The organism is Streptomyces sp. SJL17-4 (genome assembly GCF_036826855.1).
Lineage (GTDB): Bacteria > Actinomycetota > Actinomycetes > Streptomycetales > Streptomycetaceae > Streptomyces.
This window is the reverse complement of record NZ_CP104578.1, coordinates 917,484-974,957: the sequence shown is the minus strand read 5'-3', so window position 1 is coordinate 974,957 and position 57,474 is coordinate 917,484. Positions and strand designations below refer to the sequence as shown.

At 71.5% G+C, this 57,474-nt stretch carries 50 protein-coding genes and 4 pseudogenes (2 of these 54 running past the window's edge); 33 read left to right on the top strand and 21 right to left on the bottom strand.

The window, feature by feature from the left end:
• Window positions 1-455 carry the 3' portion of an ABC transporter ATP-binding protein gene (locus N5875_RS04195; protein WP_338491912.1) on the top strand. Its footprint begins 253 nt before the window's first position, so the window shows 455 of its 708 coding nt (coding positions 254-708); its start codon lies off the left edge, out of view; its stop codon occupies window positions 453-455.
• 34 nt (window positions 456-489) lie between these two features.
• Here the strand turns inward: N5875_RS04195 and N5875_RS04190 are convergent, their stop codons facing one another.
• Entirely contained in the window at window positions 490-1,548 is a 1,059-nt protein-coding gene (locus N5875_RS04190) for a M23 family metallopeptidase (RefSeq protein ID WP_338491911.1), read from the bottom strand.
• Window positions 1,545-2,417 (bottom strand): annotated as a pseudogene (locus N5875_RS04185) (SPFH domain-containing protein); the annotation flags it as partial. The gene N5875_RS04190 and the pseudogene N5875_RS04185, both read right to left, overlap by 4 nt.
• A gap of 446 nt (window positions 2,418-2,863) precedes the next feature.
• Here N5875_RS04185 and N5875_RS04180 point away from each other — a divergent pair.
• Both N5875_RS04180 and N5875_RS04175 read left to right on the top strand, forming a co-directional pair.
• Window positions 2,864-4,297, top strand: a complete 1,434-nt coding sequence (locus tag N5875_RS04180) for a WGR domain-containing protein (RefSeq protein ID WP_318209280.1) — start codon at window positions 2,864-2,866, stop codon at window positions 4,295-4,297.
• Entirely contained in the window at window positions 4,294-4,776 is a 483-nt protein-coding gene (locus tag N5875_RS04175) for a hypothetical protein (protein ID WP_338491910.1), read from the top strand. Before N5875_RS04180 ends, N5875_RS04175 begins: the two co-directional genes overlap by 4 nt.
• Window positions 4,777-4,807: 31 nt before the next feature.
• Here N5875_RS04175 and N5875_RS04170 read toward each other — a convergent pair whose 3' ends face one another.
• Both N5875_RS04170 and N5875_RS04165 read right to left on the bottom strand, forming a co-directional pair.
• Window positions 4,808-5,230, bottom strand: coding sequence for a DUF350 domain-containing protein (locus N5875_RS04170; RefSeq protein ID WP_318209278.1), 423 nt, complete (start codon window positions 5,228-5,230; stop codon window positions 4,808-4,810).
• A gap of 145 nt (window positions 5,231-5,375) precedes the next feature.
• A complete protein-coding gene (locus N5875_RS04165; RefSeq protein ID WP_318209277.1) occupies window positions 5,376-5,978 on the bottom strand; it encodes a DUF308 domain-containing protein in 603 nt (200 codons plus the stop codon).
• A gap of 248 nt (window positions 5,979-6,226) precedes the next feature.
• On the opposite strand from N5875_RS04165, the gene N5875_RS04160 reads away from it, so the two are divergent.
• Together N5875_RS04160 and opcA are read left to right on the top strand one after the other, a co-directional pair.
• Entirely contained in the window at window positions 6,227-6,775 is a 549-nt protein-coding gene (locus N5875_RS04160) for a DoxX family membrane protein (RefSeq protein ID WP_318209276.1), read from the top strand.
• Window positions 6,776-6,857: 82 nt separating this feature from the next.
• Window positions 6,858-7,808 (top strand): glucose-6-phosphate dehydrogenase assembly protein OpcA, encoded by a 951-nt coding sequence (gene opcA, locus N5875_RS04155; protein ID WP_318209275.1) that lies wholly within the window; start codon window positions 6,858-6,860, stop codon window positions 7,806-7,808.
• Between the two features lie 113 nt (window positions 7,809-7,921).
• Here the strand turns inward: opcA and N5875_RS04150 are convergent, their stop codons facing one another.
• Both N5875_RS04150 and N5875_RS04145 read right to left on the bottom strand, forming a co-directional pair.
• Window positions 7,922-8,686, bottom strand: a complete 765-nt coding sequence (locus N5875_RS04150; RefSeq protein WP_338491906.1) for a methyltransferase domain-containing protein — start codon at window positions 8,684-8,686, stop codon at window positions 7,922-7,924.
• Between the two features lie 41 nt (window positions 8,687-8,727).
• The gene (locus N5875_RS04145; protein ID WP_338491904.1) at window positions 8,728-9,954 is read right to left on the bottom strand and encodes a cytochrome P450; all 1,227 of its coding nucleotides are present in this window, start codon (window positions 9,952-9,954) and stop codon (window positions 8,728-8,730) included.
• 256 nt (window positions 9,955-10,210) lie between these two features.
• On the opposite strand from N5875_RS04145, the gene N5875_RS04140 reads away from it, so the two are divergent.
• Window positions 10,211-11,383 (top strand): cytochrome P450, encoded by a 1,173-nt coding sequence (locus N5875_RS04140; protein WP_338491901.1) that lies wholly within the window; start codon window positions 10,211-10,213, stop codon window positions 11,381-11,383.
• Window positions 11,384-11,643: 260 nt separating this feature from the next.
• On the opposite strand, the gene N5875_RS04135 is transcribed toward N5875_RS04140, so the two are convergent.
• Both N5875_RS04135 and N5875_RS04130 read right to left on the bottom strand, forming a co-directional pair.
• Window positions 11,644-12,183 carry a hypothetical protein gene (locus tag N5875_RS04135; protein WP_338491899.1) on the bottom strand — a complete coding sequence of 180 codons (540 nt, stop codon included), beginning with the start codon at window positions 12,181-12,183 and terminating at the stop codon, window positions 11,644-11,646.
• A 75-nt stretch (window positions 12,184-12,258) separates the two neighbouring features.
• The gene (locus tag N5875_RS04130; RefSeq protein WP_338491898.1) at window positions 12,259-13,230 is read right to left on the bottom strand and encodes an acetylxylan esterase; all 972 of its coding nucleotides are present in this window, start codon (window positions 13,228-13,230) and stop codon (window positions 12,259-12,261) included.
• A 249-nt stretch (window positions 13,231-13,479) separates the two neighbouring features.
• Between N5875_RS04130 and N5875_RS04125 the strand changes: the two genes are divergently transcribed.
• On the top strand, window positions 13,480-13,761 hold the full coding sequence (locus N5875_RS04125) for a hypothetical protein (protein ID WP_318209270.1): 282 nt from the start codon (window positions 13,480-13,482) through the stop codon (window positions 13,759-13,761).
• Between the two features lie 170 nt (window positions 13,762-13,931).
• The gene (locus tag N5875_RS04120) at window positions 13,932-16,124 is read left to right on the top strand and encodes an ATP-binding protein (RefSeq protein ID WP_338491895.1); all 2,193 of its coding nucleotides are present in this window, start codon (window positions 13,932-13,934) and stop codon (window positions 16,122-16,124) included.
• Window position 16,125: 1 nt separating this feature from the next.
• Here N5875_RS04120 and N5875_RS04115 read toward each other — a convergent pair whose 3' ends face one another.
• On the bottom strand, window positions 16,126-17,349 hold the full coding sequence (locus N5875_RS04115) for a hypothetical protein (protein ID WP_338491894.1): 1,224 nt from the start codon (window positions 17,347-17,349) through the stop codon (window positions 16,126-16,128).
• Between the two features lie 450 nt (window positions 17,350-17,799).
• On the opposite strand from N5875_RS04115, the gene N5875_RS04110 reads away from it, so the two are divergent.
• The 8 genes from N5875_RS04110 (at window position 17,800) to N5875_RS04075 (ending at window position 28,510) form a co-directional block, all read left to right on the top strand.
• Window positions 17,800-18,312, top strand: a complete 513-nt coding sequence (locus tag N5875_RS04110; protein ID WP_338499083.1) for a DUF6193 family natural product biosynthesis protein — start codon at window positions 17,800-17,802, stop codon at window positions 18,310-18,312.
• Between the two features lie 390 nt (window positions 18,313-18,702).
• Complete coding sequence (locus tag N5875_RS04105) at window positions 18,703-19,233, top strand: hypothetical protein (protein ID WP_338491892.1); 531 nt, start codon at window positions 18,703-18,705, stop codon at window positions 19,231-19,233.
• 172 nt (window positions 19,234-19,405) lie between these two features.
• Complete coding sequence (locus N5875_RS04100) at window positions 19,406-20,695, top strand: hypothetical protein (protein WP_318209265.1); 1,290 nt, start codon at window positions 19,406-19,408, stop codon at window positions 20,693-20,695.
• Window positions 20,692-22,149, top strand: coding sequence for a radical SAM protein (locus tag N5875_RS04095; RefSeq protein ID WP_338491890.1), 1,458 nt, complete (start codon window positions 20,692-20,694; stop codon window positions 22,147-22,149). Before N5875_RS04100 ends, N5875_RS04095 begins: the two co-directional genes overlap by 4 nt.
• Window positions 22,150-22,165: 16 nt before the next feature.
• Window positions 22,166-24,064: a ferritin-like domain-containing protein gene (locus tag N5875_RS04090; RefSeq protein ID WP_338491888.1), complete on the top strand. Its 1,899-nt coding sequence runs from the start codon at window positions 22,166-22,168 to the stop codon at window positions 24,062-24,064.
• 26 nt (window positions 24,065-24,090) lie between these two features.
• The gene (locus N5875_RS04085; protein WP_338491885.1) at window positions 24,091-25,098 is read left to right on the top strand and encodes a hypothetical protein; all 1,008 of its coding nucleotides are present in this window, start codon (window positions 24,091-24,093) and stop codon (window positions 25,096-25,098) included.
• Window positions 25,099-25,257: 159 nt separating this feature from the next.
• The gene (locus N5875_RS04080; protein ID WP_338491883.1) at window positions 25,258-27,309 is read left to right on the top strand and encodes a LodA/GoxA family CTQ-dependent oxidase; all 2,052 of its coding nucleotides are present in this window, start codon (window positions 25,258-25,260) and stop codon (window positions 27,307-27,309) included.
• A gap of 34 nt (window positions 27,310-27,343) precedes the next feature.
• Complete coding sequence (locus N5875_RS04075) at window positions 27,344-28,510, top strand: tryptophan 7-halogenase (protein ID WP_318209260.1); 1,167 nt, start codon at window positions 27,344-27,346, stop codon at window positions 28,508-28,510.
• Here the strand turns inward: N5875_RS04075 and N5875_RS04070 are convergent.
• The gene (locus N5875_RS04070; RefSeq protein WP_338491881.1) at window positions 28,461-29,660 is read right to left on the bottom strand and encodes a chromosome condensation regulator RCC1; all 1,200 of its coding nucleotides are present in this window, start codon (window positions 29,658-29,660) and stop codon (window positions 28,461-28,463) included. The genes N5875_RS04075 and N5875_RS04070 overlap by 50 nt on opposite strands.
• Before the next feature lie 156 nt (window positions 29,661-29,816).
• Window positions 29,817-31,070 carry a sialidase gene (locus N5875_RS04065; RefSeq protein WP_318209258.1) on the bottom strand — a complete coding sequence of 418 codons (1,254 nt, stop codon included), beginning with the start codon at window positions 31,068-31,070 and terminating at the stop codon, window positions 29,817-29,819.
• 660 nt (window positions 31,071-31,730) lie between these two features.
• Here N5875_RS04065 and N5875_RS04060 point away from each other — a divergent pair.
• From N5875_RS04060 to N5875_RS04025, 8 genes are all read left to right on the top strand, one after another.
• Complete coding sequence (locus N5875_RS04060) at window positions 31,731-32,531, top strand: hypothetical protein (protein WP_318209257.1); 801 nt, start codon at window positions 31,731-31,733, stop codon at window positions 32,529-32,531.
• Between the two features lie 12 nt (window positions 32,532-32,543).
• A complete protein-coding gene (locus N5875_RS04055) occupies window positions 32,544-34,220 on the top strand; it encodes a hypothetical protein (RefSeq protein ID WP_338491879.1) in 1,677 nt (558 codons plus the stop codon).
• Window positions 34,217-35,404, top strand: coding sequence for a hypothetical protein (locus N5875_RS04050; protein WP_338491878.1), 1,188 nt, complete (start codon window positions 34,217-34,219; stop codon window positions 35,402-35,404). The genes N5875_RS04055 and N5875_RS04050 overlap by 4 nt, the downstream gene beginning before the upstream one ends.
• A 172-nt stretch (window positions 35,405-35,576) precedes the next feature.
• Window positions 35,577-36,104, top strand: a complete 528-nt coding sequence (locus tag N5875_RS04045; protein WP_338491877.1) for an EF-hand domain-containing protein — start codon at window positions 35,577-35,579, stop codon at window positions 36,102-36,104.
• Window positions 36,105-36,244: 140 nt separating this feature from the next.
• A complete protein-coding gene (locus tag N5875_RS04040) occupies window positions 36,245-37,318 on the top strand; it encodes a histidinol-phosphate transaminase (protein WP_338491875.1) in 1,074 nt (357 codons plus the stop codon).
• A 32-nt stretch (window positions 37,319-37,350) separates the two neighbouring features.
• Window positions 37,351-38,463 (top strand): cupin domain-containing protein, encoded by a 1,113-nt coding sequence (locus N5875_RS04035; RefSeq protein WP_338491874.1) that lies wholly within the window; start codon window positions 37,351-37,353, stop codon window positions 38,461-38,463.
• On the top strand, window positions 38,460-39,959 hold the full coding sequence (locus N5875_RS04030; RefSeq protein ID WP_318209251.1) for a pyridoxal-dependent decarboxylase: 1,500 nt from the start codon (window positions 38,460-38,462) through the stop codon (window positions 39,957-39,959). The genes N5875_RS04035 and N5875_RS04030 overlap by 4 nt, the downstream gene beginning before the upstream one ends.
• Before the next feature lie 177 nt (window positions 39,960-40,136).
• Entirely contained in the window at window positions 40,137-40,418 is a 282-nt protein-coding gene (locus tag N5875_RS04025) for a hypothetical protein (protein ID WP_338491872.1), read from the top strand.
• A gap of 215 nt (window positions 40,419-40,633) precedes the next feature.
• On the opposite strand, the gene N5875_RS04020 is transcribed toward N5875_RS04025, so the two are convergent.
• Window positions 40,634-40,888 (bottom strand): hypothetical protein, encoded by a 255-nt coding sequence (locus N5875_RS04020; protein ID WP_318209250.1) that lies wholly within the window; start codon window positions 40,886-40,888, stop codon window positions 40,634-40,636.
• An 11-nt stretch (window positions 40,889-40,899) separates the two neighbouring features.
• Window positions 40,900-41,529 (bottom strand): annotated as a pseudogene (locus tag N5875_RS04015) (Na+/H+ antiporter NhaA); the annotation flags it as partial.
• Between the two features lie 546 nt (window positions 41,530-42,075).
• Between N5875_RS04015 and N5875_RS04010 the strand changes: the two are divergent.
• Complete coding sequence (locus tag N5875_RS04010) at window positions 42,076-43,317, top strand: NAD(P)/FAD-dependent oxidoreductase (RefSeq protein WP_318209248.1); 1,242 nt, start codon at window positions 42,076-42,078, stop codon at window positions 43,315-43,317.
• Between the two features lie 208 nt (window positions 43,318-43,525).
• Here the strand turns inward: N5875_RS04010 and N5875_RS04005 are convergent.
• Both N5875_RS04005 and N5875_RS04000 read right to left on the bottom strand, forming a co-directional pair.
• Window positions 43,526-45,178, bottom strand: a pseudogene (locus N5875_RS04005) (DNA repair ATPase); the annotation flags it as partial.
• 100 nt (window positions 45,179-45,278) lie between these two features.
• Window positions 45,279-45,803: pseudogene (locus N5875_RS04000) on the bottom strand (flotillin family protein); the annotation flags it as partial.
• Between the two features lie 637 nt (window positions 45,804-46,440).
• On the opposite strand from N5875_RS04000, the gene N5875_RS03995 reads away from it, so the two are divergent.
• On the top strand, window positions 46,441-47,502 hold the full coding sequence (locus N5875_RS03995) for a helix-turn-helix domain-containing protein (RefSeq protein ID WP_338491868.1): 1,062 nt from the start codon (window positions 46,441-46,443) through the stop codon (window positions 47,500-47,502).
• Window positions 47,503-47,510: 8 nt separating this feature from the next.
• Here N5875_RS03995 and N5875_RS03990 read toward each other — a convergent pair whose 3' ends face one another.
• Window positions 47,511-48,278, bottom strand: a complete 768-nt coding sequence (locus tag N5875_RS03990) for an ABC transporter permease subunit (RefSeq protein WP_338491867.1) — start codon at window positions 48,276-48,278, stop codon at window positions 47,511-47,513.
• Window positions 48,279-48,307: 29 nt separating this feature from the next.
• The gene (locus N5875_RS03985; RefSeq protein ID WP_338491866.1) at window positions 48,308-49,237 is read right to left on the bottom strand and encodes an ABC transporter ATP-binding protein; all 930 of its coding nucleotides are present in this window, start codon (window positions 49,235-49,237) and stop codon (window positions 48,308-48,310) included.
• A 93-nt stretch (window positions 49,238-49,330) separates the two neighbouring features.
• Between N5875_RS03985 and N5875_RS03980 the strand changes: the two genes are divergently transcribed.
• Window positions 49,331-49,810, top strand: a complete 480-nt coding sequence (locus N5875_RS03980; RefSeq protein ID WP_338491865.1) for a MarR family transcriptional regulator — start codon at window positions 49,331-49,333, stop codon at window positions 49,808-49,810.
• Between the two features lie 328 nt (window positions 49,811-50,138).
• Here the strand turns inward: N5875_RS03980 and N5875_RS03975 are convergent, their stop codons facing one another.
• From N5875_RS03975 to N5875_RS03960, 4 genes are all read right to left on the bottom strand, one after another.
• Entirely contained in the window at window positions 50,139-50,291 is a 153-nt protein-coding gene (locus tag N5875_RS03975) for a hypothetical protein (RefSeq protein WP_338491863.1), read from the bottom strand.
• Between the two features lie 128 nt (window positions 50,292-50,419).
• Window positions 50,420-50,743: a hypothetical protein gene (locus tag N5875_RS03970; protein ID WP_338491861.1), complete on the bottom strand. Its 324-nt coding sequence runs from the start codon at window positions 50,741-50,743 to the stop codon at window positions 50,420-50,422.
• 73 nt (window positions 50,744-50,816) lie between these two features.
• Window positions 50,817-51,536: a TrkA family potassium uptake protein gene (locus N5875_RS03965; protein WP_338491860.1), complete on the bottom strand. Its 720-nt coding sequence runs from the start codon at window positions 51,534-51,536 to the stop codon at window positions 50,817-50,819.
• The gene (locus tag N5875_RS03960) at window positions 51,529-52,935 is read right to left on the bottom strand and encodes a potassium transporter TrkG (protein ID WP_338491858.1); all 1,407 of its coding nucleotides are present in this window, start codon (window positions 52,933-52,935) and stop codon (window positions 51,529-51,531) included. The genes N5875_RS03965 and N5875_RS03960 overlap by 8 nt, the downstream gene beginning before the upstream one ends.
• A 99-nt stretch (window positions 52,936-53,034) precedes the next feature.
• Between N5875_RS03960 and N5875_RS03955 the strand changes: the two genes are divergently transcribed.
• From N5875_RS03955 to N5875_RS03930, 6 genes are all read left to right on the top strand, one after another.
• The gene (locus N5875_RS03955) at window positions 53,035-53,913 is read left to right on the top strand and encodes an alpha/beta hydrolase (RefSeq protein ID WP_338491857.1); all 879 of its coding nucleotides are present in this window, start codon (window positions 53,035-53,037) and stop codon (window positions 53,911-53,913) included.
• Between the two features lie 102 nt (window positions 53,914-54,015).
• The gene (locus N5875_RS03950; RefSeq protein WP_318212945.1) at window positions 54,016-54,522 is read left to right on the top strand and encodes a hypothetical protein; all 507 of its coding nucleotides are present in this window, start codon (window positions 54,016-54,018) and stop codon (window positions 54,520-54,522) included.
• 55 nt (window positions 54,523-54,577) lie between these two features.
• Window positions 54,578-56,008: an SPFH domain-containing protein gene (locus tag N5875_RS03945; protein WP_338491855.1), complete on the top strand. Its 1,431-nt coding sequence runs from the start codon at window positions 54,578-54,580 to the stop codon at window positions 56,006-56,008.
• 52 nt (window positions 56,009-56,060) lie between these two features.
• Complete coding sequence (locus tag N5875_RS03940) at window positions 56,061-56,435, top strand: hypothetical protein (protein ID WP_318212943.1); 375 nt, start codon at window positions 56,061-56,063, stop codon at window positions 56,433-56,435.
• A gap of 18 nt (window positions 56,436-56,453) precedes the next feature.
• On the top strand, window positions 56,454-56,609 hold the full coding sequence (locus N5875_RS03935; protein WP_318212942.1) for a hypothetical protein: 156 nt from the start codon (window positions 56,454-56,456) through the stop codon (window positions 56,607-56,609).
• A gap of 246 nt (window positions 56,610-56,855) precedes the next feature.
• On the top strand, window positions 56,856-57,474 hold the 5' end (the start) of the coding sequence (locus N5875_RS03930) for an NAD-binding protein (protein ID WP_338491852.1). 1,274 nt of this gene lie beyond the right edge of the window; only the first 619 of its 1,893 coding nucleotides appear in the window; the start codon lies at window positions 56,856-56,858; its stop codon lies off the right edge, out of view.

Genomic DNA, 57,474 nt, shown 5'->3' with positions numbered 1-57,474 from the left:
TCGGCTTCGTCTTCCAGAGCTTCAACCTCATTCCCACGCTCACCGCCCAGGAGAACGTGGAGACCGCGCTTGTCCCGCTCGACGTCAAGCCCGCCGAGCGGCGGAGCCGGGCCGCCGAGGCCCTGGAGTCGGTCGGGCTCGGCGAACGCAGCGGCCATCTGCCGTCCGAGCTCTCCGGCGGTCAGCAGCAGCGGGTGGCGATCGCCCGAGCGCTCGTGAAGCGTCCGAAGGTGCTGCTCGCCGACGAACCCACCGGCAACCTCGACGAGTCCATGCGCGACGAGATCGTCGAGCTGCTCGAAGGGCTCTGGAAGGAACACGGGCTGACCTTCGTCATGGTCACCCACGACAGCGCGATCGCCCGCCGGGCGCCCCGCCTCGCCACGATCCGCAAGGGCCGGATCACGATCAAGGAGAACCCCCGGGCGGGGACGCCGGACCCGGTCGAGGCCTGAGCAACCGCGGTGGCCGGCACGACGTGTGGGGCCGCTACACGGGTACACCGTGGCCGCGCAGATAGGCCAGCGGGTTGATGTCCGATCCGAAGTACGGCGTGGTCCGCACCTCGAAGTGCAGATGCGGACCCGTCACCCGCCCGGTCGCACCCGACCGCGCGATGCGCTGCCCGGCCGACACGCTCTGACCGGGCGACACGTCGATACGGGAGAGATGGGCGTACTGGGAGTAGCGGCCGTCCGGGTGACGGATCACCACCTCGTAACCGTACGAGCGGCCGTACCCGGCCGTCACGACCCGGCCGGGACCGACCGAGCGGACCGTCGTCCCCGTCGGCACGGCGAAGTCCTGCCCCGTGTGATAGCCCTTCGACCAGGCACCGCGCTGCCCGTAGAAGCCGGTGTAGACGTACGAGGAGACCGGCGCCGTCCAGCCACGGGAGGAGCCGGACGGCGCGGCGGGCTTCGACGGTTGTGACGGTTCCGATGGCTTGGACGGCTGGGAGGTGCCGCCGGAGAGGCCCGTCCGCTGCCGGTACTTCCCGGCGTGGCTGGTCCAGTACCAGTGACCGCGGGACGTGAACCAGTAGACCCTGTCCTGGGCGTCCCAGCCCTGCCGCCCCCGGAAGACGGGCTCACCGGTCCGGCTCCCACCCCCGGCGGACGTGGCGGCCGACGCTCCGGTGTGCTGCCGGTAGGTCGCGGCGTGGCTGGTCCAGCGCCATTCGCCGGCCGCGTTCCGGAACCAGTACTTCGAGCCGTCCCAACCGGCGTGCGCCGGGGCGGGTTCGGCGGCGGCCGGTGCCGCCGCCGAACCCGCCAGGGCGACCGCGCCCACGGTCGCGACGACCACGCGGCGCATCCCGTACAGGGTCGCCATGGGGTGTGAACCGTCCGTGGCCGCACGCCGACCGGAGTCGGCGCAGTCCGCGCAGGCGCAGTCCGGCGGTATCTCGTCGGTGAACGCGGGGGCGGTGAACGCGGGGTCGGTGTTGGTGAGGGCGGTGTCGGCCTCGTCGGTGAATGCGGGCTCGGAGTTCGCTTCGGCGGTGTATGCGTCGGCGGTGGCCATGGGGGTGTCCACGTTCCTCATCGCTCCTGACGGGGGTCGGCCGGGCTGCCGCTCCGGGTGTAGAAGGCCACGGTCAAGTCCTTGACCAGGGCCTGGCGTTCGAAGTCGTCGAGCTCGACGAGCCCTCGTGCGGTCAGCCGGGTCACGGTGTCGTCGACGGCGTCGATCACGCCGGTGAGGACGGAGTCCCGGTGCTTGGCGTCAAGCACGGCGATCTGTCGCCGTCGCATGGCGGCGGCGACCTCGGGGGCGTACTCGATCCGGGTCGGCTGGGCGGAGAAGACGGCGATGCCGACCGGCCGGCACTCGGCGGCGAGCATGCGCGTCAGCGCGTCGCCGACGGCCTCGGCGTCCCGCAGCGTCGGCGTGTCGCCCCGGAAGGCGTCGGCGGGCAGCCGCGAGAGCACCCGCGCGACGGCCGCCTCCACCTGCTCGCGCAGATACCCGAGATGGTCGTCGACGGAGAGCAGCGCGCGAGCCGTGTCCCGTACCGACCACACGACCAGGACCACCACGCGCAGCGCCGAACCCTCGGCGTCGACGACGGCGATGGGTTCACCGCGCCAGTGCCGCAGACGTACGTCGATCCGGCGGCGCAACACGAAGGGGCTGATCCAGACGAGACCGGTGCGGCGGACGCTGCCCCGGTAGCGGCCGAAGAGCGAGAGCACCCAGGCGGCGCCGGTCCGCCCGCGGGTCAGGCCGCCGAAGGAGACGACGGCGACGACGACACAGCTCGCGAGCGCGGCCCATTCCCAGGGCAGCAACTCGATCTCGCGGAGCGGTCGGGCCCGGAGCGTGGTGGCGATGCCGGTGAGTGCGGTGAGCCCGGTCAGGACGGCCACCCAGCCGGGGACGGCGGGCCCGGGGCGTTCCTTGAGGTCGGGGTCGACGGGCGGGGGACGACGGGGGAGCGGTGTGGAGGTCGCCTCTGACGCTCCGGAGGGCGGTGAGGGCTCCGAGGGCGCCGAGGGCTCCGAGGAGCCTGCGAGTTGGGGGTCGGGGTCGGGCTCGGCCCGACCCTTCGTCAGGACCGTGGTCCCGGGCAGGGCGGTGGTCGGTCGAGGGGTGGCGTCCGACCGGAAGAGGTCGTCCATCGGTATGCCGTCCGCGTGTCGGCGCGCACGGACGGGCAGGGGCCGTTTCTGGTACTCGGTCATGAGGCCCTTCCGGCCGTTCCTGAGGTGACGGCACGTCGGATGATCTTCAGAAACCATCGTCACAGGGGTGTATGTCCGGAATGCCGCGACGAACGTCCCGAATGTCCGGGACTTAGGTCCCTTGGCCAAGGCTTCACCGGGGGCCGTTGTCAGTGGGTGCCCCTACCGTTCTCACCATGACGACGACCTATCTGGAGCTGTCGCAGGACGACGGCGGCGCCCACAAGTTCTACGAAGTGACCGTGGCGGACCTCGCGGTGTCGGTCCGTTACGGCCGGATCGGGACGGCGGGCCAGACGCAGAGCTCCACGTTCCCGACGGCGGCGAAGGCACAGGCGGCCGCGGCGAAGAAGATAGGGGAGAAGGTCCGCAAGGGATACGCCCCGGCTGTCCGGGGACAGCGGGCGGCCCGCGCCGTGACGCGCCGCGCGGTGACCTCCGCGCCCTCCACCGCGCGCGCCGTCGCTCCCGTGCTGTGGCGCTTCCGGACCGGTTCGGCCGCCTTCGGCATCCACGTCGACGAGGAGCGCTGCTGGGTCGGCAACCAGGCGGGGGACGTCTTCACGCTGGACCGCTCCGGCGAGGTGCAGGCCCGGTTCAGCCTGCCGGACGGCGTCAAGTGCCTGGTCGCGGACGACTTCTGGATCTACGCCGGCTGTGACGACGGCAAGGTGTACGACCTGTCGTCGAAGCTGCCCTTCGCCGCGTACGACATCGCCACCGACGTCGACATCTTCTGGCTCGACATCCACGAGGGCGTCCTGCACGTCGCCGACCGCTCGGGCCGGCTCACCGTCATCGACCACGAGGACGAGCACCAGTGGGCGCGCGGCGGCCAGGGCGAGCACGCCTGGATGGTCCGTGCCGACGGGGACGCCGTCTACTACGGGGACACGCGGGGCGTCGCCGCCCACGCGCCGGACGGCGGCGGCGAGCTGTGGCACACGGCCACCGAGGGCGGGGTGCTCTTCGGCTGGCAGGAGGACACCGCCGTCTACGCGGGCACGGCCCGCAAGAAGGTCCAGCGGCTCGCCAAGAAGGACGGGCGCGTCGAGGCGGTCTACGCCTGCGACAGCCCCGTGTACTCCTGCGCCACCTCGCCCGGCGGCCGGTTCGTCTTCGCGGCCGACTCGGCCTCCTCCGTCTACTGCTTCGCGGAGGACGGCACGCGGCTGTGGAAGCTCGGTACGGGAGGGGGCTCGGCGCTCTCCATGCAGTACCGCGACGAGCGGCTCTACCTGGTGACCACGGACGGTTCGCTGGTGTGCGTGGACGCGAGCGAGGCGGCGATCCAGGCCGCCCAGGGCGGTACGGTGCCGGTCGCGCGGGACGTCAAGCTCGCCGCGGCCATGCCGGTGTACGAGCCCGCGACGACCGTCACCGCCGTCACCACCGTCAGCGTCGCCCCGGCCGGTTCGGTGGTCGTGGAGTGCGTGAACGAGTCGGGCAGGACCCGGGTCCGGGTCCTCTCCGAGGGCTACGACTCCGCGTGGAACGTGCAGTTCCCGCGCGCGATCCGGGAGCCCGGCGCGCGGTACGTGGTCGATGCCCTGCACGCGGCCGCGGGCGGCTTCTACCGGGTCCGGGGTGACATCAGGCGGCTGCGGTGACGGCGGGCCACGGGGGCGGCGGCGCGTTCGAGGCGGCCACCGGGGACGGCCCGCCGGTGCCCCCGGCGGACGTCGAACAGCGGTCGAGGGAGGTCCGGGCCGCGCTCGACGGGCTGCTCCAGATCAGACGGCTGACCCACCGCCAGGACGGCGGTGACCCGCAGGCCGTCCCTGCGGACTGGGAGCGCCGGCAGCCGGTCCGGGCGGTGGCGCTCGCCCTGGAGTCGGGCGGCCTCACGCCTTCGGCCGTGGACGCCTCCGGAGCCCGGATCACCACCGGTTACCGCGTCCGGCCGGGGGACCGGCCGGAGACGGCCGTGGTCGAGTGGCTGGGCCCGGCGGGCTCGGGAGCCGCCCAGGAGGAGGCGACGGCCCTCGGCGGGTGCGTACCGGCCCTGGCGCGGCTCGGCTGGGAAGCCCTGCTGTACAAGGGGCCGCGCGGGCGTCGCTTCCTCGAAGTGGAGCCGATGGCGGGCTGAACCTCCAGGGGCACCGCCGTCCCCGGCTGGCTCAGGCGATCGAGGCGGAGACGATCGCCGAGACCGCGATGTTGCAGGAGGCGGTCACCCAGACCGCGGGGTGCGGCTCGGGGTCGACCAGGGTGGCGCCGAGCTTGCCCGGCGTGACCAGGTCCACGACCAGGAACGCCACGGCCATCATCACCAGGCCGAGCAGGCCGAACGCGGCCGTCGACACGAGGCCCTTGCCGAAGTTCTCGTACGTCGTCCAGATCGAGGTGAAGACGATGCCGCCGATGCCCAGGAGCGCCGAGCTCAGCAGGATCGCGGCGTTGCGGTTGCGGTCCTCCCAGATCTGCCGGCGGAGCTGTCCGGGGGTCAGCAGATCCACGAGGACTATGCCGAGGATCAGCAGGACCACGCCGAGGGCGCCGTAGGCGCCGGCCCGGCCGAGGCCGTTGACGATGTCGCTCATGGTGTGCCGGTCTCCGGGGGAATCACGATCGCGGGGGATCGGTGGTCAAGGACCGGCAAAATGTAGCGCACGCGTCAACAGTGCTCGCCGCCCGCCCGGGAATTCGGGCGGACGGCGAGGGGTCGGGCGAGGGGCGCGGACGCCGTCAGGCCCCCGGCGGCAGGTTCTTGGCGCGCGAGCGCACCTGGAACGCCGTGACGATCTCGACCGCCCCGACGGCGAGGAGCCAGATGCCTCCCAGGACCATCAGCACCGCGGCCGACTCCAGCGGGGAGACGATGAGGACCACACCGGCGAGCGCGTTGACGATGCCGAGGAAGACGTGCCAGCCGCGCGCCGGCATCGTGGCGTCGGAGGCCGCCGCGAGGGTCTCGGTGATGCCGCGGAAGAGCCAGCCGATCCCGATCCAGAGCGCGAGCAGCAGAATCGACTGCGTCGCGCCCCGGAGGCAGAGCAGGCCGAGCAGGATCGAGAGGGCGCCGCTGATGAAGGCCATGACCCGTAGTGCGGTCGTGGTGTGCGTGCCGAAGGCGGCGACCAGTTGCATCACACCGCTGACCAGCAGGAAGAGGCCGAAGAGCAGGCCGGCCACGAACAGCGAGGCGTCCGGCCAGACCAGCACGATGACGCCCAGGGCCAGGGACGCGATCCCGGCGAAGAGGAGCGCCTGCCAGGCGGCGCCCGCGAGCGCGCCCAGCGGGCCGGGCGGTATGTCCTGGTGCCTCGGGCCGCTGTGAGTCTGTGCCATGGACGGTTCCCGTCCTTCCGTGGAGGGGGTGGGCAGAGCCGGTGGCCGGGGCGGGTCGGAGCAGGGTGCGCCGTCGCGAGGGCCCCGGACGGCTGTCGCCCTCTCACCCAAGCACTCGTGAACAAGTGCCGCAAAAGGTGACTCGTACGGAGTATTCGTCCGGGTCCCCGGGCGGCGGCGGCCGGACAGGGCGACCACAGTGGACCGCGTACGAGACCACCCCTTCCTCCTCCCACCTGGAGAACCCCATGGGCCACCCCAACCGACGCGACCTCGGGCTCCTCGTGCTGCGGGTCGGCACCGGAGCCGTACTCGCCGCGCACGGCACCCAGAAGCTCTTCGGCTGGTTCGGCGGCGGCGGCATCGAGGGCACCACCAAGGGGATGGAGGCCATGGGCTTCCACCCGGGCCGGGAGAGCGCCATCGCCGCCGGTCTCGGCGAGGCGGGCGGCGGCGCCCTGCTCGCCCTCGGCCTCGCCACCCCGGCCGCCGGAGCCGCGGCCGCCGGAGCCATGACCGGCGCCGTCGCCGTCCACGCCCCGGCCGGTTTCTTCGCCCAGGGCGGCGGCTACGAGTACCCGGCGTTCCTGGGCTTCGTCGCCGCCGCGATCGGGGTCACCGGCGCCGGCCGGTACTCCCTCGACCACGCCACGGGCCACGTCCTCGACCGTCCCTGGGTGGTGGCCACCGCGTTCCTCGGCACCGCGATCGCCGCTGCGGCCGTGGTCAACCGGCGGGCCGGCGAGCAGGCCGCCGCCGAGGCCGCCGCGGAGGAGGCGGAGCCGGAATCCATGTGACGCCGGTCAGGGGTGGGGGCCCGCACGCGTCCGCCGCGCGGGAGGGATAGGCTCGCCGCAGAGGAAGGGACGGTCGCCGCGCATGAAGATCGATCTGACGGACACCAACTCCAGCAAGATCAACAAGGCGATCCTGGAAGGCCGCAGGGCCGTCGGCACACCCGCCGCCGGTGTCGTGCTCACCCTCGTCGTCGTCACCGACGAGGAGAACGCCTACGACGCGGTCAAGGCCGCCAACGACGCCTCCCGGGAACATCCCTCCCGCATCCTGGTCGTCATCAAGCGCCACGCCCGCTCGCCCCGGGGGCGTCACGAGACCCGGCTCGACGCCGAGGTCCGTCTCGGCACCGACGCCGGCTCGGGCGAGACGGTGCTCCTCCGGCTCCACGGCGAACTCGGCGACCGTGCCGACTCCGTGGTCCTTCCGCTGCTCCTGCCGGACGCGCCCGTCGTCGTCTGGTGGCCCGTCGACGCCCCCGAGGTGCCGTCCCTCGACCCGCTGGGCTCACTCGCCCAGCGCCGCATCACCGACATGTACGCGGTCGAGGACCCCCTCGCCGCCCTGGAGAAGCGGGCCGCCTCGTACGCCCCCGGCGACACCGACCTCGCCTGGACCCGGCTCACGCCGTGGCGCTCGATGCTGGCTGCCGCGCTCGACCAGGCCCCGGTGACCGTGACCTCGGCCGCCGTCGAGAGCGAGGCGGAGAACCCGAGCGCCGAACTCCTCGCCCGCTGGTTCGAGGTCAGGCTGGGCGTCACCGTCGACCGGATCGTCACCGACGGACCCGTCGTCACGGCTGTCCGTATGGGCACCGCGGACGGCGAGATCCGCATCGACCGGCCCGAGGGGCCGGTGGCACGGCTCTCCATCCCCGGCCAGCCCAGCCGCGTCCTCGCCCTGAAGGTCCGGACGACGGCCGAGCTGATCGCCGAGGAACTGCGCCGCCTCGACCCGGACGACGCCTACGCGGCGGCCCTGCGCGGCCGCGAGGGAGCGGCGAGGCCGACCGCTGACGCGCGGACCCGCGGCTGACCGGCGGCGCGTCCGCCCGCCGGGACCTGCGCCCGCCCGCCGGGACCTGGAGGCCCGGCCTGGACCTGGCCTCCACAGAAGCCCAGGGCCTGCCCCCTTCCCGCCCCCCGTTCTCAGGGCTTCTCGAAGACCATGACGAAGTCGGCCATCTCCCGTACGCGGGGAACGTCCGGGTCCGGGAGCGCGAGGAGACGCTCCTGGGCCTCGGCCACCAGGCGGGTCGCGTCGCCCGTGACCGACCAGGCGCCGGTGAAGAGGCCGCCCGACAGGGAGCGGGCCATCGCGCGGGGTGACACCCGGAAGGTCGTGGGGCGTTCGGAGGCGGGGCCCCGGTAGACGAGTCCCCGGGCCTCGGCGATCGGCGCGAGGACCCACGGCCCGTCCTGACGGGTCCGGAGCGGGTCGATCCGGTCCTCCAACTCGCCCACCACGACTCCGATGTCGTCCGTGGGACGGGTGCCTCCGGCCGGGATCACCAGATAGCGGCCGCCCGGGCGCAGGACCCGGGCGACCTCGTCGAAGACCATGCCGTGGTCGGGCCCGGTGTGCAGCAGCCAGGTGGACACCGCCTGGCTCACCGAGGCGGTACGTACCGGCAGGCGGCAGGCGTCCGCCACCGCCACCCGCGGACCGAGCCGCTCCAGTGCCCGGGCGAGCATCCCGGTCGACAGGTCGAGCCCGTACACCACGTGGCCGCGCGCGGCCAGTTCGGCCGCCACGATGCCCGTACCCACGCCGATGTCGAGCACCGGACGGTCGGGGTCGAGCAGAGGCGCGAGCTGCTCGGCGAAGCCGGCGGCCCGGGCCGTGCCGCCGCGCGAGGCGTCGTACCCGGGGGCGATCGCGTCGAACTCCGCGGTGCCGGAGGCCGAATTCATCAGTCTGTCTCCGTTCGTCTCTCCGCCGTGGGGGCGACGGGTCAGGCCTCGGGCGTGAAGGTCACGGGCAGGGTCGCCATGCCGCGCAGGATGCCCTCGCGCCGGCTCAGATCCGCGTCGGGGTCGGCGAGCCGCAGGTCGGGGAAGCGGCGCAGCAGCGTCCCGATGGCGATCCTCGCCTCCGCGCGTGCCAGCGGCGCACCCAGGCAGAAATGCACACCATGGCCGAAAGCGAGCTGTTGCGGCACCTCGCGGCGTGCCACGTCGAGGATGTCGGGACGGTCGTAACGGGCCGGGTCGCGGTTGGCTGCGGCGAGCCCGATGATGATCATCTCGCCCGGCGGGACGGTGACCCCGCCGATCTCGTACGCGTCGGTGGTGAAGCGGGCGACACCACGGCTCACCGGGCCCTCGTAGCGCAGGAGTTCCTCGATGGCTCCCGGCAGCAGCGAGGGGTCGTCGCGGAGCGCGGCGAACTGGTCCGGGTGACGGAGCAGGGCGTGGACGCCGTTGGCGATGAGGCTCGCCGTCGTCTCGTGTCCGGCGAGCGTGAGCAGGATGGTCATCGCCGTCAGCTCGCGGTCGCTGATCCGCTCCTCGGCTTGCGCGGCGCACAGCGCGCTCAGGAGGTCGTCCTTCGGATCGGCCTTGCGGCGGGCGATCAACGGCTCGAAGAACTCGGTGAGTTCGGCCCGCGCCCGAGCACCCTTGGCGAGTCGCTCCGGGGTGTTGGGGGGCATGATCAGACCGACCGCGAGACGGGCGAAGTCCGGCTGTCCCTCGGCCGGGATGCCGATGAGTTCGCTGAGGACGGCCATGGGCAGCGGCAGGGCGAACTCGGAGACCAGATCGGCGGTTCCGCGCTTCGCGACGGCGTCGAGGAAAGCGTCGGTGTGCGCCTGGACGCGAGGTGCGAGCTGCTCCACCCGGCGGGCCGTGAAGGCCTTCGAGACGAGGTTGCGCAGCCGGGTGTGGTCCTCGCCGTTGGCGACGAGCATGCTGGCCATCAGGACGTTGGTGCGCTCCTGGTGGGCCATCTCCTCCTCAAGTCCGTTCACCCCGACGGGACTGCTGCTGAGCCGGGGGTCGGTGAGCGCGGCCACGGCCTCGTCGTAACCGGTGACCATCCAGACTTCAAGAGTGGGATTCAGCCGCACCCGCTGGACGACGCCGTGCTCGCGGATGCGCTCGAAGAGCGGGTAGGGGTTGGGCTGTTGGGCGACGTTTACCGGGACATCGTGAATGATTGTCTGCTCTTGACCGGTCATCTTCCGTAACTCCCCGACGCTTTGTGAAAGATCTCTGGCAGGTAGTCATACCAGCCGCCCCAGTTGCGTGGTAGCGTCACCGGCGCTCGGCTCGGATTGATGTTCGGAGAAGCACCGACGAACTGTCGGTGACAAGATCAGCGAGGGGCTCCACCCACCGGTGACCGGCACCTCGTACCGCTCGACTCGGTAGCAGCCAAGGCCTCAACCAGGCCCTATGCGCAGGGGGAGACGTTTCGTGGAGCAAGCGGCAGCCGTGGACCCGATTCTGGATCTGGCCCGTCCGTCGATCCTGCGGAACCCGTACCCGTCGTACGCCCGGATGCGCGAGACCTCCCCCGTCCTGTGGCACGAACTGCTCGGCTCCTGGGTCCTGACCCGGCACGCCGACTGCCTCGCCGTGCTCACCGACAGCAACCGTTTCGCCTCCGACTGGCGGCGCGCCGGGGAGGAGATCCCCGCCCCGCTGCTCAGTGTGCAGACCCTCGACCCGCCGGAGCACACCGCCATCCGGCACCTGCTGCTCGACGGTTTCCGGGCGCAGGACCGTCAGGCGCTGCACGACGACCTGGAGGGGCAGATCGCCGATCTGCTCGCGGAGTTGGCCCGGCGCCCCGCCTTCGACCTCGTCGGGGAGCTGGCCGAGCCGGTGGCGCTCCGCTTCGTGACCGCCTTCCTCGGCGTCCCGGCCCCCGAGCTCGACTGGTTCGTGCCCATGTCCCGTACCGTCGTCGACGGCATGGACGCCGGCCTCTGGCCCGAGAAGCACGAACCGGCCGTCGCGGCCCGCGCCCGGCTCGCGGAGTACGCGGGCGGCTGGCTCGCCGACCCGCCCAAGGAGGGCCTCATCGCGTACGTCGCCGAACACGCGGCGGACAGCGGCGTGGCAGAAACGGTTCTGCGCAACAGTCTGCGTGCCGTCCTCCACGCCGGCTACGAATCCGCGTCCCGGCTCCTGGGAAACGCGGCGGCCGCGCTCCTCACCACCCCCGGCGCGCTCGAAGCGTTCCGGGCCACCCAGGCCACGGCCGTGGACGAACTCATCCGGTACGACGCACCGGTCCAGGCGGACGCCCGGGTCTGCGTCACCGACACCGAACTGGGCGGCGTCACGATGAAGGCGGGTGATCCGGTCACGCTCTTCCTGGGCGCGGCCAACCACGACCCGCTCCGCTTCGCCCACCCCACAGAGCTGCGACTCGACCGCGCCCCGAACCCGCACCTCGGGTTCGGCCGCGGGGCCCATGCCTGTCTGGGCGCATCGATGGCGATCCGGCTCACCGGATCGGTCCTCGGCGCCCTGGCCAGGGACTATCCGCAGGCAGGGGCAGTCGCGGAACCAGAACACCGGCGCAATCTGACCCTGCGCGGTCTCGACCGCTTCGAGGTCACCCTGCGTCCAGACACGGGGGAGGAGGTACGGCCATGAAGTACTGGCACTGAAACCAGTGAGCGTGCGGCCCGTCCATGAGGCGGGCACCACGCCCGTGCACGACACCGTGCACCTCGCCGGAGCCCGAGCCCGCTGCACGGCTCGGGCTCCGGCCCTTGCGCGCGGCGCGCGCCCGACGAGGAGCCGGGGAGCAGAGGAGCCGAGAACCCGGGGAGCCGAGAACCCCGGGAGCGGAGGAGCCGGGGAGCCGAGGAGGCGGCGAGCAGAGCAGCCGAGGAATCAGACCGAGCGGTGGATCACCGGCCGCTGTCCGGAGTCATCTGCGCATCGTCGACGAGCAGGCTCAGCGCGCCGTCGACGGGACACCGCAGGCCGACCGACAGGCGGCGCATGTGACCGTCCGGGCCGAGCGTGTACGCGGCGGCCACCTGGAACAGTTCGTGGCCGGCCGGACACGCGACCATGGTCATGCCCGCCCCGGGAGCCGGAGCCACGGGCGGCCGGAGCTCCCGGACCACCGGGTCCGCACCGTCGTACCCCTCCTCGTCCCCTACGTCGAGCGGCAGGCAGCAGCCCTCGCAGAAGCATTCGTCCCACGTCACCTCGAACCGGTCCCAGCGGCAGTACCGGCAGACGAGGGCACCGGTCACGATCCGCCGCCCGGCCCCGCCGGACTCGGTGCCGGCCCCGGCGGTCCCGGTCCCGGCGGTCCCGGCTCCGGCGGTCCCGGCCCCGGCTTCATCGGCATCGGCGCCGCCGAGCAGCCGCAGCAGGCCCTCGTTCGCGGCCGCCTCGTCGCCGACGGGGCCGTCACTCCACACACGCGTGCTCGTCACGACAGTGATCCTTTCACTGTCGGAGCGGGCCGGCTCCACAGGTACCGGCCCGCCGAGCACGCCGCCCGTCATGCGTCAGTCCCGCAGCTTCCCCGGCAGCCAGCGGAGTTGGGCCGCCTGCTGGAAGGGGCCGCCGCCCTCGTGGTCGTTGAAGTCGTACACCTCGATCGCCTTCTCGTCCCCGGCGTACGCGTTGAAGGCCGCGAACACCGTCGAAGGCGGGCACGTCAGGTCCTCCAGGGCCGTCGAGAACAAGGCCGGGGCCGAGGCACGGGCCGCGAAGTGGACGCCGTCGAAGTAGGTGAGGGTGTCCTGGACCCGGAGCACCCGCCCGCGATGCGTCTTGAGGTAGTTGCCTACCTCGCGGTACGGCGCGCGGTCCGTGACCGTCGTCGCGCGCGGGAAGTCGCACAGGAACGGCACGTCCGCCGCCACCGCCACCAGGTCCCGTACGAGCCCCGCCACGGCGAGCGTGATCCCACCGCCCTGGCTGACACCGGTCACGGCCGTGCGGCTCGCGTCCACCAGGGGATGCGAGCGGGCTGCCTCCACGGCGCGGACCGCGTCGGTGAAGAGGCGCCGGTAGTAGTAGGTGTACGGATCCTCGATGCCCCGCGTCATGAAGCCGGGGAACGAGGGCGCGCTGCCCACCGGGTCCGGCGTGTCACCGGTGGCCCAGCCGCTGCCCTGTCCGCGGGTGTCCATCACGAAGTGCGCGAACCCGGCGGAGGCCCAGAGCAGATGGGTGTGCGGAAGGCCGCGCCCCCCGCCGTACCCGAGGAACTCCACGACGACGGGGAGCGGTTGGGAGGTGCCGGCGGGCAGGACGAACCAGCCCTTGACCGGCTGTCCGTCGAATCCGGCGAAGGTGACGTCGAAGGTCTCGACCGTGGAGAGCCCCGTCGGAACCGCCTCGAACCGCGCGTCCAGCGCGTGCGTGCGGGCCTCGCCGAGGGTCTTCGCCCAGAAGGCGTCGAAGTCCTCGGGCTCCACGGACGCGCTCCGGTAGGTGCGGAGTTGGTCGAGGGGCAGGTCGAACTGGGTCATGAACACCGCCTGGTGAGTCGCCTGGTGAGGGAGGGTCGCGTTCGAAATTTCGACCGGATCACCCCGGCCCGCCCCACCCTAGTCGCGGGACCACGCTGATTCATATACGTGAATATCGACGGATCCGGCCGGACACCCCACGCCGTCGACGCCACGAGAAGGGCTTCGGGCCGGTCCCCGTGACATCCTCGGACGAACCGCCCACAGCGTGTCCAGTTGTGGGCCTTCGTCGTCCTGCGCGGAGGCGCCATGCTCATCAGCCACGTCGTACGTCACCATGTGCTGCACGTGACGCTCCACCGCGACCTGGACGTCACCAACCGGGCCGCCGCCGCGCTTCAGATCCAGGCCCTGGTCCAGGCGCTCCGCCCGACCCGGGTGGCCGTCGCCGTCCCGAGCGCCGACCCCACCCCGGCCACCCTCAGCGCCCTCGCCCGAGCCCACCGCATGTGCGCGAGCCTGGGCATCCCGCTCACCCTGAGCGGCGCGAGCGCCCGCACCCGCGGGCTTCTGGACGTGACGGCCGAGTAGCCGGCCCCGCCTCGCCCTGCCCCGGACCCCGTCCTGCCCCCAGCCTCGCCCTGCCCCACATGTATCGCGCCAAGAAGGGGAGTTACTGAGGCGTGAGCGTTTCCGTGATCGGGAGACGCGGCGATACAGTCCGGCAGGAGCAGGGCCGGCGACCACGGGGAGGGGCCGACATGTTGGAGGTCGTGGCGCTGAGTGCGTTGACCACGTTCCTGCTGGGGGTGGGGAACGGGGCCGCGGGGGAGATCGGCAAGAACCTGACCCTGTCGGCCGGGGCTCTGGTGAGACGGACCCTCGGGCGGGAGACGCCGCTGCCGGCCGGTGCGGAGGACCGTCGGGCGCTGGCGGGGCGCGTACACGCGCGGCTGGGCCGGGACCCGCAGAGGGCCGGCGAATGGGCGTTGATGCTGGAGGGCGGTCCGGACGAGGCCGGGGAACCCTCTCGGGGCGCGATGCCCCCGGCGCCGTGGGCGTTCACGAACCAGGAGAAGGTCCTCAAACAGCTGCTGCGGGAGGCCGACCGCGCTTGGGAGGGCCGGCCCCGGGTCGTACTGCTGTCGGGCCCCCCGGGCAGCGGTTCCACCTCGGTGGCGCTTCGGCTGGGGGCGGAAGGTCGTGACCGGTTCCCCGACGGGCAGTACTACGTCGACCTGCGTGACGCGTCCGGGGAGACCGGACCGGAGCCGGCGGGCGTTCTGCTGCGGCTGCTGCGCGAGATGGACGTGGATCCCGAGCGGACACCGGCCACCGAGTCGGGTCGCCTGCGGCTCTACCGACAGCTCACCGCGGGGCGGAAGGCGCTCGTGGTGATCGACCACACGACCTCGCTGGCGCAGGTCCGCGGCCTCGTGCCGTCGACGCCCGACGTCCTGCTCGTGGTGGTCGTGTCCGGGCCGCCGCTGCTCCTGGAAGCCGAGCGCGTCGCCGTACCACCGCTGACCGACCGGCACGCGAAGCAGCTCGTACGGAAGGTGGCCGGACCGGAGCACGCCGCGCGGGTCAAGGCACAGCTGCCCGGCGTGCTCGAGCGCTGCCGGGGCAATGCGCTCGCGCTCCACACGGAGGCACGACTCATCACCCGGGACGAACCGGCACCCGCACCCGCACCCGTGGCGCAGTCCGTGGCTCAGTCCGTGTCTCAGACTGCGTCTCGGACCGCGTCTCGGACCGGGACGGGCCGGGACCATCCGGTCCGTGCCGCCGCGCACCTCGCGTCTCAACGTCTCGGCCCGGAGGCGGTACGCCTCTGCCGGCTCACCGCGCTCGGCGCCTGGCCGTCGATCAGCGCCGCGATCGCGGCGGCCGCTGCCGACGTCCACGAGGTGACGGCCGCCCGGCTGCTCGACGAGGCGGTGGACGTCGGACTGCTCGAAGCCCTTCCCGACCTGCGGTACCGCATCCGGCCCGAGATCCGCAGGCAGCTGGCCGAGGCCGCCACGGCCGAGTACGGGATCGGGACGTGCACGGACGCCGTGGACCGGGTCCTCGAAGCGCTGTTGAAGCGGGTGCTGCCCGCGTCCCGCGCGGCCCTGCCGGAGAGCTGGCGGACCGAGCTGCCGCCGGAGCACCGGGTCGGACCCGGAGCCGTGCCGGACGGCATCGCGGTCCTCGCGGCCGAAGTGGGGAACATCGGCCGGGCGGTCGTCGTGGCCGAGGAGCAGCAGCGGACTGCCACTGCCCTGTGGCTGGCCCGTTCCCTGTGGCCGCTGCAGCTGAAGGCCGGGTACTGGGACGAGGTGCTTCCGGCGCTTCGGGACGCGGCGAGGTGCGCGGAGGAGAGCCGCGCGGACGAGCGGATGGCGGCGGCCCTCCACTTCCAGCTGGCGCACTGCCTGGGGGAGACGGGGCGGTGGGAGCAGGCCGGCCGGGCAGCGCGGGCGGCCGTCACGTACGAGCGGGCGGCCGGCCACCTCCGGGGCGAGGCGTCCGCCGTGGAACTGCTGGGTCTGCTGAGCCTGAACCGCTGGTCGTTCGAGGAGGCGTACGAGCGGTTCGCCGAGGCCGAGACCGTCTACCGGAGGATCGGGCCCGGTGAGGAAGGCGCGGCCGACCTCCCGAGGGCCCTCGCCCTGATCGAGCGCCATCAGGGCCGGGCCCTGCGCGGCATGGGCAGACTGGACGAGTCCCGCCGGTGTCTGAACCGCGCCGTGGACTTCTTCGCGGGACGTACGGGAGCGCCGGCGGAGCCGTACAACCGGGCCCGAGCTCTCACGGACCTGGCGGAGACCCTGCACGACGGCGGTGACGACGCGGCGGCGCTTGCCGGGATCGCCGAAGCCGAGGTACTGCTGCCTTCCTCCGCCGCTCCGCACCGTGCCTACCTCGCCGGTCTGCGACGGCGGTGCGAGGCAGGCACCGCCCGGTAGTTCAGCCGATCGCCTTCACGTGGAACGGATGCACACCACCGGCAGTGTGCATCCGGAGCACGACCCCGCGCGCGGGAACCACGCCGCCGTGCGCCATCCAGACATGGAAGGCGGAGGCGTACGCGGCCGGATCAGCGTCCGCCCCGGCGTCGGTGTCGGCGGACAGCCGGAACGTGCCGCGCCGCCCTCGGCCGCGTACGACGCAGGTGTGCGGTCCCGTCACGTACACGGCCGTCGAGCAGTGGGGGTGCAGGCGCAGCACCTCGTCGGTCCACGCGGCGGGACCGCCCAGCCGTGGATCGTCCACCTGCCCGGCACGCGTGATCACGTCGGCCACGTCGAGGTCGCCGGGGTGCCGGGTCTCCTCGTGCACGGCGAGGTGGGCGTCGCCGGCGGCTCCGGCCGGATGCCCGGCGGACCGCTCGACGACGATGTCCGTCCCCTCCACCCGGGTCCGTACGTGCAGCGGGGACGTCACCTTCCCCGGCCGGTACGGAGGGAGAGGAAGCGGCTCCAGGGACGCGGGACCAGAAGGCTCGGGAAGGTCCATCGACGCGTAGAAGTGCCGGCGCAGCAGCTCCGCGGATCGCCCGGGCTCCGAGGTGACGAACCCGGAGGGGCCGGGATCCGGGCGATGACCGCTGATTCCCCGCTCCACCTGAGGCAGCAGCGGAGCGCGGTGATCGAGCCGGGGCGCACGACGGACGAACTCCGCGAGCGGCGCCTCGGTGTCGAGTACGCCCGCTCCGTCGGCGGCCAGGAGTACGGGAGTGCCCAGGGCCGCGGCGTAGTAGGACACCGCGCCGAAGTCCCCGAGGACGAGGTCGGCGGCGAGCAGGGCCTGCCGCCATGCGTGGACGGGGTCGATCAGCGTCAGCCCGTTGCGCCGGGCTCGGTCCAGCCACGCCCGGATCTGGCCGGGCCCGTGCCCGTACCAGATGTTCGGGTGGAGCACGGCGGCCAGCCGGTAGTCATCGGCCGGCAGCTCGGCGGCGAGTCGGGGCAGGAGCCCGGGGAGGACGTCCTGCCCGCCGCCGCTGCCGAAGAACCCCTCGGGGTTCCACGTCGAGTTCAGGACGACGAGCCGCTGACCGCGACGGACCCCCAGCGCCCGCCGGAACCTGTCCCGGTACGGACGCGCCGCGAGCATACGGTCGAAGCAGGGGTCCCCGGCGAGTACGGCCGAGGGCACGGCATCGGCGCAGACCTCGGCGAGGCGCTCCACCTGCTCGGGGTGGGAGAGGACAAGTCCGTCGACAAAGGGTCTCCCCCCGGACAACAACCATTCAGAAGACAACCCGAACGTCGGCGCCCCGGCTCCCGGCTCCCGGCTCCCGGCTCCCGGCTCCCGGCTCCCGGCTCCCGGCTCCCGGCTCCCGGCTCCCGGCTCCCGGCTCCCGGCTCCCGGCTCCCGGCTCCCGGCTTGCCCAGCCTCTTAGTGTATCCGGCGCCGTGCGAAACAACTGTCAGATTGCCCTGAATCAGATCGAGTTCACCGCCGAAGCTCGCGGAGATCGCCAGGTCCACGGGAGTCGAGAGGGCCTGCTCCCATGGCAGTTCGGGCAGCTGCAGTTCACGGAAGAGCTCACGGATACCGCCCTGGAACGCGGAGGAGCCCGTCGACGTGACCAGCACCTGGACGCGGAAGTCGTCGTGGAACAACGGCACCAGATCCATGAGGCGACCGGCCGAGGTCACGTTGTGGACCACCAGCAGGACTCGTCGCCGGGCGGTTCGACTCGTCCACCGACCGGACCCTTCCCCGACCGGTACGCGAATCGCCGGGGGTTCTGGCCCCACTCGTGACCTCCTGAACGAGCCTGGTGTCGTCGCGCGGACACCCTATCGGTCGTCCGAGGCGCCGCCGCGATGCCAAGGCGAAGAGGACGAACGCGTAGATCCGATCGTGCCCCGCACCGCCTACGCCCATCCGGCCCTGCGCGAGCTGTTCCCCATGGTCGGCCACGGCGTCCTCTACCTGAGCCGGTGCGCTCGGTACCCGTGGACACACGACGTGCCGACCGCCTTCCCTCAGGTCGCCGGTGGCTACCGCGTCCGGCGTGAGTCCGACCGCACGCTCGTCGGCGTGGCCGGGACCGTGGAGGCGGCATACGAGTTGATCGCTGCCAACCTCCCCGAGGGCTGCGGCCGGGACGAGTGTCGAGGGCGGCCCGCGGCGGAAGGCTGATCGAACATGCGGGTGAACAGGTCCGCGAGCGCTGCTGACGTCGACGACGGCCGGCCTGTCCGCCGTCTGGAGCAGGGGCAGGAAAGCCCGCATCGTGCGGACCGTGCCCCGGACATGGGTGTCGTACACCTGCTGAGGTCGGCGGCCGTCGGTTCCGCCGCACAGCGTGACCGGCCGTGATCCGGGAGGCGCGTAGGCGTGCTTCCGAGCGCGCAACGCGATACTTCGATACGCTGGGTGACGGAAGTGACTACTCTGCGTCACCGCGCGGGAAACGCCCCCACACCTTTCGAGAGGCGCTGACATGCCGTTCTCCGCTCTCGCACTGGCCGACGATCTGCCACCTGTACCGCTCGCGCGAGGGAACAAGGCGATCGACCGTCGCATCCGGTGCCCGGCGGAAACCTGGAGTTCCTGCTGGGCTTCGGCTCCGAGGCGCGCGGCGTCCGCGACGCCCCACCGAAGTGCCTGGCGGGGCTCGGGACGCAGATGAGGTTCCGCTCGCCGCGTCCGCCGAGGGGTGGGCAGCTGTCGGTCGGCAGCGGACCGCCGTATGCGCCGGCCGTTGTCTGCGACGACGCCACCGAGGAGCTTCCTCCAGCTCACCACCGACCAACCACCGACCAGCCGCCGCCCAGATCCGAGCCGGTGTCGGCCGCCCCGCACGTGCGCCGGATCAATCCGACCAGTGCGACGGGTCCGGGTCCGCGTCCGGGTCGGCCCGGCTCACTGCACGTGTCCCGCCAGGGCTACGAGTTCTTCGAAACGGCGCCCGTCGCCCCGGGTGGCCTCGACTTCGGCGGACAGCCGGGACCGGACGCACCGGCCGACCGGCTGCTGTCCGTACGGGCGGGCGGCATGTATCCGGTACCGCCCGTGCGCGACGCCTCCCCCTGCCTGCCGGACGAGGTGTTCGGCTGAACGAGCCCGGCTGTCCATTGAACATTGGAGATTCACGGTGATCGAACGGATCTGGCTCCATCCACCTCTCGCCTTCGCCCGTCTGGGCCCTTCCCCCACCCCGTGCGGCAATTACCACTACGGCGAAAGCGACCTGTCGCCCCGGGGCACGGGCAAAACCACCGTGGTGCCCATGCCCACCTTCGAAGTCGCCGGCGACGGCACCCTGACCGAGCGGCAGCCCGATCCCGGGGAACGGGTCCGGTTCAAGGACGTCAACGGCTTCCGTCCCATCTGCCCCTTCTTCGAGCTGCGCGGCACCTGGACGTCGGTCGACGGGCGACGCCACACCGACGAGCCGATCACCGTTGATGTCCTCGCCGAGTTCGGCATCGATCTGGCCGAGGTGAAGTGGACGGTGAGCGTCGCCAACCTCAAGGCGTACCAGTGCACCGGCTCGCCGGGCGACCGGATCGAGGCCGCCGTCGAACTGCGGGGTAATGACCATCTGCGGCAACCGCTGGAGGGGAGGTCGCCCGCGGGGGCGGACCGGCCCCTCGTGCCGCCGGGGGAGGGTGTTCCGCTCGGCTCCGTCCAGTTGCCCCGCCCGGGCGGTGGGTTTCCCGAGCTGCGGCTGCGCTTCACGCCCGGTACGGGAGCGGTGTACGGTCCGAGCAACCTGCTCGATCGCACCAGCCGGTACCTCCTGCCCGAAGACCGGTTGTTCCTTGCGCCGGACGCGGCCTGGTGCGAGTTCACCCTCTCCGGTGCCACCGACGCGCGGACCTTTCCCGGGGGGCTCTTCGCCGGCTCGACGCCCGAGGACGGCGGAGTCAGCCTCGGTCTGGTCGACGACGTGTGCGACGGCCTGGTCGGCGTCACACTCGGTGGCCTGACCGCCCGCGCGCGGATCGTTGTCACGCCGCCGGACTTCGCGCCCGATCGTCGGCCCTTCACCTCCCTCGCCGACGGGCTGGCGGACCGGGTCCAGCGGGAAGAGGTGAGCGACCCCGCGTACATCGCCGAGAACCGTGACCTGACGGCATTGGAGGTCCGCGACCTGTTCGAACGGGTTCTGGAGGCCATGGACGCGGTCAACGTGGACGCGCAGAACAACCGCGCGACCCTGGAGAACGTGCGCAGGGCCCGCAGCCTGGGCCTGCCCGAGGGCGAGGCCCGGGAACGGACCTTCGGTCCCCCGGACCCCCTGCCCGGGGTGACGCTCCCCCTCACCGAACGCGGCCGTCGGTGGCACCGCCGGTTCGTGGCGCTGGAGTTCCTGGAGGACCTGTTCCGGGAACGGCCCGAACTCCTCCGGCAGGTCATCAGGACTCCGGTGGAAGAGCAGCGGTGGCACGACCGTCGCATGCCGGTCGCGGTACGCGGCTCCGACGCCTACCCCATGCACCTGACGCGCCGCCAGTACGACCTGCTGGCGGGCTGGGTCAGTTCGCTGCGCGAGACCGTGGAGGAGGGCACATGAGCGTGCTGTTGCAGATCGGGCGCCGCCCACCGGAGCCGGAGCCGGAGCCGGAACCGGAGACGGAGCCGGCATCCGGGCCGCGCGGCCTCGGCGCCGAGACCCGGGTCTTCCGCAGCGCCCACGGCACCCACCTGTTCCTCGCCGACGGCAGCCGGATCTACGACCTGCCGGAAGCCACCGCCGCCCGGCTGGAGCGCTGGACGACCACCGCACACACGCCCGCGGAGGACACCGCCCTCGCCGCCGACCTGGGCCTTCCCCTGTGGGGCGCCGAGCCCGGACTGCCCGCCCCGCGTATCGACGGCACCCCCGCCGAGGTACCGCCCCTGTCCTCGCTGTCGCTCAACGTGATGCAGGCCTGCAACCTCAGCTGCGGTCACTGCTACGCCGACGAGGGCCGCTTCGGCGGTTCCGCCCGGGCCATGCCCCGCGAGACCGCCTTCGCCGCCGTGGATCGACTGCTCGCGGAGGCCGCCCCCGGAGCCGGGGTCGTGGTCGGCTTCATGGGCGGCGAACCCCTGCTCGCCCGGGACCTGGTCCACGAGGTGGTCCGGTACGCGGTCCGGGCAGGCGAGGACACCGGGCACGCGGTCCGCTTCGCCCTCACCACCAACCTGACCACCGTCCGGCCCGCGGACGCCGAACTGTTCGCAGCCCACCCCTTCACCGTGGCCGTCAGCCTGGACGGCGACCGCGTCGGGCACGACGCACTGCGCCGGGCACCCGGCGGCGGCAGCGCCTACGACCGACTCCGCACCGGACTGGCCGTGCTGGAACGCCACGGGCGGCCCCGGCACTTGTCGGCCAGGGTCAGCGTGACGCCGTACACGGGGCGGCTGCCGGACATCCTGGAGCACGGGATCGGCCTGGGCTTCGACGAGGTGGGTTTCGCGGCAGTGGTGAGCGCGCCGGATCCGGCGTACGAGATCGACACCACCGCCTTCACCGGTTTCCTCGACGGGATGGTCGAGTGCGGCGAGCAGGCGCTGCGCGAGCTGTCGGCGGGCCACCCCTACCCGTTCGGGAACTTCCAGACCGCGATGTACGAACTCCACACGGGCGGCCACCGGCCCTACCCGTGCGGCGCCGGCGCCGGTTACCTCAGCGCCTCCGCCGAAGGCGGCCTCTACGCCTGTCACCGCCTGGTCGACGACCCCGCCTTCGCCATGGGCTCGCTGGCCGACGGACCCGACCGGGCCGCCCGGGAACGCCACCTGGCCACCCGGCACGTGGACCGTGCCGAGCCGTGCCGGTCCTGCTGGGCCCGCTACCTGTGCGGCGGTGGCTGCTACCACGAGGTCAGCCGACGCGGCCGGCCCGGCTGTGACTACATCCGCGGCTGGCTCGACTTCTGTCTGCGCGCCTACGTCGAACTTGCGCAGGCAGCGCCGGAGTTCTTCGCGCTGCCGCCCGTATCCGACCTGCCGAGCGACCCGGCCGCCCTCGCCCGTTGACCTGAAGGAGCCGACCATGAACCAGCCGACCCCCGGGAACGCCGGCCTCTCCACGCCCGAGGGAAAGATCTTCCCCCGCAACCTCACCGCCCGTGCCGCGCACGTGGTGCGCGGCAACCCGTCCGGCTCCCGCCCCGAAAGCGGTGTCGACAACTGCTTCCCCGGATTGGAGTTCGACCAGCGAAACCTTGACAAGGCCTTCTTCCGCGGGCTCCTCTTCGACTTCCACCACGACACCGGATCCCGTCTGCTCGCCGTCAAGGGTGGTGTTGCCGAGGAGCAGGGCATCTCCGACGCCGACCTGGGCGACAGCGCGGGGGACGACGAACAGCGGCTGCACCTGTGGGCCGTGTGCGGGCGTACCACCGTGGACCAGGAAGAGGACGAGGCACCGGTCTTCCACGCGGTCGACCTGGACGGCCCGGGGATGTGGCGCCGGGTGCACGACCTGCTGCCGGGGGCGATCTCCATCGTCGTCGGCCGCGGCTCCGGCATCCGGTCACCTGGCGCCTTCTGGGTGCCCGGTGGCCTCAACAGCTGGCGGACGCGGGGCCGAAGCGGGGTGCAGCGCGACGACGCCGGCGTGCTGGAAGTGGCCATCCTGACCGCCGAGCGGGCCGACTACCTGGACCAGGACGGAGTCATCGAACCGGACGTGTACGAGCCCGGCGACCTGACCCGTAGCCTGTGCGCCCCCTGGCAGTACGACTTCCGCGAGTGCGGCTGCTACTACTGGGCCGCCTCCAAACCCGACATCTCCGCCACCTCCGGCGGCGAGTACCGCAACCTCAACTTCCAGCGCCGCGACCGCACCACCGTCCCGCCCGCCCCGGATCTGACCACCATCCTGGAGCGCGGGCCGCTCGAAATCGACCACCCCGAACTGATCATGAACTGGAACGTGCTCCCCGTAGTCCTCAACGGACGCGAGGACGACGCCTTGGGCGTGCCCGCCCCGCTCGACCTTCCCCTGATGAAGCCGCAGGACGTCATCGAGGAACTGACCCGCCTCGCGACCGTCGAGCACGCGCTCTGCCTCGAATACCTCTACGCCCACTACTCGCTCGACGCCCCGATGACCCTGCCCGGGACAACCCCCGACAACGCCCCGGTCCGGCGCGTCTTCGCGGCCGCGCAGGAGATCTTCGGGGTGGCCGAGGACGAGATGCGCCATCTGCGGTGGGTCAACGAGATCCTCGGGGTGCTGGGGCGTCCTCTCCAACTCGACCGGCCCGCGGACGACTTCGTCATCCAGCGGCAGACCGGTCACCGATTCAAGCTGGAGCGGCTCACGCCCGAGCAGCTGGAGTGGTTCATCGCGGTCGAGAAACCGAGCGCCCAGGTCGACCCGGACGGCATCGACGGGATGTACGTACGGCTGCACCACACCATCATGAAGAACCCGAGCGCCTTCCCCCAGGCCGAACGGCTGGCCCACCTGATCAAGCTCATCATCGACGAGGGCGACGACCACTACTACCGGTTCACGGCGATCCGGGGGCATCTGGCCGGTCTGGACCCGGACAGCTACCTGCGTCCGCTGGCGCCCCCGAACGACACGCTGCACAGGGAGCTGCTCCGCCTCTCGGACCTCAACTACGCCATGGTACTGGGCGCGTTGCGCGTCACGATGGAGGCGGGGGACAGCGCAGGAGGACTCCTGAGGGCGCAGGCGGTGCGGTCCATGCAGAACCTTCACGAGCTCAACCACCGGCTCGCCGCACGCGGAGTGGCACCCCGGTTCGCCGCGCCTTCCCCGGCGTTGTCGGACGGGCAGGCGCCCCGGGCCATCGCGCGGGCCGTCAGCGAGGCGGTGCGGTCCATCCGCTCGCTCGCGGACGGCGGCCTCCAGGAGCAGTTGGACCGTCAAGAGGAGGGAGCACGGGCCTTGGTCGCGGCGTGCAGTCTGCGATGACATCCCCGGTGTCCCAGGCGTCCGGCGTGTCCACCGCCTCCGAGGCCGTGGAGATCGCCGGCTCGGGACTGGCGGAATTGACCTGCGCCTGGCTGCTGCTCGCCCGCGGTCACCGGGTCCGTCTCCGGTCGTCCGGGCCGACGGCGGGCCCCCGCCCGCTGCTGCTCAACGAACTCACGCTGAACCTGTTGCACTCCCTGTGGGGCCGTGCTCCGCTGGCGGACTGCCACGATCTGACTCACCGCCAGGTCTGCTGGGGGCCCGGCGCCGGCCCGATCGGTCGGCGCCTGCCCCAGCCGGCCACTGTCGTGGACGGCGCCCGCCTCACCGAACGCCTGCTCGCTCGCCTCGCCGCCCGGTACCCTGACGCCTTCTCCGAGCCGCCCGGCCCACCGCGGTGGACCGTCACGGCCGCTGGATCCTCCGGTCACTGGACGGCCGGGCGGCGCCACCTCCTGGCCGGGGAGGCCCCGCTGGTGCCCGGCACGGACGAGACCACCGCTCGGCTCGTCTGCACCGAACTGGCGTGGCTGCACCTGACCCCACTGGGCTGTGGGCGCGCCCTCCTCCAAGCCATGATCCCCGGCCCGGCCACCCGCCCGACAGAGCTGCTGGAGAGGCTGCTCGCGGGATCGGCTCTGGCCCCCGCCCTGCGGCACGCTCCCGAGATCGCCGTCGCCCTCCCCGCCGCCCCGCGCCTGCACCACACCCCGGTGGCGCCCGGCCGGATCCTGGTGGGTGCCGGTGCGATCCGCTACGACCCGCTCAGCGGCACCGGAACGGCCCAGGCGCTGCGTACTGCCATCCTTGCCGCGGCCTCCATCCACGCCATGGCCAACGGGGCACCGCAGGGCCCCGTGTCCACCCACTACACAACCCGCCTGCGCACGGCCTTCCACGCCCACCTCGCCACCTGCGCCCAGCTCTATCCGCAGGCATTCGCGTCCCCTTCGTGGCAGCACGAGGCGGACGCCTGCCGACGGCGGGTCCCCCTGCACCGGGGCGATGGGGCCCCCCGGGGCGCCGACGCGTGACCGCCCCTGCGTGAGGGGTGCGGGCCCGTCCTTCGGTCGCGCGTCACATGCTTGTTTGTCAGCATGGAACTGTACGGACGACGCACCCCCGCACAACGCTCCACGAGCCCTGTGCACCGCAGCAGACCCCGGTAGCGCCGCATCGCGGGAGATCGAGCCATGGCCGTCACTTCTGCTTCCTCGTCCTCCGGACCTTCCGAGAACGACAACCACGCCAACGGCATTCCGGCCGGCGAACCCGACCCTGCCCAGCCCCCGTCCACCGAGCCGCCGGTGCACGACACCCGGATCGTGCGGGCCGCCATCCACCCCGCGATCGGCGTCGCCCGGGTCGGCGACAGCCCCGACGGGTTCTTCCTCGCCCCCGAGACCGACGACGAGCCCCCGCTGCCCACCGGGTCGTACAAGGACGAGACCGGCGCCCTGAAGCGGCAGGCGGCCCGGTTCCGGATCTACGGCTACAACGCGGCCGGGGAGCCGGTGGCCGAGCTCACCGCGGACAACGCCGAGGTGCGCTGGACCGCGCATGTCGCCAACAAGAAGGCCGACTGGTACCAGTTCCAGCTGGCCCTGGACATCCCTGAGGCCGCCCAGGCGGCCGAAAGCCAACTCCGCAACCCGCTGGTCGCCGGTGCGGACCGCCGCAGGCTCGTCATCGACCCCGGCCCCCGCTCCGTGCAGGGCCCCGGCCATTCCGGCGGCCCCGAACTGCGTTTCGACACAGGGACGTTCCTCGACATCCCGGTCTACCTCGGCGAGCTGCGCACCGACGGGGCAGGGCGGCTGATCTTCGTCGGCGGGCGAGGCGTCGCCGAGTCCGTGGATGCGAAGGAGGCCGACGACTTCGCCAACAACGACGGCTGGTACGACGACATCTCCGACGGCCCGGTCACCGCCGAAGTCCGTGTCGACGGCCGCGAGCTGCACGTCGAACCGGCCTGGGTGGTGGTCGGCCCGCCCAACTACGCGCCCGAGCTGAAGTCCGTGCGCACGCTGTACGACCTCCTCCGCGACGCGTTCACCACGGCCGGAGTGCTCCCCGAACCGGAGCAGGTCTCCTTCACGCACGACATCCTGCCCATCCTGCGACGCCTGTGCGACCTGCAATGGGTCAACCAGGGCCTGGCCACCCTGTTCGGACACGACGGACGCGAACACTTCCTCGCCCCCGACCTGCTGGCCGCCCTCGCCGACCCCAGCGCGCGCCGCGAGGAGCTGCGCCGACAGATCTCGAAGACCATGCGCGACCCGGACCGGGACGGCACGTCACCGATTCCCTGGCCGCCCGTCTACGGCGACGCGATGAGCCTGCCCCCCGTCTCCGCACGCCAGCACCTGGCCCTCTCCCCGCTCCAGACACGGCTGCTGGAGCGCTGGACCCGCGGCGACTTCGTCCCCGACCACGTCCCCGGTCCCGACGCCACACCCACGGAACTCGACCGGCTGCCGCTCGCCGTCCGCCCCGCCGCCCTCGACCGCGCGGCCCTGTCCTTCTGCCTCGCCGACGCTTTCCATCCAGGCTGCGAGATCACCTGGCCGATGCGCCACACCACGCTGTACAGCGCGCCGTTCCGCATCCGCCCGCGGAGCGGTCCGGAGCGCTCCTACGGCAAGGTGCTCACCCCGAAGACCGCTCTGGCGTACGGCGGGCCGCTGTACGCCCAAGGCCCCGGCGACCTGACTCGCTGGATGGCCGTCCCCTGGCAGACGGACACCGCGAGCTGCCGCTCCGGCTACGAACGCCGGTACGACCCGTACCTGCCGACGTTCTGGCCCGCCCGGGTGCCCAACCACGTCCTCACGGAGGAGGACTATCTGATCGCCGTCGACACCACGCGCCCGCGCGAGGAGCGGCTCGCGGCGTTCTACCGGCGGGCCCCCTGGGACCGCTGGCTGCCCTCGCCCTACAAGGCCACCATCAACGCCATGGTGAAGGACTTCGGCCGGCTCGGCCTGGTCGAACGCCGTCCGGGCGCCACCGACGACCCCCTGCTGCCCACCGAGATGCTCGTCGAGTCCGAGGTCTCCTTCCCCGCCGAGCCGGCCCCGCCGCGCGGCCGCAACCTGCTGAGCCTGCACGTACCGCTCGCCGCCGACGAGCGGCTGCGGGACGCCGTCCTGGCGACCGCCGTCGCCCTCGCCGAGGAACCCGACGAGGAACTGTCAGCGGGCTACATCGCGAAGGTCGCCCGCTTCCCGGGCAACCGATGACCCGGCACACGACGGCCGGCCCCGGCGGCCGGCGGTGACAGGTCACGAGGTGTACGACGCGGTCGTCGCCGGCGGGGGACCGGCCGGCGCGGTGGCCGCCCTCGTGCTCGCGCGGGCCGGGCGGCGCGTGGCGATCGTGGACGACCCACCCGCGCCCGCGGCGTGTGCCCACAAGGTCGGCGAAAGCCTGCCGTCGGCCGCCGCCCCGCTGCTGCGCGACCTGAACCTGTGGCCCGGCAGCACCGCCGCGCCCCACCTGCGCTCCACCGGGATGTACGTCTCCTGGGGCTCGCCCGCGCTGCACGAGCGCGGCCCGGTGCAGGACCCGTACGGTGCGGGATGGCAGCTGGACCGCCTCCGCTTCGACGCGTTCCTGCGGGAGGCGGCCCAGGCGGCGGGCGCCGAGCCGCTCCGCGGGCGGGCCGTGGACGCCGTGGACGACGGCCCCGGCCTGCGCCTGCTCGTTCGCCAGGAGCACGGCACACGGGAGCTGCGCTGTGCCTGGGCCGTCGACGCGACGGGACGGCGCGCGGCCCTCGCCCGGCGTCGAGCGGCCCGTCGGCGGCAGGACCGGTTGGTCGCCGCTCACGTCCTGATGCCGCGTCAAAACAATTCCACCGGCGGGGAATCGGACCGGGAGGCCAGGACCGTCGTCGAAGCGGTGCCGGGCGGATGGTGGTACACGACATTGACCCCCGTGGGCCGGATCGTCGCTCATCTGACGGACCCCGACCTCGCCGACCCCCGTCTGCGCACCCCCGACGGATTCCTGGGCGCCGCCCTGCGCACCCGGTACATCGGCGCCCGCCTCACGACCGGGGACCTCACCGGTCCGTCGGCTGTGCGCTGGAGCACTGCCCACGGCCTGCGCCTCACGCCGTACGGCGGCCGGGACTGGATCGCCGCCGGTGACGCGGCGCTCGCCTTCGATCCGCTCTCCTCGCAGGGCATCCTCACCGCTCTGCACAGCGGAGCCCGCGCCGGCCTCGCCGTGGCCCTGTGCCTCGCGGGCGCGCCGCCCCGCCCGGTCCTGGCCTCGTACACGGACTTCCTCGACGGCGTCGCCGCCGCCTACGTACGCCATCACGCGGAGGCGTACGCGGCGGAAACCCGTTGGCCGGAACTGCCGTTCTGGCAACGGCGGGGGGCCCTCAGTAGGCGTAGGCGGACCTGCCGGTGGTCGTGGTCGAGACGCGGGTGATCCCGCTGCCGTTGGGCAGCGCCCTCACCGGTGTGTGGTCCCGGGCGGCGGTGGGGATGCTGGTGCCGTCGCCGAGCTGGAAGTAGTCGTTGTTGCCGAGGGTGAGGACGGAGCCGTCGGGCTGGGCGGCCAGGGTGAAGTCCCAACCGGCGGCGATGCGCTTGGTGCCTTTGAGTTTGTCGATGATGACGGGGGTGACGTGCTCGGCGACGTCGCCGTCGCCGAGCTGGCCGTACTTGTTCCAGCCCCAGCCCTTCACCGTGCCGTCCTCCAGGATCGCGAAGTCGTGGCCGTACCCCGCGTGGATCGTCGCGACATCGCTGAGCCGTTTCACGTCGGTGGGGGTGGGGCTGTTGGACTTGGTGTCGTTGCCGAGCTGGCCGTAGAACCCCTCACCCCAGGACTTCACCTTGTTGTCCAGCGTGAGGGCGAGGACATGGCTGCATCCGACGGAGATGGCGGCGATGTCGGTGAGGCCCTCGATCTGCTGCGGGGTCTCGCGGCTGACGGTGCTGCCGATGCCGAGTCGTCCGCCGCTTCCGTCCCCCCAGGTCCACACGGTGTTGTCATTGCGCAGCGCGACGCTGAAGTTGCAGCCGGCCCCCACGTCTTTGACGTCGTAGAGCCCCACGGGGAGGGGGGTCTTCTTCGGTCCGGTCTTGCCGTCGGCGTCGAACGAGCCGATGCCGAGCTGGCCGTAGGCGTTGCTTCCCCAGGCGTAGACGCGTCCCTTGCGGACGGCGAGGACGTGGTTGCTGCCGGCGTCGACGGCGCTGACGCCCGACAGTCCGGCGACCGCGGTCGGAACCGCCTGGCTGGTCGTGGTGCCGTTGCCCAGCTGACCCTGGGCATTGGCTCCCCAGCTCCTGAGCGTGCCGTCGGTGAGCAGGGCGACGGCGAACCCGTTCTCGTCGCCGCCTCCCCCGGAGAGGGTGCGCACGTCGGTGCGGGCGACGCCGACGACGTCGGCAGGGGTCGGTTGGGTGGCGCTGGTGGCGTTGCCGAGCTGACCGTAGCCGTTGGTGCCCCAGGTCCGGACCCAGGGGTCGGTGGCGGCGGAGGCCGGGTGGGGGACGGCGAGGGCGGCGAGGGACAGCGACACGAGGAGCGTCGTGGTCACGGCACGCCGCGCTGCGGGCTTGGGGGGCATGGGATCACCTCTGGGGATGCGAGGGGCGGAGGTTCGGGCGCGGGACGGCCCGTACGCGCTGCAGTCGGGGGAGTGCCGCCACGGGACGGGAGCGCCGGGTGGCCGTCGGCGCGGTGCGCCGGGCACGGCCGGCCCGGGCTTCGTGGCGGTCAGCGGTCAGTGCACGTAGGTCGTGTTGCTGCCGAGGGACGCGGTGACGTCGGTGGTGGAGGAGTCGGAGTCGAGGACCTTCACCAGGACGTGGCTGTCGGTGGTGGTGCCGTTGCCGAGCTGGCCGTCGGCGTTCTGGCCCCAGGTGTAGATGTGGTCGTCCTTGAGGGCGACCCCGTGGTGCGCACCGGCCCCGATCTTGACGAGGCCCCTCAGCTGCGGGATCTCGATGGGGGCGGTGCGGTTGGTCCGGTAGAACTCGCCGTCGTAGAACTCGTTCTCGTCGAGGAGCTGACCGTACTGGTTGTGTCCCCACCCCCAGATCTGGCCGTTGCTCAGCCGGGCGTAGTTGTGCCAGCCGCCGGCGTCGATGTCGGCGACGTCTTCCAGGAAGTCGACGTCCACCGGGGTGGCGGACGAGGCGGTGGAGGAATTGCCCAGCTGGCCGTAGACGTTGTAGCCCCAGGACTTGACGACACTCGTGCCGGCCGGCGCGCCCTCCTCCTGACCCTTCTCGACCTGGGTCAGGGCGATCGCGTGGTGGCAGCCCGCGTCGATCTTGGCGACCTTGGGCAGACCGTTCACCCGGCGCGGTACGGGGCTGGTCTCCCGCTTGCCGTTGCCGAGCTGACCGTGGACACCGCGGCCCCATGCGTACACCGCGCCGTTCTGCAGCAGAGCGAGGCTGAAGTCGCAGCCGGCGGCGATCTGCTTCACATTCGGCAGGCCCTGGATGCGGGCCGGGGTGCTGCGGGTGTCGCCGGTGCGGTTGTTGCCGAGCTGACCGTAGGCGTTGTCGCCCCACGAGTAGACCTGGCCGTGCGCGTCCAGGGCGAGTGCATGCTCGCCACCCGCCGCGATGTCCGTCACGGGCGGCAGTTTCGGAACCTTGACCGGCACCTTCTGAGCGGCGTGGCTGCTGTTGCCGAGCTGGCCGGAGGCGTTGTGGCCCCAGGCCCGTACGGTGCCGCCGGTGGTGGCGAGCGCCAGGGCGAAGCCGTTCTCCGACGTGGTACCGCCGGCGGAGATCTCCTTGACGTCACCGCGCAGGAGGTCGGTGACGGCGGCGGGCGTGGAGCTGTCGGTCACGGTCCCGTTGCCGAGCTGGCCCACGCTACCCGCGCCCCAGCTCGTCACGGTGGGCTGGATCTCGTCCGCCGTCGCGGAGGTGGTCGCAGCCGGTAGGGCACAGGCTGCTGCCGTCGTCGCCACGACGGATATGAGGCGCACCAGGGCGGTGCGACGCGCTGCGGGGGACATGGCGCTCCTTCGGTTTCCTCGGGTGGGCAGGTCGCGAATCCCGGCATGTACGAGGCCGTGTTTCCCGGCATGTACGAGGCCGCGTTTCCCGGCATGTACGCACGCCGGACATGGGATCGACTGTGCGACGTTCGCAGCCTGACCCAGGTCAGACGGCGCCGCGACCGGTGTGCCGCCTTCTCACTCGAACGACCGCCGACCGCTCGGGGGGCGCACTCGGTGACGGCGTGTTGCGCCCGGGAAACCCCCATGCCGGACGGCTGTTGAGGTGAGAGCGGTGGCACGTACGGGCTCGCGCGGTGCCTCTCACCGGTTCGGGCGACGTCTCATACGGTGACAGAGAGGGGGAGTTGAGGGTTCGGAAAGGCGGGACACGCGTGGCCGGGGCCATCCCGGTGAACCGTCGAGATGAGCACCCCCACTCCCGAAGAAATGATTCTGTACGGCAATTCGAATAATGCGATCGTGTGATCTCAGGGCGTTGTGGTGAATCTCCCTGTGCATGTCGATCGATGTCGGACTGAAACCCGCCGGCGGGGCGATCTATGAAGAATCGTTTCTCCATCCTCACGTCCACCTCGCCCGGTTCCGGAGGCCGCTGTCGCGGAGAGCACCGTTCGCACAATGAGTGCCTCAGACAAACGCCCGACAGGAGAAGCCATGCTCTGTTCGAGACGGGCCGTCGTGTACGTCGCCGGAATCGCCGCCGCCCTGTGCGTGGGCGTGACCGCGGCCCCGGCGACCGCCTACGGCCCCGGCTCCGACGCCTCCGGGGATGCGGACGACTACCTCGCCCACGTCCTGCGGGACCTCCAGGACTTCCGGACGGCCTTGGGGTACGGCAGCGAAGGGGGCGATGCCGTCCCGCGCACCGGCTTCGCGGCAGACGGCCCCCCGGTCGCGTACGCCTTCCGGCTCCCGGCGGACTGGGTCCCGCACCGGTTGTCGCCGGCCACGACGCTCCCCGGCGATCCTTCTCCGCCGTCCATGGACATGCCCGGCTACCCCCAGGGCGACCAGCCGGACGTGAAGATCTCCGACCCGTGCGCCGACGGCAGCAAGAACCCGGCGGGCTGCGGCGCCCGGGAAGGCATTCAGAAGGAGATCGAGGACTGCCCACCCGGCAAGGCGGGCTGTCTGGCGAAGTACGCCACCGACGGCGAGGCCACCCGGACCGACCTGAACTCGACGGCGAATTTCGTGAACACGCTGGCCAACAAGGACCGCTACGCCTCTCCCCGGGGTGCCGCGGCGCAGATGTGCGGCATCTTCTCCCAGCTCGTCTCCTTCTACCGGGCCGATCAGTACGAGTTCCCGCCGACGACCGCCAACTGCCTGCAGGGCCTGTCCGGAGACGACCAGGAGCACGCCACCGTCACCCCTGTCGGCACCCTGACACGCCTCCCCGCCGAGCAGTCCACACAGTCCCAGCAGCCGCCGTCACTTCGGCCGTCCCGGTAAGGAGTCCCCCTCGTGCGCGCTCTGCCCCTGTGTCTTCCCACGGCCACCGCCCTCGGCGGCGTGCTCCTGTTGCCCCTCGCCTGCGGTCCCGTGTACGCGGCTCCGGCCGCCGCCGCGCAGTGGCGGAGTACGGACGTCGCCAACGGCGATTTCGCGGCTCCCGCGCTGTCGACCACCGCGGAGGTCGGCCAGGAGATCCTCCCCAAGGAATGGTCCGGCAACGACGTGATGGTCTTCTCCGGCCCGCTCGCCCGGCGTTCCGACAAGCGCCAGGCCGTGTCTCTCAACGACAGCACCGGTCCCGGCGTCCTGCGCCAGCGCCTCTGGGGCGTCAACGCCGGTGCCACGGTGCGGGTCAGCTTCTCCGACTCCGCCTCGACCCTGTCCACCTGCACCCCGGCCCGGATCGCCGACGGCCAGCGGTACAAGGTCTCCACGTTCAAGCCGGTGGAGTACGGTCCCGACGGCAAACCCTCGAAGGACCGCCCGGTCGACCACACGCAGGAGTACCGGACCGAGGGATATGTGAAGCCCGCCAACCAGACCGGGAACGGGTCGTGGTCCGACACCCCGAAGGTCTTCGCGTTCACCGCCGCCGAGGACAACCCGCTGATCGCCTTCGAGTCGCTGGAGAAGCCCACGGGCGCCGGTGACGAGGCGAAGAAGTGCGGCCCGCTCATCACGGCCGTCGGCGCTCAGCAGCAGACGGCCCCCGTCGACTACCACATCGAGCAGAACAACCTGCCCTGGCGGGCCTACAAGGGGCATGACGAGGTCCCGCTGGAAACGGCCCTGGAGACCTGCAAGGGCGTCGACGGCTGCCGCTTCACGGCCGACCCTGCCTACTCCTACCAGTACTACTCCAAGGTCCGGGTCATCGGACACGCGGCCATCAACTGCACGCGCAACCAGAAGACCGACACCCGAACCCTCAACTACACCGAGGAGGGCTTCGACAGCATCACCCAGGAGATCCGCCGGCTCAGGAACGCGGCCCAGGTCGACCAGAACCTGGCCAACACCGGCGGCGACGACAAGGGGGCGGGATCGCCCAACCTCCAGGAGGCGTACCCGCAGATGTTCAAGCAGGCGGCCGCCGGATTCCAGCGGCTCCAGGGCAACAACCGGCTCGCCAACACGACGGATCCGCTCACCACGACCCGTACCACCGAGAAGACCGTGGCCCAGGCCGTCCAGCCCGGCGAGGCCAGTTGGTTCGAGGCGCAGGCCTCGCGCGAGCGTGTCTCGGGCATCTTTCAGGGGGTCGGCAATCTCCGCATCGACGCGATGCTCGACTACCCGTCCAACCGCGTCCCGGACCGCTTCTACCAGCGCACCGGGCCCATGACGCAAGACGAGCAGCGGCACTGCCTCACCGAGCGTCCACTGCGGGTCACCCCGGACAACACCGGCGTGGACGCCCGCTCGGACACCGGGGCAGCCGTGACCCGTACCGAGTTTCCCGCCGCACAGAGCGCCGCACCGGCTCCGGCGGCCGCTCCCGCCTCCGTCCCCGCCTCCGTCCCCGCTCCCGCCTCGGCGACTCCCGCGGCGGGCGCACCCTCCGCGAACGCACCAACCGCGGGCGCCCCAACCGCCGTACGCCTGCCGCCCCTCACCCAGACCCCGGCCGCGGCTGTGCCCGCCGCGCCTGCCGCCCCCGCCCCACAGCGAGGAGTCACGTCATGAGAAAGCACGCCCTCCTTCTTCCGGTGGCCGCCGTGTCCCTCGCCCTGGCCGCCACCGTCGCCACCGCGCACCCGTCCGCCGCCGCGCTGCCCCCGCTCCCCCTCCCCGAGGGAGACGGCATGCCCACCCCCACGGCGACCCGCAACGGCGCCCCCGCCCCCGTCAAGGACGTACTGAAGTCCTGCAAGGGCACCGTCAATTGCAACTTCCAGATCGCGCAGGGCCCCACGGAATATCTCAGCGCCGTCACCACCGTCGGCAGTGCCATCGTCAACTGCTCGGACGCCGACATGACGGTCGAGCGCGAGGTCACTCTCACCTCGTCCACCACCGACAACGTCGAGGGAGAGATCTCCGGTTCCTGGACGCACGAGGGCACCGTCGACAAGACGGTCTGGGGCGAGAACCTCGCGGAGCACACCGAGTCGGCCAAGCTGCAGAACACGGGCACCACCACCGTGACCGGAACGAAGCGGGACCAGAGTTCGACCAACAACGGGACGATCAACCACTCGGCACCCAAGGACAAGGGCCCGAACACGGAGACGCACTCGTTCAACGCGACGCAGAACGAGACCACGAGCCAGACGCAGAACCAGGCCCAGACCCAGACCGAGGTGGCCTCGTCCGCCAAGGGATCGGTCACCGGCCACAACGAGCTGAAGGTCGGCGTCAAGGACGCCTTCAACGCGGCCTTCCGTCACAAGGCCAGCCGGGAGCTCGCGCAGACCGTGCAGGAGCGGATGATGTACACCATCACCCTGAAGCCCAAGGACGTCCTCGCCCTCGGGGCCCAGAACGCCATGGTCCGCACTCAGGGCACGCTCCGCGTCAACGAGAGCGCCGGCGTCGCATCGGTGCAGAACATCACGGTGAACAGCCCCTCCACCACGAACGCCAGCTCCCTGCTCGCGCAGACCTATACGGACTACGGCAAGTGCATCGGGCTGCGCCCGTCCAAGCACGCCGCCGATCCGCAGCCCGGGCCCCGGCGCGACACCCCGGCAGGTACCCCTGGGAGCACCCCCCGGGATCTGCGTACCACGGAGTCGAGCGTCGAGCCCGCCCCCCGTCCGGTCGGCGCCGCCCCAGGCCTCTACGAGATCGCGGGGCCCCCCTCGGGGTCGAGCCCGGAGACAGTCCACGTAGTCCCGCTCCCGCCGGGTACCACTGCCGGGCCGTGACCTGCTCGGTGACCTTCGGAAATAGCTCTTCATTTCATTCCGGAAGAATGCTTGTCAGGCGTATATGCCGTAAGGCGGACGTTTCTTGACACAGTGAATCCGCCCCTCAAAGATGAATCCGGAGCACATATTCGTGCTCTTGGTCGGTTACTCGCCAAAAAGGAGGAATTACATGCCGTCGGATGTGCAGGAGCGAAAGCTCCAGCGGCATTTCGAACTGCTCGACGTGGACCGCAACGGGTTCATCGAGCAGGAGGACCTCGTCGCCTTCGCCGACAAGATCACCGAGTCGGCGGGCGCCGCGGGCACCCCGCAGGCCAAGGCGTTCCGCTCGGAGGCGGAGCGGGTCTGGCAGTCGCTCCGCAAGTCCCTCGACCAGGACGGGGACCAGCGGGTCAGCCGGGACGAGTTCGTCAGCGCGGCCGACATCGACCAGGTGATGAACGAGGCGGTCAAGCTGGGCCGCCTGTCATTCGATGTCGTCGACCGCGACGGTGACGGCCGGATCAGCCAGGCCGAGTGGACGCGCATGGACCAGAGCATCGGCATCGCCCACGCGGACAGCATGGCCGGTTTCGAGCAGCTCGACCGCGACGGTGACGGCTACATCAGCCGCGACGAGTACGCGCGCGGCGTCGAGGAGTTCTATCGCAGCGACAACCCGTCGGCCGGCGGGAACTGGACGCTCGGCACATTCTGATCCAGCGGCGGGCCATCGGGTGACGAAGCCCGGAGCACGCCACGGAGAGAGCCGGGCGGACGGCCGCCGTCCGGCTCTCCGGATCCAGAAGCCCTCCCGAGTGGGGCACCCGCGGCCAGGAACCAGGAGAGAGACCCCCCTTGTGCGCTGACATCGGTGAGCTCGTACGGCCGGTCGTCCGAGCCCTGCCGCCTGCCGGCCCCTTCTCGCCCCGACCGGAGCATCGCGGCGAGGTGAACCTCCGCTTCAACGAGAACACCTTCGGCGGCGACTGCCTCCGCTATCCCGACACCGGCCTCGCCCCTCTGGTCACCGCCTACCTCGCCGCCCTCGACCGCCTCGACCCCTCACCCGACGGACGCCCCGGCGCGCAGGGGCCCGGGCACGCCGTCCTCACCCGGGGCGCGGTCGACGCCCTGGAACTGGTCCTGCGCACCTTCTTCGAACCCGGCGCCGACGCCGTGGCGACGACGCCACCGGTTTTCGGCTTCTTCGACAGGCTCTCGGCCCTGCACGGCCTGCCCTGCCACCGCGTGCCGCTACGCGGCCCCCGCTACGACCGGCTCGACGTGGAGAGCCTGATGCGCCTGCCCATCAAGGGCATCCTCCTGTGCGACCCCGGCAATCCGACCGGTGCTCGGCTGAACGGGAGCGACGTCGCCGCGCTTCTCGACGGCTTTCCCGGTCTTGTCGTCATCGACGAGACGTACGCGGAGGTGGCGCCCGGGCCCTCGCACCGGCATCGCATCGCCGCTCACCCCCGGCTCCTCGTACTGCGCTCCCTTTCCAAGGGATTCGGCATGGCCGGCCTGCGGCTCGGCGCGATCCTCGGCGATCCGACGGCCGTCACCGCGCTGCGCCGTGCGCAGGCGCCCTTCCCCGTGCCCTGCGAGGTCGCCGACCGTGCCCTCGCCGAGCTGTCCCGCCCTGCCGAACTGGGCCGCAGTATCTCGCTCTTCGTCGCCGAGCGCGATCGACTGGCAGCCGCTCTGACGCGGTCGCCGTTCGTCCGGCACGTCGCGGCCGACGCCGGATTCGTCACCGTCCACGTCACGGACACCGCCCGCGTGGCCGCCGAACTGGCCCGCGCCCGGCTCGCAGCCGTCGTCGAACCGGACGGTCTGCGTGAGCACGTACGGATCTCGGTCGGCCGCCCGGACGAGAACCGCCGCACGCTCGCCGCGCTCGCCGCGCTCCCGCATCCCGCCTCATGAGATATCCCACCGCATCAGAAGCGAAGGACACCATGACCGACCAGCTCTCCCTGCCCCGTACCCACGCGCTGCCACGCTCGTCGCAGGAGCCCCTCGAGCCCTTCACCGTCGCCCGCTCGGACATCCGGGCCATCACGTCCGTCGACGTCGCAGGCGAGCGCCATCTCCTGGGGGAGCAGCGGGACTTCCGGCGGCATGAGGCACTGGCCCGGTTCCTTCCCGAGTACGGCCGGTACTCCCTCGCCTGGGTGCGCCTGCACGACGGGGAGCGGCTCGACGTCCACGAACACCCCGCCGCATCGATGATCCTGGTCTGCCGAGGCAGCGTCCGTCTGATCGGCGACCAGGAGCAACTCCTGCGGGAAGGCGACACCGTCTGCGTACCGGCGGGCTCCCGGCACGGGTTCGAGACCGGGCCGGGAGAGGTCTTCCACGGGCTGTCCGTACAGTTCGAGGGAGCGGGGCTGTACGAGGACGAGCGGCACGCCCGGGTCCGCTTCGCGGGGACAGAGCAGCTGTCGACGGGGTACGAGGAGCTGGAACGACTCAACTCCGAACGGCTGCGCCACTACTCCTCCCACCGGCTCTTCGAGCCCTTCGACGACGGTACCGTCGCACGCGACCCCGCCGCCCGGGCTCGATTCCTCTCCGCCCTCTACGTCTGGTCCCGCGCCTTCCAGCGCATGCTCTACGCACGCCAGGCCTTCTGCACCGACCCACGGCTGATCGAGCGCTACGCCGGACACCTGCGCGAGGAGTTCGGGCACGACGTCCTGCTGCGCGAGCGCCACGGCGTCACGGAGGAGGTGTACGACCCGATCCTGGAGGCGGCAGGGAACTGGTTCGTCAGCCAGATGCTCGGCTCGGGCGAAGCGGCCAGGATTGTCATCGTCCACCTGGTCGTGGAGTCCAGCTGCGAGATCTTCGGCAACCGCACGCGCGTCGCGTTCCCCCACGCCGGGAACCCCGAGGACTCCTACTTCGACCTGCACGCCGCCGTGGACGAGGACCACAGCGCCCTCGGCCGCGATCACCTGCGTACGCTGTCGGCCGAAGAGTTTCCTGAGCTGATGCGAGTCTGCGAACGAGCCTGGGACCAGCTGGAGTTGGCGCACGACCGCATCGCCGCCCACATCCTGCGGTGACGGAACGGATCGCGGGCGAGCTGGTCCGGGACTACCTGCGCTGGCGCCGGTCCAGCGGCGGCGCCCCCGTCCACACCGACGCGGAGGCAAGGGGGCTGCTGCGGACACTCTCCCGCCGCATGGCCGAGCGGTCGACGCCCTGGCCCGCGCCGGGCTATCTCGCTCATATGACGGGGGACACCCCGGTAGCCGTCACGCTCGCCTATCTGTGCGCCTTGCTCTACAACCCCAACAACATCGCGCCCGAGACCTCACCCGTGACCACCGAGCTGGAGTACGAGGTCGCGGACGACCTGTGTCGGCTGGTGGGGCACGCGCCGGGCACCGGCTGGGCCCATCTGTGCTCGGGGGCGCACGCCGCCGGGTACGAGGCGCTGTGGATCGCCCGCAACCTGACCGCGCTCGCGCCCGCCGCCGCACGCCACCCGGCGGGCCGTGACGTCCTCGCGGACGTGTCCCCCGCCCGTCTGGCCAACCTTCCGGTGCCGTTCCTTCTGGACCTCGTCGAGCGGCTGGCGGCGCGAGACGCACTGGACGAGGTACGACGGCTCCGTGCGCCTGTCGGGGACGCGGCACTCCTCGTCGGCCGCACCGCACACTACGCGTGGACCAAGGCCGCCGACCTGCTGGGCTTCGCCGAAGACCGCGTCGAGCCGGTCGGCGTCGACCGGAACCACCGCATGGACCTCGCCGACCTCCGGGCCCGGGTCGAGCGGCTCATCGTGGCCGGACGGCCCATCGCCGCCGTGGTCTGCACGGTCGGCACGACGACGGAGGGAGCCGTCGACGACCTGGCGGGTGTCCTCCAGCTCCGCACCGCGTGCGAGCGCCGGTTCGGGGCGGGGTTCCCCATCCACGTCGACGCTGCGTACGGGGGCTACTTCCGCACGGTTCTCGACGTGGAGGACACGGACGCGCCGACGCTGAAGCCCGAGGTGGCCTCGGCCCTCCGGGCGTTGCCGTACGCCGATTCGGTGACCGTGGACCCGCACAAGTGCGGTCAGGCGCCCTACCCGGCCGGGGCGTTGGTCGTCCGGGACCGGCGAGCCCTCGCCGTCGTGGCCGCCCGCGACGGCTGCTTCGGCGAGCCGCGGCCGGACGGCGGGCTCCCCTTCGCCCCGTACACCCTCGAAGGCGCCCGCCCAGGGGCGGCCGCAGCGGCCGTGTGGGCCGCCCACCGGCTCGGCGGACTGCACACCGGCGGGTACGGAACGCTGCTCGCCGGCTGCCTGGACACCGCGCGCCACCTGCACGAGGCGTTCACCGTCCCGCTCGGGACGGTCGCGCCGGGACCGACGAGCCCGTACGCACCCGACCTGGCGGTCCTGAATCTCACCCCCGGCGCACCGGGCGACGCACGGGCCTGGTCCGCGCGCCTTCGGGAATCCGGGCTCTGGGTATCGACCACGCGGGCCGGCGGCATCCGCCTCTGCGTGATGAAGCCCCTCGACACCCGGGGGCGCCGGCACGTGGAGCAGTCGCTGAGACTCACCTGACCCGGACTTCTGCCCGTCCGGCGCCTGTCCGGTCGCCCTACCGCCGCGGTGCGGCAGCGAGGCGTCCATCTCGGCACCGGCCACGCCCGGCCAGGTGACGGAGGTCGCCGCCGGGCCGACCGCGATCCGGTTCCCCGGTCCAGCACCTCGAAATCGGCGGCTGCCATCACGCAGCCGGTGGCCGTACTACTGGTGTCGCCGCCGTCGCCGAGCAGCCGCAAGATGGGCCTTCTCGCATCCGTGCAACCGGAGGAAGCAACCACTACCGATGCCGACGGCGCGTCGGACGAAGGCGGGGCTCCGGAGCTCGAGGCAGGCTCGCCGTTTTCGCTCGACGCTGCCGCGGCGGCTGATGAGGTCGCGAAGCGGACCGACGCTGTGGTGAGTGACGCGAAGGCCGAGGCCGAGGCTGCGAGGGCGGCCCAGGTGCCGGGCCGGGGGCGCCCGTCCGGCGATTGAGCGCCGACGGCGAGTGTTAAGGGAACCCAGAGGTGACCACGCCGCAGCAGGCTGCCGTCGGGGTCGCCGCGTGGGCCGGTTGGTTTCGCGCGCCTGCGTGGCGTGTGCGCTCGTGGCGGGTGACCGGCGCGGCGACCACCCTCTGAGGACGACCAGGCCGAGGGGACGAGGACCGCCGTGCACAGCACGAGCCACAGGGCATGAAACTCGACGTGTCACTTTCTCCAGCTGAAGACCCGGCCCACCAGAAGGCCGGCGAGAACGGCCCAGGGGACGGCTGCCGGGCCCGTGAGCGTCCAGGCGAGCGCGCCGAGTCCCGTAGCCGATGCGAGTGCCACGGTCAGGGAGTGCCGGTCGTGGAGGAACGTCCACTCGTGCTGCGCGCTCCCCGGTTCGCGCATCTCTTTCAGGGCGGTACGGATGGCCAGGATGGCCAGGACGACGGCCGTGCCGAGAATCGCGGGGATCACGCCTTGGAGAGTCACCGGCCGCCGTTCGTGGTCTCGGTCTGGTAGATGTCGGGGAGGCCGTCGGCGTCCTCGTCGCGTTCCTCTTCCTCGTAAAGGCGCTTGTAGACGCGGTTGCGGCGACGGAGCAGGATCGCGGCGAGAGCCGCGGCGGCCAGGGAGCCGAGGAGGACGGCGGCCTTCACGTGTTCGATGAGGCCGGGGTCGGTGAAGGAGAGTTCGCCGAGCAGCAGGGCGACGGTGAAGCCTATGCCGGCGAGGACCGCGAGGCCGAGGACGTCGGCCCAGGCGAGATCAGGGTTGAGCTGGGCTCGGGTGAAGCGGGCGGCCAGGTAGGTGCCGAGGAAGACCCCGAGGATCTTGCCGGCGACCAGGCCGACGAAGACCGCCAGCGGCTCGGGGTCCGTGAAGACCTGAGCGAGGGCCTTCCCGGACACGCTCACGCCGGCCGCGAAGAGTGCGAAGAGGGGCACGGCGACACCGGCGGAGAAGGGGTGTACGAGGTGGGAGACGCGGCCGGCCGGGGACCGTGCCTCTCCCTTGTCGCGGGTGGTGCGCAGGATGAGGCCCATGGCGACGCCCGCGACGGTGGCGTGGACGCCGGAGTTGTACATCAGCGCCCAGACGGCGATTCCGAGCGGGACGGGGGAGCGGCCTCCGGGGCACGTCGACGGATGGGCACACAGGCCCCTCGGACGCCGACCAGACTTCCCGGCACACCAGCATCAGATCTTGATGCGTTCTTTACACCCTATCGGGCACTCGGGGGTCTCGCCAGGGCCTCTCTCGTCTGCTGGAACAGGGTGAGGGGCCCTGCCCCACCACGGCGCGAGGTGGGGGCAGGGCCCTTCGGGAGCCGGGCCGCCGGGGGACACGGCCAGACGGTGGTCTTCACCGGCTCCTGGTCGGTGTCCGCGCCGTAGTCCGTGTCGAGGCCGGGGTAGGTCACCTCGCTGGCCCTGCTGCGGCGCGGAGAGGGGTGGCGCGGTGCACTTCTCTCCGCAAGCCAGGAGCTTGAGGACGTGACACCCCTGTTCCCCAGGGTCGGCTGCAGGCAGCCGTACACGGCTCGACGGGAACGGCGCGCGAGCCTGGTCTAGCGTGGAAGTGACGCACCGCGCCTGCGACAGACACCCCGTCTGCCCGCATACGGTCCTTCGAGCGGTGTGCTCGATCGGCAGGTGAGGTCCATGACCAGCACGGCCGGCGTGTCCGGTGCAGGAACCCAGGGTTACGACGTGATCGTCGTCGGCGCACGGTGTGCGGGGGCCCCGACCGCCATGCTTCTGGCCCGCCTCGGTCACCGGGTCCTGCTCGTCGACCGGGCGACGTTCCCGAGCGACACGATCTCCACCCATCTGATCCATCCGCCCGGCCTGGCCGCGCTCCAACGCTGGGGACTGCTGGACCAGGTGATCGGCACGGGCTGCCCCGCCATCGACATGTACGCGTTCGACCTGGGCCCCTTCGTCATCGCCGGGTCCCCTGCCGGGGAGGGCTTCGACGTCTCCTACGCCCCGCGCCGCACGGTCCTGGACAAGATCCTGGTCGACGCCGCAGCGGAGTCGGGCGCCGAGGTCCGAGAGGGGTTCACCGTCGAGGAGATCCTGTTCGACGGCGGGACGGTCACCGGAATCAAGGGGCACGGCAAGGACGGTACGACCTCGACCGACCACGCACGGATCGTCGTCGGCGCCGACGGACTCCACTCGACCGTCGCGAAGGCGACGGCCGCCACGGCCTACGCGGAGAAGCCGAAGATCAACGCGTACTACTACACCTACTGGGCCGGCCTGCCGATGTACGGGCAGTTCGAGGCGTTCGACCGTGAAGACCGCGCCTTCGCCGCATGGCCCACCAACGACGACCTGACGATGGTCATCTCCGCCTGGCCCATGCGCGACTTCGAGGCCAACCGCAGCGACATCGAAGGCAACTACCACGCCACACTGGCCCGCGCACCGGCCTTCGCCGAACGGGTCTCGAAGGCCACCCGGGCCGAGCGGTTCGTCGGCATGGCCATCCCCAACTACTTCCGCACACCTTACGGACCCGGCTGGATCCTCGTCGGAGACGCCGGGTATCTGAAGGACCCCATCACCGCCCAGGGCATCCAGGACGCCTTCCGGGACGCGGAGCGGTGCACCGCAGCGCTCGACGACGTACTCGCCGGCCGCCGGCCTTTCGACGAAGCAATGCGTGACAGCCAGGAGACCAGGGACTCCGGAGTCATGAGCATGTACGAGTTCACGGCAGACTTCGCGACGCTGGAACCACCACCACCCGAGATGCAGGAACTCCTCTTGGCCGTGTCCCGGAGCCATTCGGCACAAGACGAGTTCGCCCGCGTGACGGCCGGCGTGACGCGGCCGGAGGAGTTCTTCGGACACATGCAGCAACGCATGGAGCAGCAGGCACCTCACGCCGCCTAGCCGGAAGCTTCTGCCGGTCCTGCCGCGTGCCTTCCTACCGGACGGGCGAGCAGATGACGCGGGTCCGTCGCCCGGGTGATCGCCGCTTCCACGGCCGTGATGCGGTCGGCGAGGAGACCGAGGGCGGCGACCGCCCTGCTCAGCGGATCGTCTCCGGAGCCACCGAGTGCCTGGGTGCGCAGGTAGGCGGTGGTGACCTCGGACCAGCGAGGGTCAGCAGGTGGCCTTGTGCCTGGCGGAGTTCGGTGATCCGGGAGATCCACTCCTCGGCCGTTGCGGGCGCCTCGCCCCGGACGCGCCGGACGAGTCTGCTGATCTTCTGGGCGGACTCCGCGAGTGCCTCGGCGGCCTGCCGGGTGAGGGCCGTGACGGTCTCGAACTCGTCGAGGACCTGCGCGGCGGTGGCCCGCAGTTCGGTCAGCGGAGCGCGCAGGTCTCCGGCTTCCGGCTCTCCCAGCCAGTGGTGGAGGTCGGCCGCGCGCACGCAGGCGGTGACGAGCGCCTCGTACACCCCGCCCGCGGGCGTCAGCGCTGTGGCCTGACGGGCGATCGACAGGCAGTCGGCGATCCCTCGGACGAGGTCCGCGTTGCCGATGCGGGCCAGCGGACCGTTCCCCACGGCTGTGGCGTGGGTGTCGGAGACGTACGGGCTCCGCCAGATCTGCACCGGGTGGACCCGTCCGGGCTCACCGTCCTCGGGACGCAGGACGACGATCGTCCCGTCGTCGAGGAGCGCGTAGCCGCGGCAGGAGACCGGGTTGGCGATCTCCTTGCGGATCAGGTTGTAGGGGAGGAGGAGGGTACGTCCGGCCTCCTGGTCGTGGAAGACGAAGAGGATGTCCTCGCCGTTGGGTGACCGGATCGCCCGCTCGAACACCGACCCCGCCGAGCCCGTGCCTCGGGTGTCGAAGGTCTTCACCGTGCCGGAGGCGAGGCAGTAGCCGCCGGGAAACACGATCCCCTCGTCCTCGGGCAGCCGCAGACACGCCTGTCCGATGCCGTCGAGCCTGACGACGGTCCCGGTCAGGGTGTTGAAGACGAGATACCTCCGGGTCTCCTCCTTGTACGGGCGGACGCGCACCAGGATCAGGGCGCCGACCGTCGCGTACGCGACCTCCGCGTCGGCCAGGGACTGCAGGGGCTCGTCGACCGGCTCGGTGTGGATGCCTTCGCCGGTCTCGATGTCGTTCTCCGTCTTCACCGTCAACGCTCCGCCGACCGTGGAGACGAACAGGCGGCTGTCGAGCGAGACGTGCGGGTGGCGGCCCAGGACGTGGTCGTCGCGGGTCGTCTCGATCCAGTCGACGTCGTGGGAGGAAGGGAAGACGTGGTCGCGCTCACCCTGGGCGTCGAGGAACCGAGTCTCGCCCGACGGCCCTACGGACCAGCGCAGGACGCGGAGGTCGTCGGCCTGTTCCCCGGTCCGGAAGACGGCGAGGAGACGACCCTCCAGACGGCGGATCCGCAGCAGGCGCGTGCCCCGGAAGTAGCGGTGCAGGGCGGTGAACTCCCGTACGAACTCCGGGTCGTCGAGGAGGCCGGGAACCGCGCCGTCGGGCAGCGGGTTCAGGTCACGGTCGTACAGCGTGAAGACATCGGGGACCGGGATCTCGGTATGCCCCGCGGGCGAAGGGTGAAGGCCGAAGAGCAGGACGTCGTCACCGACGGCGACGAGGTCCCGGGGCAGGCCGCTGTGCTGTGTGCGGATGCGGTCGGTGCCGGTGAGGGTCAGCTCGCCCGAACCGAACTCCGCGATCCGGGCCTCGTTGAGGGCCTCGGCGCGCAGGGCCAGCTCGCCTGCCTGGGCGATGAGGCGGTCGCGGAGCACCGCGTACGTGTCCTCGTCGATTCCGGTGCTCATCTTGTTCCGCTCCTTGTACCGTGGTGGATACGGGTCCGGTGCCGGTAACTCCCCCGTTTTCCGGCACCGGACCCGCTGTGACCGCTCCCCCCGTGGGCGGTCAGCTCTTGGCGGCGCCGTTCAGCGCCTGCGCCTCGGTGTCGGCCGGGGATGCCGGAGCTGTCACGTCCAGGACCCCCGACTTCATGACCTTCGCAAGCAGCGCGGACACGCTGAGGTTCTGCACGTCGCCGGTGGACAGAGAGCCGAGCACTTTCGTCAGGTCCTCCGTGAAGGCGCCCGACCCGTTCAGCCAAGGGCCGGCGAGCGTCTGCGCGGTCCGGCTGTGGTCCATGAACCCGTCCACGGACTTCCCGAGGGCGATCGACTGGACCAGGCGGTCGAGGAAGACCGACTCCCCGCCGACGATGCTGATGTCGGCGTGCTCCAGACCGGTCGCCAGCACGGTGGCCTGCGCCTCGGCGACCTGGCGCTGCACGTCGAGCCCGGCGAGCCGGATCTCCTTCTCCGCCTCCAGGCGCAGCCGGTACTCCTCGTGAGTACGGGACGCCTCGTCGAACGCGGCCACGGCGATCGCCTTCTGGTTGAGCCCCTCGGCCTCCGCCTTCAGCTTCTCGCCGATCGCGGTGCCGTTCGAGCGGCACCGCCGGATCGGGGAGGCCCTGCCGGGACGACCCGGGTTCATCAGGGAACAGCTTCGCCAGCGGCTGTACGAGGCATCGGGTCAGCCACCAGGAGGCGACGGAGGCGAGCACCAGTACGGCGGGCGAGAGCAGGGAGGACGAGGAGCGGGCCAGGTCCGCACGATCAAGGAGTACGGATCCGGCAAGGGCCAGAAGCCAGCCGGCCGCGGTGAACACGGTGGCCGCCACCGAGACGGGGACCCGGCCGAGGCGCAGCGCCTGCGTGAACACGTCGGAGTCGAAGCCGCCGCTCTCCGCGGCACCGCACAGCACGAGGAACCAGAACCCCGCCGCGACGACAAGGGCCGCGCTGAACAGCAGCGTGGGGAAGCCGAAGGCGGCAAGCAGGAACTCTCCCATGGCTCTCCCCCCCAACGTGTCGCAGATTTCTGGGTCCCGGCATCGGGTCCGCGCCCATGTCCTTTCGCCTCACCATCATGGAGGAGGAGTTCTCCGCTCGGCATTGCCGTAACCGGGCAGTCTTTGACGCCTTCTTGATGCCGGTGGCGAGCCCCTGCCGGTGGCGTGCCAGTCTTGGTCCCCGCATGTCGCGAACTCGTCAGGAATCCGGGAGGGGCAGTGACGGAGAGGCAGCCGGCCGAGGAGTACCTGGACGGGTACGCCGAGATCCTGGCGGGCGTGTGCACGACCCGCCGCACACTCACCCGCGAAGAACGCGAAGCCCTGCGCTCCCGGGGGGAGCGGGCCGCCGAGGCCGGCATCGGGCTGCGGGCCGTCGTCCGCGCCCACCTTTCCGCCGCACAACGGGTTCGCCCCGGCCTGCCGCAGGCCGCCGCCGACCACCTCCTCGCCGCCGTCGAGCAGGCCGTCGACGCCTTCGCCGAAGGCCACGAGAGAGCCCAGCGCGTGGCCATGCGACAGGAAGAGGCCGCCAGGCGTGAGTTCATCGACGACCTGCTCTACGGCCGGAGCGATCTCGGCCGCCTGGCGGAGCGAGCCGAACGCTTCGGACTGCTGCTGTCCCACGCCCACGCCGTGGCCGTCGCCCAGGGACGGGAACCATACGGCGATGGCTACGAGGTGGCCCGTACCGTCGAGTCCTCGCTCGCCGCCCGCTTCGGCAACCGCCGCATCCTGCTCACCACCAAGGACGGCCGCCTGATCTGCGTCGCGCCGGCTGACGAGCCCGACGTGCTCGCCCACTTCGCCAAGCAGGCACACGCCGCCACCGACGGCGGCCAGGTCGCCGTCGGGCGACCGCACCCGGGCGCCGGCGGCGTCGTCCACTCCTACGAGGAAGCCCTCAACGCCCTCGACCTCGCCGCCCGCATGAACCTCGACGACCCCGTCCTGTATGCCGTGGATCTCCTGGTCTATCCCGTACTCACCCGCGACCGGCAGGCCATGGCCGACCTCGTCCGCACCGTCCTCGGCCCGCTGCAGCAGGCACGCGGCGGCCCGAAGCCGCTCCTGGACACCCTCACCGCGTACTTCGACACCGGCTGCGTCACCGCCCAGGCGGCCCGCAGCCTGAGCCTCAGCGTGCGGGCGATGACGTACCGCCTGGACCGTATCCACCGCCTGACCGGCGCAGACCCCGGCGATCCCGTCCAGCGCTACACCCTCCAGACCGCCGTCGTGGGCGCCCGACTCCTGGACTGGCCCGACCAGCCCCTGTGACGGCTGCGTCAGCCGATGTCACGGCGGTTGAAGCGGATGACACCAAGCACCAGGAGGACGACGGCGGTCAGGGACAGGATCGCGCCGTCCCCCCATTGGATTCCGTTCTTCAGCGGCTCACCGCCGATGTAGTAGTGGAACGGGGAGGCATGCGCGAGCCAGCCCGCGCCGATCTGGCCGACGAGCGCGTGCGCGGTGTAGGAGAGCACGCCGATGATCGCGGTGGTGGTCAGGACAACGGCCCGGCGGCCGACGGCGGCGCCTAGTCCGAGGGCGAGGGCACCGAAGACGATGGCGAGAAGCGCCAGGTTGACGCACTGGGCCAGGAACTCGACCGGGGTGACGCTGTGGAGCCCGGCGCTGTCTCGGATGGCCAGCATGGCCAGCCAGACGAGCAGCGAGATCACACCCGCGCCCGCGGTCAGCGCGCAGAATCGCTGGAGAGCGAGGCTGGTTCGGGTCACGGGATGGGCCAGGAGCAGGTCGAGCCGACCGGACTCTTCTTCTCCGGCGAGGGCTCGGGAGCCGGTGGCGACTCCGTAGATCATGGCGAGGAGCGGCAGGATGACCCCGAAGACGCTGGCATGCAGGTAGCCGGCCGCTGTGGCGTCGACGTGCAAGGCCTCGCGCAGTGCCTCGGGGAGGCTCGCGGTGTTGTCCCGTTGCGAGGGGTAGGTGCTCGCATAGGTCATGCCGACAGCAGCGGTTCCGAGCGCCCAGCCGGCGAGTGCGCGGCGGCTGTCAGTGAGGGACTTGGTGAAGACGGCGGTGTTCATGAAGGGCCTTTCCGGTGTGCGCGGACAGCTCAGGCCGCGGTGGAAGGAGAGGTTCGGGGGGCTGCCTCCGCACCGGCGTAGTAGGAGTGGAAGACCTCCTCAAGGGCGGGTTCGGTCGCACGCAGGCCGGTCACCGGGTAGTCGGCGAGCGCCTTGATCAGGGCGTCGGGGCTGCCGATCACCTGGCCGCTCAGAGTGGTGCGGCTGGTGTCGAGGTGCAGCCGGTCGGCACCGGGCAGGTCGGCGAACGCGTGCGGAGGTACCGGCGTACCGAAGGTGACCTCGACGTCCCTGACGGCCCCGGCCCGCAGGCCGGCCACCGTGTCGAGGGCGGCGAGCCGACCGTCGCGGATGATGCCGACCCGGTCGGCGACCGCTTCGACTTCGCTCATCACGTGACTGGACATGAAGACCGTCCGCCCGTCCGCAACCGTCTCACTGACAAGGTCGAGGAACGTCTGCTGCACCAAGGGGTCGAGCCCGGAGGTCGGCTCGTCCAGGACGAGTAGCTCGGGCCGGTGCATGAACGCCTGAACAAGGCCCACCTTCTGCCTGTTGCCCTTGGACAGCTTCCGGATGCGGGTGCTCTGGTCCAGGCCGAGACGGCCAGCGAGGTCGTCGATGCGCTGCTGTGGCACGCCTCCGCGCAGCGCGCCGAGGAAGCGGAGGTATCCGCGGACGTTCTGGCGCCCGTCGCAGACGAAGTCGCCTGCCAGGTACCCCACCCGCCCCCGCAGCTCCGTTCCCTGCGCACGCGGCGACAACCCCAGAACCGTAGCCGTGCCGCTGGTGGGCCGGATCAGGTCCAGCAGGAGGCGGATGGTTGTTGACTTGCCCGCGCCGTTGGGGCCGAGGAAGCCGAAGACCTCGCCGGTCCGTACCTCGAGCGTCAGGCCGGCCAGGCCTCGCCGGGCGCCGTACGTCTTGGTGAGCTCGTGGAGCTCGATCGCGTTCTCCATAACTCCGAACGTATCGAGCATTCAGAGATCTGTAAACGGTCTGAGTATTGAGAGAGCTGACTATGCTGGGGTGGCCTGCGTGGAGGAGGAAGAATGGACGAGACGGATGTACGGCTGCGCGAAGCGGCCGAGAGGCTTGCGCTCACCCTTGCCGAGGGCGGGATGCAGAAGTCCACGGCCCGCGTGATGACCGCGCTGCTGTTCAGCCAGGACGACACGATGACGGCCTCGGACCTCTGCGAGGTCCTGCAGATCAGCTCAGGCGCAGTCTCAGGGGCCGTCAAGCAACTCATCCCTACTGGCATGGTCGAACGCGTACCGGCCCCGGGCAGCCGCCGGGACCACTACCGGTTCCGCGAGCACGCCTGGGCCACTCTGATGGGCAGCCAGAACGTATTGCTGGCCACCATGGGCGACGCCGCGGCCGAGGGCATCAAGGCAGCGGGGCGGGAAAGCACCGCTGGGCGACGGCTCGACGAGATGCAGGACTTCTACGCCTTCATGCAGAGGGAAATGGCCGCGCTGATCGACACGTGGCGGGACCAGTACGACGCGCGGCGTCCCAGCGCCTGAAAACTGCGACGCGCTTGCCCCGGGGCGCCTGGCGTGGCGAAGTCCCCGCAGGCGTGACGACGGCTCCGTACGCTTGGCCTCGACCGAAGGAGAGAGCCGTATGCCGCAGCCCGTGCGACGCGAACCGCATACCGGCCCGTCCGCCCCGCTCCTGGCCGGCGGCTCGGTACTTACGGCCGCCGGAAGCCTGATGTACCTGTTGCCTCAGCTGCAGTCTCCGCTGTGCGGGATCGGCGCGCTGGCGCTCGCGTTCACCGCTGCCGTAGCGGTCTCCGTCAGGGCGCCACGTTGAGCGGCTGGTCCACACGTCGTCCAGTCGTTCGGCGCATCACCGGCTTCTCCGCCGGGACGGTCCTGCCAGGAAGTCGTAGAGGATCACGAGGGCGATGGAGCAGCCGATGAGACCCAGGGCGATGTAGGAGCACACCTTCAGTACGCCGCTTGGCGCATCGGCCAGCCGTGCCACCTCGTTGGTCAGCACGGCTCCGTACAGCGTGACCCCGGCGGCACCGAGCAGGCGTGCCGGGGCGCCGGGCCGGGCGAGGCGGCTCGGCCGCCAGCCCAGCAGGACCGCGATGCTCGGCGTCAGGAGCAGTGCCGCTCCGCCGATCAGCAGTGTCCAGCTTGCCCAGGCGCTCGTGCGACGGCCCCTGCGCCGTCGGGGCGGGAGGAACGCGTCCGGTGGCGGCGGAGCTCGAACAGGCCGATGCCCGCGGTGGCCAGGTGGAGGGGGAAGGCGAGCGTTTCGGCGACGATGGTGGTTCCGGTGGCCCGGCTGAGGCTGGCCGCGAGCCCGGCGCACAGCAGGAGCCCGGGCAGGGCCCGTCTCCAGCGCGGTAGATCGTTGATCCGCCAGACCCGCACGCTGACGACGGTGTTGAGCGTGAGGAAGGCGAGTGCCCACAGGGCGAGCACGACAGGAGTGAGCGGCATAGCGGGAGCTCCATGGCAGGCGGAAGACTGTGCCGACCAGACTTCCCGGCTCACCGATGGCTGATCCTAGTCCTCAGGGGAGGTCGGTGAAGGTCTCCACTGCGCCGGTCTTGCCGGTGACGACGATGATGTCGCCCTTCTCGACGATCGTGTCGGCGGTGGCGTAGGTGAAGTCTTCGCCGGGGCGCTTGATGCCGACGACGGTGACGCCGTACTCGCTGCGGACTCTGGACTGGCCCAGGGGTTGCCCGGTGGCGACCCTGGGAGCGACGGTCTTGACGAGGGCGTAGTCGTCGTCGAATTCGATGAAGTCGAGCATGCGGCCGGTGACGAGGTGGGCGACGCGTTCGCCCATCTCGTGTTCCGGCAGGACGACGTGGTGCACGCCGAGGCGTTCGAGGATCTTGCCGTGCTGGCGGCTGATGGCCTTGGCCCAGATGTTGGGGACGCCGGCTTCGAGGAGGTTGGAGCTGACGAGGATGCTCGCCTCGATGTCGCTGCCGATGCCGACGACGGCGCTGGAGAACTCGTGGACGCCGAGCTGGTTGAGTACCTCGGGGTCGGTGGAGTCGGCGACGGCGGCGTGGGTGAGGCCGTCGCTGTACTTCTGGACGAGGCGGGCGTCGGTGTCGATGCCCAGGACGTCCCAGCCCCGGCGCATCAGCTCGTTGGCCAGCGAGCTGCCGAAGCGGCCGAGGCCGATGACGGCGACGCGCTGGTCTCCGGCGGGCCGGTGCTGTTCGGTGAGCCGCTGACGGCGGCGCTTGCTCAGGTTGCGAAGGTAGTTAGCCAATGACGGGTCGCTCCTCGGGCAGTTCGTACCGTCGTGTGCGCTCGCGCAAAGCGAGCGCGGAGACCAGGGTGATCGGGCCGATACGGCCGATGAACATCAGGACGACCAGGATGAGCTGTCCGACCGCCGGCAGGTCGGCGGTGATGCCGGTCGACAGGCCTACCGTTGCGAAGGCCGAGACGGTCTCGAACAGCACCGCCTCGAACGACGCCTTGCTCACCGAGAGCAGGGCGAGCGTGGCACTCATGACCAGCCCCACGCCCAGGAGCGCCACCGTAAGGGCTTGGCGCAGCACATGCGGGCCGAGGCGGCGGCCCAGCACGGCGGAGTTCGGCTCGCCGCGGACCTCGGCGAGGATCGCGGCGGCCAGGACGGCGAAGGTGGTGACCTTGATGCCGCCGGCCGTTCCGGCGCTGCCGCCGCCGATGAACATCAGCATGCACGTCATCAGGAGGGTCGAGGCCTGCATGGCACCGATGTCGAGGGAGTTGAAGCCCGCGGTGCGGCTCATCGCTGAGTGGAAGAAGCTGTTGAGGAGCTTGCCCCAGACGTCGTGCGCTCCGAGCGTGGCCGGGTTGGTCCACTCCAGGAGCCCGGTGAGCACCGTGCCGACCACCAGCAGTACGACGGTGGTGATGACCGTGAGTTTGGTGTGCAGGGTCCAGTTCTTCCGGCCGGTGGTGCGGGCGCGGTTGCGGTGGCGCAGCATCTCCAGGAGCACGGGGAAGCCGATGCCGCCCAGGATGACGGCGACGGCGATCGGCAGGGTGACCCACGGGTCCTGGGCGTAGCGGGTGAGGCTGTCGGCGTGGAGGCCGAAGCCGGCGTTGTTGAACGCGGAGACGGCGTGGAAGAAGCCGAGATAGGCGGCTTCGCCGATGCCGTCTCCGTATCCGAAGCGGAACCGCAGCGCGAGGAAGGCGCCCACGGCGAGCTCGACCATCAGCGTGGTGCCGGCGACGCCGAGCAGGACGCGGCGTACGTCTCCGATGCCCAGGCTCTTGGTCTCCGCCTGTGCGGTCAGCTGCATCCGCAGCCGCAACCGCCCCGACATCAGTAGGGCGAGCAGGGAGGCCATGGTCATGATGCCGAAGCCGCCGACCTGGATCAGCGCGAGGATCACGCCTTCGCCGAAGCCGCTCCAGTACGTGCCGGTGTCCACGACCGCGAGCCCTGTCACGCACACGGCCGAGGTCGAGGTGAACAGCGCGGTCAGCGCGCTGGGGGCGCTACCGTCCTCCGCTGCGAGCGGCAGCATCAGCAGGACCGTGCCGACCATCACCACCCCGGCGAACCCGAGGACGACGGTCCGGGCGGGATGCGCCGAGAAGAACGAGCGCGCCCGTTGACGCGCGGCGGTGACCACCGTGACGACGCCCCTTCTGTACTGAGAGGTCATGTCTCTCGTACCGGCGACGCGTCAGCAACGCGTCAATGAACGGCCGCAACCCTACCCGCGCGTCTATGACCGGGGCGGCATGCCGCCTACGATGCGGCCATGCCGTCGTCGATCTACCGCAGCGAGGCCGCGCGGGTACGGGTTCGCGACTGGTGCGAGGAGCGCCTCGACGACTGGCCGGTCCCTCACCGCCGAACGCGGGTCGAGACCTCCGCCGGCCTGACGAGCGTGATCCAACCCGAGCCCGGTCCAGGGGTGGGGCATGAGTCGATCGTCCTGATACCCGGGACGAACATGAACGCGGCCGTGTCCCTGGGCTTCGCGAAGGCACTGGCCCGGGTCGGGCCCCTGACCGTCCTCGACGTGCCGGGCCAGCCCGGCCTCAGCTCCGGCGAGCGCCCTCGCCGGCGCCGCATGGACTGGTACGGACAGTGGCTCACCGAGACGCTGGCACAAGTGACGTCCGAACCGGCCGTGGTCGTGGGCCATTCGCTCGGCGGCGCGATCGCCCTCGCCTCCGGATCCGACCTGATCGCCGGCCGTGTACTCGTCTCGTCCGCCGGGCTGGTTCGGCTTCGCGTCGACGCTTCGGTCATGGGCGCGACGATGCCGTGGCTGCTTCGCCCCACGGTGGCGCGCGCCGAGCGGCTTCTGCGGCACATGTCATCGCCCGGTGCCGCCGTACCGGAGGAGCTCAGCCGATGGATGGCCCTTGTGGGCAGCTCATGTCACAGCAGCCTCGCTCCCGCGCCGTTGCCGTCCGCAGTCCTGGCACGCGCCCGGAACGTGCCGAACATGGTGGTGGTCGGATCGCACGACGCCTTCCTGGCCCCGGGCCGCCTGGGACCCGTGGCCGAACGGCGGCTCGGCACCGTACTGCGCGTTCTCGACGGCGCGGGGCATCTCCTCCCTGAGGAGTCACCCGAGCACCTCGCCTCTCTCGTCTCCGAGTTCTCGCGTGCCCATGGACGGCATTAAGAGCGCGTAAAGACTGCCGGGATACGGCAGTGAACATCTGTACTGGGCCGTGACATCGTCCCTTACGACGGGAGAAGTAAGGCACGGGGCGAGGTGGTGTACATGGGCTGGTTTCTCGGTCTCGGCATCGTAGGTCTCGTGCTGCTCGTCCTGACCCTGGTCTTCGACGGGGTGCTGGAGGGGGCCCTCGACGCGGTCGGTGGGGGGCTTGACGGGCTCCTGTCGTTGCCGGTGATCGCCGGTTTCGTGTCGGCCCTCGGTTTCACGGGGGCGATCGTGCTCGGGACCACCGGAACGGGGGCGGGGGTCGCGACCGGTGCGGGAGTGGTCGTGGGGGGCGTCGTGGGGTGGGGGACCTGGCGGTTCAGCCGGGCGTTGCTCCGGGACAGCACCGCCTCCGCACCGCGGGGCGAGGACCTGAGGGGCAGTTCCGGATCCGTGGTCACGGCGATCCCGGCCGACGGCTACGGCGAGGTGCTGCTGTATCTGGGCGGGCAGCCGGTGAAGTACGCGGCGAAGTGCACCTCGCCCGTCGGGCGGGGAGGCGAGGTCTGGGTCGAATCAGTGCTCTCGCCCACCTCCGTCGCCGTGCGCCCCGTCGAGCGCTGACCTCCTGTCGTACGACTGCTTTTCCAACCAGCTCTGATCTCAAGGGGATTTCACCATGGGCCCTGTCCTCACCGCTGTGGTGGGCATCGGCGTACTCGTCGTCCTGCTCGCCCTCGTCGTCGTCACGCGCTACAAGGTCGCCGGGCCCAGCGAGGCGTTCATCATCACCGGGCGGCGCGGCAAGCAGGCCACCGATCCGGCCACGGGGCGGGTGTTCACCGACAACAGCGGCCAGAAGGTCGTGGTCGGCGGCGGTGTCTTCGTCGTGCCGTTCGTGCAGCAGAAGTTCACGCTCGACCTGTCCAGCCGGCACATCCCCGTCGCCGTCCGCGGCGCGGTGACCCTGCGCGGCGTGAAGGCCAACCTGGAGGGCGTCGCGATCGTCAAGGTCGGCGGCACCGAGGACTCCATCCGGGCCGCCGCCCAGCGGTTCCTGATGCAGCAGGACGGCATCGTCGGCTTCACCCAGGAAGTACTGTCCGGCGCGCTGCGCTCGATCGTCGGCCGGATGTCGGTGGAGGACATCATCCGTGACCGCGCCGCGTTCGCGGGTCAGGTCGCGGAGGAGGCCGAGGCCAGCCTGTCGGGGCAGGGCCTGGTCCTGGACGCCTTCCAGATCCAGGACATCACCACAGAGGGCTCGTACCTCGAAGACCTCGGCCGTCCCGAGGCCGCCCGCGCCAAGCAGGAGGCCGACATCGCGGAGGCCGTGGCCCGCCGCGCAGCCGAGCAGGCCCGGCTGAAGGCGGAGGAGGAGATCGCCATCGCGCAGCGGACCCTCTACCTGAAGCAGGCCGAGATCAAGGCGCAGACCGACGAGGCCGCCGCACAGGCGAACGCGGCGGGACCGCTCGCCGAGGCCGACCGCCAGCAGCAGATCCTCACCGAGCAGGAGAAGGTCGCCGAGCGGCAGGCCGCGCTGACCGACCGTCAGCTCGACACCCAGGTCCGCAAGCCCGCCGACGCCGCCCGCTACCAGGCCGAGCAGGAGGCCGAGGCCCGCCGCATCGCCCTGGTCAAGCAGGCCGAGGCCGACGCCCAGCGCTCCCGCCTCACCGGTGAGGGCGAGAAGGCCCACCGCGCGGCCCTCGCCGACGCCGTACGCATCGAGGGCGAGGCCCAGGCCGCCGCCATCGCCGCCAAGGGCTCCGCCGAGGCCGAGGCCATGCGGAAGAAGGCCGACGCGTTCGCCCAGTACGGCGACGCCGCCGTCCTCCAGATGGTGGTCGAGGTCCTGCCCCAGGTCGTCGCCAAGGCCGCCGAACCCCTCGCCGCCGTCGACAAGATGACCATCATCTCCACCGACGGCGCGAGCCAGTTGACCCGCACCGTGACCGACAACGTCGCTCAGGGCATGGAACTTCTCAGCTCCACCACCGGAGTCGACCTGGCTTCTCTCCTCCAGGGCATCACCCAGAAGAAGACGATGGCTGAGCCCGCGCCCGCTCCGGCCGCCTCGGGCACGCCGGTCGAGATCACCGAGTAGAACGCGACGGGAGGGGGACGCGGTGAGAGCCAGAGTCAAGCTTCACGCGGGCATGCAACCGGCTCTCTCCGGGGTGGGATTGCTCGCCGCAGTTCTGGCTGCCGTGCCGCTCCTGCCTCCCTTCGCCGACGAGTGGCTGCTGCTCGGCATCGGGCTCGCCCTGCTGGTGCCCCTGCACCTGGCGACGCTCTTCCGCAGCGTCGCGGTCGAACTGCGCAACAGGGGCTTCGCCCGCAACAAGGCGAACCAGTGGCGGGCGCTGCGTGCCCTGCCCCGCCGCGTCCACGCCCGGCTCGTGGACGCGGGCCTCGCTGGGGCGTTCCTGGTCACCGGAGCGGCGTGCACCACTCGGGTCGGCCGGGTGCGACTCTCCGGGCCCGAAGAGGGCGCCGGCCGGGTGCAGTTCAGCGGACTGGAGAGTTCCTGAAGGGTGTACGTCCGGGCGTTGGCCGTTCTGGGCGCCTACACCTTCGTACTGATGGTGGTCCTGCACGACCGAGACGGAACCCTCGGCTCCTTCCTGGCGTTCTGGGCGCCGGCAGCTGTGGCGGGCGGCGGCTTCCTGAGCCGCCGGTACGTCCTCCACCGCACCCGACCATGAGCCATCTCCTCAGCAGCCCTCCCCGACCTGGGTGCGGATCGACGCCGGTGTCCTCGCCGTCACCTGGCCCGTCACGCCGGCACGCCCCCCGATCTCCCGCCTCGTTCGCCGCACACATCCCACACCGAGGCGCCAACGACCGACACTTGACCCGCCCGCGTGAACAGGCGGGGCCATCTCGACACCGGGGGAATCGTGGTCGCGCTACCGCACCAGGAGACAGGACAGCCAAGGGACGGCGGCCACATGGTGGTCTGCGGCGACGACGGGCTCGCCCGCCGGCTCGCCGCCGAATTGCGGGACGTCTACCGCCAGCGGGTCGTCCTCGTCGCACCCGGCGAACAGGACGGGGAACGGGTGGGCGAGCAGCCCGCCGTGCTGTCCCGCGCGGCACGGCTGCTGCGCCGGTCCGGCGGACCCGCCACCGAGGACACGCTCGGCGGGACGCCCCCGCCGCTGCGTGACGTCGTGTCATCCTCGCCTACCGAGGACACATTGCTGCGGGCCGGTGTGGACCGGGCCGCGGCCCTCGCCCTGCTCTACGAGGACGACGAGACCAACCTCCGCGCCGCCCTCGCCGCCCGCCGGCTCAGCCCCGGCCTGCGCCTCGTGGTCCGCATGTACAACCGCAAACTCGGCCAACGCCTGGAAGAGCTCCTCGACCAGGCCGCCCTCCTCACCGCGCCCGGAACCGACCGAGCCCTCCTCGACGCCTCCACCACCGTCCTTTCCGACGCGGATACCGCCGCTCCCGCGCTCGCCGCCACCGCCGTCGCCGGCACCAGCAAGGTCGTCCAGGCCGACGGCGTACTCCTGCGCGCCGCCGAACGCACCCCGCCCGGACGCGGTGAGGTACCCGACCCCG

Coding starts and splice junctions, on each gene's coding strand:
- N5875_RS04190 (WP_338491911.1), bottom strand. CDS start 1,548: ATGAGGAACGTGGACACCCCCATGGCCACCGCCGACGCATACACCGCC.
- N5875_RS04180 (WP_318209280.1), top strand. CDS start 2,864: ATGACGACGACCTATCTGGAGCTGTCGCAGGACGACGGCGGCGCCCAC.
- N5875_RS04170 (WP_318209278.1), bottom strand. CDS start 5,230: ATGAGCGACATCGTCAACGGCCTCGGCCGGGCCGGCGCCTACGGCGCC.
- N5875_RS04165 (WP_318209277.1), bottom strand. CDS start 5,978: ATGGCACAGACTCACAGCGGCCCGAGGCACCAGGACATACCGCCCGGC.
- N5875_RS04160 (WP_318209276.1), top strand. CDS start 6,227: ATGGGCCACCCCAACCGACGCGACCTCGGGCTCCTCGTGCTGCGGGTC.
- opcA (WP_318209275.1), top strand. CDS start 6,858: ATGAAGATCGATCTGACGGACACCAACTCCAGCAAGATCAACAAGGCG.
- N5875_RS04150 (WP_338491906.1), bottom strand. CDS start 8,686: ATGAATTCGGCCTCCGGCACCGCGGAGTTCGACGCGATCGCCCCCGGG.
- N5875_RS04145 (WP_338491904.1), bottom strand. CDS start 9,954: ATGACCGGTCAAGAGCAGACAATCATTCACGATGTCCCGGTAAACGTC.
- N5875_RS04130 (WP_338491898.1), bottom strand. CDS start 13,230: ATGACCCAGTTCGACCTGCCCCTCGACCAACTCCGCACCTACCGGAGC.
- N5875_RS04125 (WP_318209270.1), top strand. CDS start 13,480: ATGCTCATCAGCCACGTCGTACGTCACCATGTGCTGCACGTGACGCTC.
- N5875_RS04120 (WP_338491895.1), top strand. CDS start 13,932: ATGTTGGAGGTCGTGGCGCTGAGTGCGTTGACCACGTTCCTGCTGGGG.
- N5875_RS04110 (WP_338499083.1), top strand. CDS start 17,800: ATGAGGCGACCGGCCGAGGTCACGTTGTGGACCACCAGCAGGACTCGT.
- N5875_RS04100 (WP_318209265.1), top strand. CDS start 19,406: ATGCCCACCTTCGAAGTCGCCGGCGACGGCACCCTGACCGAGCGGCAG.
- N5875_RS04095 (WP_338491890.1), top strand. CDS start 20,692: ATGAGCGTGCTGTTGCAGATCGGGCGCCGCCCACCGGAGCCGGAGCCG.
- N5875_RS04090 (WP_338491888.1), top strand. CDS start 22,166: ATGAACCAGCCGACCCCCGGGAACGCCGGCCTCTCCACGCCCGAGGGA.
- N5875_RS04080 (WP_338491883.1), top strand. CDS start 25,258: ATGGCCGTCACTTCTGCTTCCTCGTCCTCCGGACCTTCCGAGAACGAC.
- N5875_RS04070 (WP_338491881.1), bottom strand. CDS start 29,660: ATGCCCCCCAAGCCCGCAGCGCGGCGTGCCGTGACCACGACGCTCCTC.
- N5875_RS04065 (WP_318209258.1), bottom strand. CDS start 31,070: ATGTCCCCCGCAGCGCGTCGCACCGCCCTGGTGCGCCTCATATCCGTC.
- N5875_RS04060 (WP_318209257.1), top strand. CDS start 31,731: ATGCTCTGTTCGAGACGGGCCGTCGTGTACGTCGCCGGAATCGCCGCC.
- N5875_RS04050 (WP_338491878.1), top strand. CDS start 34,217: ATGAGAAAGCACGCCCTCCTTCTTCCGGTGGCCGCCGTGTCCCTCGCC.
- N5875_RS04045 (WP_338491877.1), top strand. CDS start 35,577: ATGCCGTCGGATGTGCAGGAGCGAAAGCTCCAGCGGCATTTCGAACTG.
- N5875_RS04035 (WP_338491874.1), top strand. CDS start 37,351: ATGACCGACCAGCTCTCCCTGCCCCGTACCCACGCGCTGCCACGCTCG.
- N5875_RS04010 (WP_318209248.1), top strand. CDS start 42,076: ATGACCAGCACGGCCGGCGTGTCCGGTGCAGGAACCCAGGGTTACGAC.
- N5875_RS03990 (WP_338491867.1), bottom strand. CDS start 48,278: ATGAACACCGCCGTCTTCACCAAGTCCCTCACTGACAGCCGCCGCGCA.
- N5875_RS03985 (WP_338491866.1), bottom strand. CDS start 49,237: ATGGAGAACGCGATCGAGCTCCACGAGCTCACCAAGACGTACGGCGCC.
- N5875_RS03980 (WP_338491865.1), top strand. CDS start 49,331: ATGGACGAGACGGATGTACGGCTGCGCGAAGCGGCCGAGAGGCTTGCG.
- N5875_RS03970 (WP_338491861.1), bottom strand. CDS start 50,743: ATGCCGCTCACTCCTGTCGTGCTCGCCCTGTGGGCACTCGCCTTCCTC.
- N5875_RS03960 (WP_338491858.1), bottom strand. CDS start 52,935: ATGACCTCTCAGTACAGAAGGGGCGTCGTCACGGTGGTCACCGCCGCG.
- N5875_RS03955 (WP_338491857.1), top strand. CDS start 53,035: ATGCCGTCGTCGATCTACCGCAGCGAGGCCGCGCGGGTACGGGTTCGC.
- N5875_RS03950 (WP_318212945.1), top strand. CDS start 54,016: ATGGGCTGGTTTCTCGGTCTCGGCATCGTAGGTCTCGTGCTGCTCGTC.
- N5875_RS03945 (WP_338491855.1), top strand. CDS start 54,578: ATGGGCCCTGTCCTCACCGCTGTGGTGGGCATCGGCGTACTCGTCGTC.
- N5875_RS03940 (WP_318212943.1), top strand. CDS start 56,061: ATGCAACCGGCTCTCTCCGGGGTGGGATTGCTCGCCGCAGTTCTGGCT.